The organism is Flavobacterium sp. (assembly GCF_044360715.1).
Classification (GTDB): domain Bacteria; phylum Bacteroidota; class Bacteroidia; order Flavobacteriales; family Flavobacteriaceae; genus Flavobacterium.
In genome coordinates, this window is sequence record NZ_JBIKJY010000005.1 from 1 (window position 1) to 57,671 (window position 57,671).

A 57,671-nucleotide genomic window follows, 5' to 3' on the forward strand; every position below is an offset into this window, starting at 1 on the left:
AACCTTCTTGGTAAGGAATAACATTAGGATTTGAAGGATTTGGATTGTCGTCATCCTTGTTACAACCAAGGGTAAAAATCACGACAAATAATAAAAATGTTCTAATCATATTTTATTTATTTTGATAGTTATACTTGGTTAGATATTATTTTCATTGAAAGGTTTAATCTCGGTACGTTTTTTTTTAAAATAGCACACAACGGTTTCGGGCTTGGCGAAGGTGGCTATTTTCACCACAAATATTCATACGAAGCACGAATGTTCAAATCTACGAAAAACGCTCATACGAAGCACTGAACCGCCACTTTTGCCAAACCCGTGTTATCGGCTGCCCTTTTTTCGGTCTTGTATTTCGTCAAATGTCTTTTCGTAGTCATTAAATTCTGTTCCCAAAAGTCTGTCCCAAATACGAAAATGAACGCCATAATTACCATTAAATTTACTGTGGTGCATATTATGGTGTGTGCTTGATGTCATTAATTTCCCAAAACTTTTATTCCACCAACTTGGAAAAAATTCGTACCCAAGATGTGATTTTATATTGTCTAAAAACCCCCAAATCTGTAATATTCCAAGTGCAGGAACGTACATTGGAAAAATCATACTGACTGGTACAATCCAAAATGTGAGTAATAAAGCTTCTGCCCAATGGAAGGATAGCGATGTAAATGGATTAACATCAATACTTTTATGGTGTACTTTGTGTATGTACTTGAAAATTTTAGGGTGGTGCAAAAGTCGGTGTATCCAATAAAACCAAGTGTCGTCAAATAGCAAAAAAATAAAAAATCCACCATAAGCAAAGAATTTAGGATACTCATTTATATCTGTATAGATTTTCGTGTAACCAAGTGATTTTAAAGAATAAATTATAAGTACAAATATGGTACTTACCATTAAAGTAAAGAGACTGTTTAACAATTCTGACTTGATTTGATTTGCATCAACACGTTCTTTCAATTGTATTCTCCAATTTTTAAGTCGTTTTTTTAATAGTTTCCACACTACTAAATAAACAATTACGATAATCCCGTAATTCATTAAGGACTGTCCAAATGCAGTGGGCAGTTGTTTTAAGATTTCTTGCAATGTTTCCATTTTATAAATGTTATTAAATGAAATGCAAATGTCAAAAAACAAAATTTTATTCTACTTCACAAATGTTACTTAATGGCCTGTTTTCTAATTCTACTCAGACTTTGTGGTTTTATTCCTAAATATGAAGCAATGTATTGTAGTGGAATATTTTGAATAAAGTGTGCTTGTTGGTCTATCATTTTTTGGTAGCGTTGGTCAGCATTTAATGATGCTAAGTCATTGGCTCTTAATGTTGCTAATGAAATAGACTTTTCAAACATTAATAAAAAAAAGTTTTTGAAAATTTCGCTTTTGTCTACAAGTTGTTTTGCATTTACGAAAGATATTTTCAATAATTCACAATCCGTAATACACTCTACATTTTCTGTCGCTTTGGTCTGATTTATCAATGATGAGAATGATGCAATGAAACCATTTTGCGAACACAAAAAAGTTGTTTGTTCTTCTCCGTTTTGGTCATAGTAAAATAGTCGCATAAAACCCGAATTTAAGAAATACAAGTATTCTGGAATTTTATCTTGTTCTTCTAAAATTGAATTTCTTGTCGAATTTATAGGTATAAAAAACTGACTAATATATTCGCTGTCTTCAAGATTTGGTTTCCCTGTTTTTGAAATTTCCGCTAATAATTTATCAAAATATTTGCTTGTCATCTTGTTGTTAGTGTGGTCTGTTAGGGTTGCTGTTAACGGTTTGCCGCTTTGCGAAGGCGGGGATTTTCAGCACTACAGTTCATTAGATGCACAAAGCTTGAATTTAGCACTTCACTGTCATAGAAGCACCAAACCCACGCTTTTGCAAAACGCCTGTTAACGCCTGTGATTATCGTCTAATTTCAATTTTGCCATATGACAAGTAAAGTTCATATAGATCTTCAATATAAAATTCCTGACCGCCAACATTGTTTTTTAGCAGTGCTTCATTTTCTATGTAAACTCCTTCTAAATACTTGGGGCGTTGGAATTTTAATACAAGTTTAAAAACATCTCTGCTATATAATTTCTTTGCATTATTATTTTTATTCGCACTAGGCCATTCGATAAATTCTCTGCAAGATTCTATGGCGTAAATTTTTTTTCCAAAAATTGCTTGATCTGAAATTTCAACGACTTCAAATTCTCTAATTCGACCGTACACTTCTGAATCTACACATAGCTTAATTTCAGTATCCGGTTTGATAGGCCTTACTGAAATAGTAAAAGGATCAACATAAATTCCATTTTGTCCAAAAATCTGGCTACAAAGTCCAATAGAAAATATTATCGTGAATAGGGTTTTTCTCATAATAGCTGGTAACTTGTATATATGCGAATGTTTTGTTTCGCTTTTTATATAAATCAAATATAATACTATTTTCTTACAAATCATCAAAGGGACTTTTAATTTGTTGAATGCTACTACCTCAAAAATAAATATGTTAACTAGTAAACTTTGTCTTAATAAAACAGAGTTACTTCGTAGATGGTGTATAGATACTCCGTAGTTAGTGTATAGATAGTGTATGGATAGTGTATGAAAGCAGTTTTTAGATATTTTACCAATAACTATAAAAAAAGCACCTCGTTAGAAGTGCTTTTGTGGGGAGAGCAGGATTCGAACCTGCGAAGTTTTCACAGCAGATTTACAGTCTGCCCTCGTTGGCCGCTTGAGTATCTCCCCAGGCCATTTCGATTGCAAATATATAATTGTTTTTTATTGTTGCAAACTTATTTTTGGGTAATATGTAAATTATTTTATAACATTCTGAAAACTAAAAGTATAAAAAATCCCATTTTGAAATTATGTTCAAAATGGGATTGATTTTTATCAGTTTAGGTATTATTTTACACCTAATACTTCTTTAATTTTGGCTTTCAATTCGTCACCTCTAAGATTTTTGGCAATAATATTTCCTTTTGCATCTAAAATAAAAGTGGCTGGAATGCCATCAACTTCATACAGCATTGCAATAGGATCTTCCCAACCTTTTAAATTAGAAACCTGAGTCCACGTTAATTTGTCTTTTGCAATAGCAGCTTTCCATTTTGCAGCGTCTTCATCTAATGAAACACCAATAATATTTAAACCTTTACTGTGTAATTCATTATAAATGCCAACTACATTTGGATTTTCTGCTCTACAAGGTCCGCACCACGAAGCCCAAAAATCAATAATAGTAACTTTTCCTAACGATTCTTTTAACGAAACGGTTTTGGCATCTGGCGTTTTTGCTGAAAAATCAGGTGCCTTATTTACTTTTTTTTTTCTGGAGCAGCCGCTTTTAATTGCGCGTCTAATGCTTTTTTTACATTTTTACCGCTTTTTGTTCCGTGTAATTTTTTGTCTAATTTATCAAATGCTTCTTTGGCATCTTTTCCTTGCATCATTCCTCTACTAACATAATTTTCTAAAAACAACATCGAAAGTATAGAACTCGGATTGTTTTTCATAAAATCTTTAGATTTCGCATCCATCTTAGCAGAAATAGACTGCGCTAGTTTGCCATATTCTTGATTTAATTGCGTCTGAACAGCTACATCATTCGTTTCCATAGCTTTTTTCATTGCTTCATTGTTGTTCTTCTGAAAATCCATTATCGGTTTGTTAATAACAACCGATTCATCTGTATATTTTTGAAACAAGTCATTGTCAGTAGTTCCTGAAATTCTAGATTTCTGAATGTCTTTGGTGTCAAAAGCAATTTCTATCGTACCACTTTCAATAATAAAAGGAAGTGCTTTTTTTGATTGATATTGTGGATCAATTACACCATCAATACTAATAATTCCAATTTCTGGAAGTTCGCTTTTTCCTTCAAATTGAAACTTTCCTTCTTTGACTTCTACCGTATCCATTGCAATAGGGCCCATTTCTCCAGAACCTTCTAAAAATACTTTGGTGCCGTCTTTTACTCCTTTTGCAGTTCCTTCAACTTTAAATTTATTGCAAGAAATTAATATTAATGCCGAAAATAATAGTACTACTTGTTTCATTGTTTTTTTTCTAAATGGTTATGCTGAAAATTCAGTTATTTATTAAAGGCAAATGTAATAATTTTTTTAGTATTAATAAAATCGTTTAAAATCCCAAAATAGATATCACTATCTTTGTGAAATGAATAGTTACAATAAATTTAATTTTCACAAACATACGTTTTGCTTGTTTCAGCAAGTAGAAGATTCTGCAGTTGCAGATTTAAAATTAGGTTACAAAAGTGCTTCCGGAAGTGCGTATTATTATTCAGAAATAGGTGTTTACAGAAAATCAAACCATTGGGGAAGAACTGCCAATTGCCGTTGGAGATTGATAACGAATGCGGACTATAAAAATCAAACTGAAATTGTAGGATTTGCCAAATGGACTGATTTTCATCCCAATAATGACACTGAAAAATTGTTTTTTACTGAAATAAATGAAGCAAAAAATGAGGTGCATTTTAATCATAAAAATCATCCAAACTATGCCCATCAAATAGTAAGAAATGCTTCCGACACAGCAAAACGAATAAAAGAAATTAAAAATGTGTTGCAAACTACTTCTTGGGCGAAACACTTAATTTTCGATGATTTTGAAGAAATAAAGAGGAAAATGCTGACTGAATTGAGTAATACCAATGAAAGTTTCGTAAATTTGAAGAAAATTTTGCAACATGGGAAGAAATAATGCCATAAATAAAGAAAAGCATAAAAAGCAATTGGACAATCATTTGAAGAAAATTCAAAAAACAAAACAAACGTCTGCAGCTAAAAAAGCATCTATATTAGAACAATACAAGCAATCGCTTAAAAACCAATAATGCATTCTCAACAATTAGTTAATTTAAAACCAAAAGTTCAAACAATTATTGATTTGTTAGCCAAAAAAGATTGGGATACTGCCCAGCTTTTGCTGCTTGAAGTGAGTGAGGAAGTGGAAAATTTAATAGATGAAGTGGTGTCAGATGACCATTTAATTGAATTAAGTAAATATCAGGTTTTGCTGAAACATTTAGTACTTAAAATCCAAAATGGAAGACCCTAAACTTTGCCCTTGTGGCAGCCAAATTAGCATCCAAGAATGTTGTTTGCCTTATATTCAGGAGCACTTAATTGTACCCACTGCTGAAAAGTTAATGCGTTCCAGATTTACAGCATTTTGTCTTCAGAATGCTGAATATTTATACAAAACCACACACGTATCTCAAAAAAAATACACGAATAAATCAGATATTTTAGCTTGGGCACAACAAAATACGTGGCAGAAATTAGAAATTCTAAACAGTACTGAAAATACGGTAGAATTTAAAGCCTACTTCTTAGATGAAAACAAAACCCCACAAATTCATCACGAAAAATCAACGTTTATACTTTTCCAAAACAATTGGTTTTATGTGGACGGTAAGTTTTATTAGTTTTAACTAAAAATTAGTATTCGTTTTTATGTTATAAAATATAAACCTTGTATTTTTATGGTATGAAAAAAGGATTCTATTTTAAAACGTATGAAAAGCCATTTAAGACACCGTTCGAAGTGCTTTTTGGTGTTTTTAAAGAGTTAATTGTCCATACTTCTGGTGATTTCGAAGAAGCTATAGATTGGCTACGCGAACTTGATGCCGAATACAAATTAACTACGCCAGACTATTCCATTGAAGATTTTATTGAAGATTTAAAGAAAAAAGGATTCATTCGTGAAGAAATTACGGGCGATGGCGCAGGCGAGGTTACCATTACTTCAAAAACGGAACGACTTATTCGTCAAGCCGCTTTAGATCAAATATTTGGAAATTTAAATAAATCGGGTAGCGGCAATCATAAATCGAAACATCTTGGCGGTGGCGATGAACTCACAGGCGAACTTAGAAGTTATAATTTTGGGGATAGCTTAGATAGAATTTCATTAACGGAAAGTCTAAAAAACGCACAAATCAATAATGGAATTGGCGAGTTTCAACTTACCGAAAATGATTTGGTAATTGAAGATACGCATTACAAATCGCAAATGAGTACTGTTTTAATGATAGACATTTCCCATAGTATGATTTTATACGGCGAAGACCGAATTACGCCTGCCAAAAAAGTAGCGATGGCGTTGGCGGAACTTATCACTACTCGTTATCCGAAAGACACCATTGATATTTTAGTTTTTGGTAACGATGCTTGGCCTATTTCTATAAAAGAATTACCTTTTCTAAAAGTGGGACCCTATCATACTAACACTGTTGCAGGTTTGCAATTAGCAATGGATATGTTGCGAAGAAAACGCAATACCAACAAACAAATTTTTATGATTACCGACGGAAAGCCAAGCTGTGTTCGAGAAAAAGACGGCTCGTATTATATGAATAGTAACGGTTTAGACGAGTATATTGTTGAAAAATGCTATACGCAAGCGGCTCAAGCCAGAAAATTACACATTCCTATTACAACTTTTATGATTGCCAACGATCCCTATTTGCAACAATTTGTAGATAAATTCACCGAAGCCAATCAAGGAAAAGCGTTCTACACGGGTTTAAGTGGTTTAGGAGAAATGATTTTCCAAGATTATGAAGCCAATAGAAAAAAGAAATTGAAATAAGCATTAACCAGTTGGGTGTAATTAAAATTAAAAATAATTTTGCCACGAATTGTCGAATTTTTCGGATTAAGTTTTCGATATAGTTCGAATTATCATCAAAGATGATCTAATTTTTTCGATAGGTATTTAGATATTCGAGAATTCGTGGCAAAAAGAGAATAATTAATAACAATTTTAATAATTATACTCAACGGGTTAAGTAGTATCAAATCAAAGAAGTTAAATTAAAAGCAGTAGCTAAATAGCGTTTAAAAAAATAGTATGACACATATAAAAACACTAGGTGAATTGATACAATCGGGATATCAATCTAAAAACATAAAAGAGGAGTTGCGTACCAATTTAAGAAATAAACTAATAGCCAAGCAGCCAACTTTTACTGGAGTTCATGGTTTTGAAAATTCTGTAATTCCAGAATTGGAGCGTGCTATTTTATCACGTCATAATATTAATTTATTAGGATTACGCGGACAAGCAAAAACACGTTTGGCTCGAAAAATGGTCGAACTTTTAGACGAATATATTCCGTTTGTTACGGGTTCTGAAATTAATGACGATCCGTTACATCCAATTTCTCGTTTTGCAATAGATTTGATTGCTGAAAAAGGAAATGATACGCCTATTTCTTGGTTACATAGAAGCGAACGTTTTTTTGAAAAATTAGCCACTCCAGATGTAACTGTGGCGGATTTAATTGGTGATGTAGATCCAATAAAAGCAGCCAATTTAAAACTATCCTATGCAGACGAACGTGTGATTCATTTCGGGATGATTCCTCGTGCCAACAGATGTATTTTTGTAATTAACGAATTACCTGATTTACAAGCTCGTATTCAAGTAGCGTTATTCAATATTTTGCAAGAAGGCGACATTCAAATCCGTGGGTTTAAATTAAGAATGCCGTTAGATTTACAATTTATTTTTACTGCAAATCCAGAAGATTATACCAATCGAGGCAGTATAGTAACGCCGTTGAAAGACAGAATTGGTTCGCAAATTTTAACGCATTATCCTGAAACTATTGAAATTGCTAAAATTATTACCACCCAAGAAGCTAAGTTAGATGAAAATCAATCGTCTTTAGTACATGTGCCAAATTTAGCAAAAGATTTATTGGAGCAAGTAGGTTTTGAAGCAAGAGAATCCGAATATATAGATGCGAAAAGTGGCGTTTCTGCTAGAATGAGCATTACCGCTTATGAGAATTTAATTAGCACTGCCGAACGCAGGGCCTTACTAAATGCAGAAGAAAATACAACGGTTCGTTTGTCTGATTTCTTAGGAATTATTCCAGCCATAACCGGAAAAGTAGAATTGGTTTACGAAGGCGAACAAGAAGGTGCTGGAGTAGTGGCGCAATATTTAATTGCCAATGCGATTCATACTTTTTTCCCAGGTTATTTTCCTAAAATTGAAAAACTGGAGAAACAAGATGTAACTACACCTTATACCGAAATTACCGAATGGTTTTTCAATGAATCAGGTTTTGAATTAACAGATGATTGCTCCGATGAAGTTTACAAAAACATCTTAGATGAGGTACAACCATTAGAAAAATTAATTCAAAAATACCAACCAGAAATTCCTGTTATAGACCAATATTTCCTTAAAGAATTTATCCTTTGGGCTTTAGTGGAATACAAAAAACTATCAAAGGAAAGAACCGAAGATGGCTTTCAGTTTAAAGATCCCTATTCAAGGTTTATTAGTAAATTGTCTTAAATGTCATAACATAAATACAAAATCCGTCTTGATTACTTCGGGACGGATTTTAATTTTATTGGCAAATAGACTCATTATCTCTTCAAATGCACATCGAAGTAATCCGCGATTTTCGCATACATGTGAATTCTATCTCTACCACTTACATTATGTTCGTGATTTGGGTATAAAAAATAATCCACTTGTTTTCCTGCTTTTATAGATGCTTCAATGAAATTCATACTGTGTTGTTGCACAACAACTGGATCTTGAGCTCCGTGAATAATTAATAATCTTCCTTTTAAGTTTTTTACTTTATCTAATAAGGATGTTTTTGCATAGCCTTCTGGATTATCTTGTGGGGTATCCATATAACGTTCTCCATACATAATTTCATAGTATTTCCAATCAATTACAGGTCCGCCAGCCACACCTACTTTAAAAGTATCTGGTTGCGAAGTAAGAAGGGAAGTCGTAATAAACCCACCAAAACTCCACCCGAAAACTCCAATTTTTTCCGCATCTACAAATGACTTCGATTTTAAAAAGGCAACACCTTTCATTTGGTCTGCCATTTCGTTTACGCCTAAATTTCGGTGTGTTACGTCACAGAATTTTTTTCCACGTGCATCACTACCTCTATTATCTAACGTAAATACTACATACCCTTGTTGTGCCATATACATATCAAAATAACCAGCGCCTCCTAACCATTTGTTAGTTACCAATTGTGCGTGCGAACCACCATATACATATATCATTACAGGATATTTTTTAGTCGCATCAAAATTGGCTGGATAAATTAATCTTCCGTTTAATGGTGTTGTGCCATCTGCAGCTGTTAGTGAAACCATTTCAATTCTTGGCAAATCAATTTTTCCTGTAAACGGATTATCGGCTTTAACCAAAGTAGTAGTTGCTATTCTTGTTTTTATGTTTAAAATAGAAACTTCATTTGGAGTAGTTGCATTACTATATTGGTCTAAAACCAGCATACCATCAGAAGAAACAGATGCATTATGTGTTCCAGAAATTGTGGTTAACTGAATTGTTTTTCCTGATTTAATGTCAACCTGATAAAGTTGTCTGTCTAATCCATTATTTGCCGTTCCGATGTAATTAATTTTTGTGTTGGTAGCATCAAAACCTAACAAATTGGTAACAACCACATCTTTAAAACCTAAGTTTTTAAGTAATTTTCCATCGGTAGTGTACAAATACATTTGATTGTATCCATTAAAATCCGTTTGATAAATAAATTGATTCGGATTGTTTGGTACGAAAGTCAAAGCGTGTTGTGGTTCAACCCATGTAGTAGCTTTTTCCTCAAATAACGTTTTTACAAAAGCACCTGTTATGGCATCATATTTATTGAATTTTAAATGATTTTGGTCACGATTTAAGATTCCAACAAAAATATATTTTCCTGAAGGTTCCCAAGACACCATCGTTAAATATTGGTCTTTTGGTTCACCAGTTTGAATTGTTATTTTTTTTTCTGAAGCTACATCGTATAGTATTAAAGTAACCTGCTCACTGGTCATACCAGCCATAGGGTATTTTAGGTCTTTGTTAACCGCTTCGCGTTCGTTCCAGTTGATAATCGGATAATTACCCACCATAGTTTCATCTTTTCTATAATAGGCCAATTGCGTCCCTGTAGCATTCCACCACATTCCTCTATCAATACCAAATTCTTGACGATGTACATAATCTGAACCGTTTACGATAGCTGGATTTTCATCGTTTGTAACTTCAATGGTTGTATTGTTTGACGTTATTCTGATGTTATTGTCTTTTAACCAAGCTACATTTGAGTTGGAAGCAAAACGCGCTTGGCTTCCTTCTAAAGCATAGCCAATTTTTGAAGTAATTTTTTTAGTAATTACATCATACGTTACTTGATATTGATTTGTTTTTGAAGCAATTTCTGTTTGAAATGTATTGTTGCTTTTCCATTCAATAGAAAAAGGAAAGGTGCGTAAAACAAATTCTTCTGTTGGTAGTACTTCTTTCAAAGCTGCTTCAAATTCCGATTTAGTAGCCAAAGTAGTTACAGCCCATCCAGAAGTAGCGCTTCTTTCCATCAAATTAGTAAAATCTGAACTTAAATGGGTAACGGATTTTGAATCTTTTCTCCATTGAACAGCTGTTAATGAAGTGGGAGCATATTTTCTTGCTCCTGTTACGGTTTCTTCAATAGTTAGTTTTTGTGCAAAAGTCACACATCCAACTAAAAGAAAACTTAAAATATAGTTTTTCATTGTAAGAAATTAATTTGTGAATTAGTTGGCTAAGATAAGCATTTGTTACAAAAAAAATCCGACTCATTTCTAAATCAGATTTTAAAGTATTAAATATTTTTTCCAAAATTGTCCGATAAAAATTTAAATTAATTGGCTTTAGTCTAATAAATGGATGTTTTTTTAAGCCACTGATTACACTGATTAGCACAGATTTTTATAAATATAAATGATATAATCAGTGCTAATCCTAAAATCCGTGGCTAATAATTTTTTCAATAAATTAAATTGAATGTACTGGTTTAAATCCGACAATATTGATTTTAAATATTTTTTACAAAATTTGTAATTCTTTCATACAAATATGCATACTTTGATACGTTCTTTCAATATCGTTATCTAAACCTATAGAAAAACGAATTAATCCATCTGTTAAACCCATTTCTGCTTGTTCATCTAATGGTATTTCAGAAGAAGTGGATGTTCCTGGTGCGCTAAAAAGGGTTTTATAAAATCCTAAACTCACAGCCAAATAACCTAAATTTCTTTCTTGCATTAATTCCATCAAGGCATTGGCTTTTTCTAAACTTCCTACGTCAATGGTCATCATACCTCCAAATCCATATTCTGGGTTAATCATATTTTTATATATAGTATGACTTTGATGGCTTGCCAATCCTGGATAAACGGTTTTGATGCCGTCTGCTTCAAATTTATTCGCCAAATACATCGCATTATGACTGTGCTGCTTCATTCGGATATGAAGTGTTCTTAAGTTTTTCATTACTGATGCCGAACGCAAACTGTCCATTGTAGGGCCTAAAAGCATACTGGCACCAGAATTTACGTTTTTTAAATCGTTTATAAATTCTTGACTTGCACAGGTTACGCCACCCACTGTATCTGAACTTCCGTTGATGTATTTTGTTAAAGAATGAATCACAATATCCGCACCTAATTTTGCTGGCGATACCGATAAAGGCGAAAACGTATTGTCAACTACCAATTTAAGATTGTGCTTTTTCGCAATCTTAGCTAAAGAAGCAATATCGGCTACTTCTAATAAGGGATTACTCACCGTTTCGCAATATATAACTTTAGTTGTAGGTGTAATGGCAGCTTCCACAAGGTCTAATTTAGTAATGTCAACAAAAGTAGTTTTCACACCAAATCTCGGTGCGAAATTTTTCAAAAAGGCATAAGTTCCTCCGTATATAGTTCTACTTGAAACCACGTGGTCGCCTTGTCCGCAAAGTTGTAAAATTGTTGGCGTAATGGCGCCCATTCCAGAAGCAGAAACATTTGCAGTTTCAGTGCCTTCCATTGCTGCTAACGCTTTATCTAAATATAAATTACTTGGCGAGGAATGTCGGGAATATAAATAACACCCTTCTGCGTTACCTTCAAAGGTATCAAACATCGTTTTAGCAGATAGAAACGTGTAAGTAGATGAATCAGAAATAGAAGGGTTTACGCCTCCAAATTCGCCAAAATACTGTAAATCTTGTATGTTATCGGCTGGATTAAATGTGCTCATAGTTGTTTGTTTTTATCTATCAAAATTGAAAATAATAAATTAATATTTCAATAATACCTTAAATATTTAGTTTATTTATCTAAAATATTTATTAATTATAGATTATTTATCATTAATTTAGGTTTTTTATGTATTTTTACCAAATAAATTACGACCCGCTCCTCAAAGTCTCCCGACTTCGAGGAAGTGTTTTTCGGTCTCAGGCCGATTAGTAAAGTTCGGAGAACTTTTATCGCCTCCACGAAGTTAGAAACTTCGTGGAGCAGAGTTTTTTTTATGTATTTTTAACAAATAGATTACGACACCAATGGATGCAATTGATAAAAAACTATTAGAATTGATGCAAATCGATTCTAAAAAAACAACAAAAGAACTATCAAGTAAATTAAATTTATCCGTAACGGCTGTGTATGAACGGATAAAAAAGTTAGAGCGAGAAGGGATTATTCGTAAGTATGTTACTATTTTAGATAAAACAAAAATAAATAAAGGTTTTGTGGTGTTTTGTCACGTTAAATTAATTAAACATTCAAGAGATTTAATTTCTGAATTTGAAAAAGAAGTAGTAACGCTAACTGAAGTTTTAGAATGTTTTCACGTAAGTGGCGATTACGATTATATTCTAAAAATTTGCGTAAAAGATATGGAAGAATACCGAGAATTTATGGTTACTAAGTTAACCACTTTGCAACATATTGGCAGTACGCACAGTACTTTTATGATTGGAGAAGTAAAAAATTCTACTTCATTTGTGTTGAATTAAAAATTGTAAAGTTTTTTCGCTAAATAGCTATACATATTTATATAAAAACTTTACTTTTGTACTTTGAAAACTTACTATAACATTTTATAAAATATATTTATGAGTCAATTTGATGTAACCATTATTGGTTCTGGACCTGGAGGATATGTAGCAGCTATTCGTTGCGCCCAATTGGGATTTAAAACAGCAATTATTGAAAAATACGCAACGCTTGGCGGAACGTGTCTGAATGTGGGATGTATTCCATCAAAAGCATTATTAGCATCATCACATCATTACGAAGAATTACAACATTTTGCAGACCACGGAATTGAAGTTTCTGGTGAGGTAAAAGTTAATTTAGAAAAAATGATTGCCAGAAAACAAGCGGTTGTAGACCAAACTTCTGGTGGTGTAAAATATTTAATGGATAAAAATAAAGTTACTGTTTTTGAAGGATTGGGTTCTTTTGAAACTGCGACTTCTGTTAAGGTATCTAAAGTAGATGGTACTTCAGAAATCATAGAATCTAAAAACATCATTATTGCAACAGGTTCTAAACCTTCAAACTTACCTTTTATCAAATTAGATAAAGACAGAATCATTACTTCAACGGAAGCTTTAAAATTAAAAGAAGTTCCAAAACATTTAGTAATTATTGGTGGAGGTGTTATCGGTATCGAATTAGGACAAGTATATTTACGATTAGGTGCGCAAGTTTCTGTAGTAGAATTTATGGATAGAATTATTCCAGGAATGGACGCTTCTTTATCTAAAGAATTAACAAAAGTCTTGAAAAAACAAGGTATGAAATTCTACACGTCTCACAAAGTACAATCAGTTGATAGAGCTGGAGATGTAGTTACTGTAAAAGCTGAAAATGCAAAAGGAGAAATCATTACATTAGAAGGTGATTATTCTTTAGTTTCAGTAGGTCGTCGTCCTTATACGGATGGTTTACATGCAGAAAAAGCAGGAGTAAAAGTTACAGATAGAGGTCAAATTGAAGTAAATAATCATTTACAAACTTCAGCAGCAAATATTTACGCAATTGGCGATGTAGTTCGTGGTGCGATGTTAGCACACAAAGCGGAAGAAGAAGGCGTAATGGTTGCCGAAATTTTAGCTGGACAAAAACCTCATATCGATTATAACTTAATTCCTGGCGTAGTATATACTTGGCCAGAAGTTGCAGCTGTAGGTAAAACAGAAGAGCAATTGAAAGCAGAAGGCATTGATTTTAAAGCGGGAAGTTTCCCATTCAAAGCATTAGGAAGAGCAAGAGCTGGTGGTGATACGGACGGATTTGTAAAAATCTTAGCCGATGCCAAAACAGATGAGGTGTTAGGGGTTCATATGATTGGTGCACGTTGTGCCGATTTAATTGCAGAAGCCGTTACCGCAATGGAATTTAGAGCATCTGCAGAAGATATTTCTCGTATGTCTCACGCACATCCAACTTTTGCGGAAGCCATAAAAGAAGCCGCTTTAGCAGCAACTGCAAACAGAGCATTACACGTGTAATTGAATAAATTTTATATAATAAAAACCCCAAATTTATTAAGGAATTTGGGGTTTTTTGTTTTAAAATATTTCGATTGTTAATAAATTTTCAATCTATTTTCCAAGTCAAAATTGTACCTTTACATTATGTTTGCATTGGTCGATTGTAATAATTTTTATGTGTCTTGTGAGCGTGTTTTTCAACCTCAATTCAAGAAAAAGCCTGTTGTCGTTTTATCCAATAACGATGGTTGTGTGATTTCCAGAAGTGATGAAGCAAAAGCGCTTGGCATTCCTATGGGTGTACCCGAATTTAAAATTAGAAACGAGATCAAACAACATCAAATTGTTGTTTTTTCATCCAATTATGCGCTGTATGGCGATTTAAGTAAACGTGTAATGGATGTGCTTGCAGATTTTACACCAGATATTGAAAATTATAGTATCGACGAAGCTTTTCTTAATTTTAAAAATACCAATACAACTAATTTTGAAACTTGTGGTTTGCAAATGAAACAACGGGTGCAAAAATGGATTGGCATTCCAGTTTGTATCGGTTTTGCCGAAACGAAAGCTCTGAGTAAAGTGGCCAATAGAATTGCTAAAAAGTTTCAAGATAGAACGGGCGGTGTTTATGTTATTGATTCCGAAGAAAAACGAATCAAAGCTTTAAAATGGACAAAAGTTGAAGATATTTGGGGTATAGGTTTCCGGTTGTCAAAAAAAATGAAGGCCTTTGGAATGGTTACGGCTTATGACTTTACAGCACCTCATAATGAAGATTTTATTAAAAGAACTATGGGCGTGGTAGGAAAACGCCTTCGTGCGGAACTTTTAGGGCAATCCGTATTAGAATTGGAGCAACAACCAGAAGCTAAAAAAAACATAGCGGTTGCGCGAACTTTTGAAAAATCAATTACCAATTTAAATGAATTGAAAGAACGCGTTTCTACTTTTGCAACAGTAGCTTCCGAAAAATTACGTATGCAAAAATCGTGTTGTTATGGTTTGGTTTTGTATCTCAGAAAAGACAAGTATAAAGTAGGTAATGAACGTTATAATTTTACCTTGTACGAAACGATGCCTTTTGCGACACAATCAAGTTTAACAATAAGTACAACGGCTATTAAAATGTTAGAAAAATTGTTTCAGCCTGGCGAAACTTATACAAAAGCGGGAATTATTATTTCTGATATTATTCCGCAACACCAAAAACAGTTTAATTTATTTGTAGAAGAAAATCCGAAACACGAAAAATTAATGAAAGTAATGGATGACATCCGATTGAAAACCGGCGAACGAAAAATCCGACTCGGGAATCAAGATTTACAACGCACTTGGAAAATGAAACAAAATTTTTTATCCAAAAAATACACTACAGATATAACAGAATTATTAGATATAAAATGTTAGCACAAAATAAATTATCGTTTTTTATTCCAAATACGGAAAGCAATTTAGAAATGCCTTATATTTCAAGCGGAATTAAAGCAGGGTTTCCTTCTCCAGCAGCAGATTTTGATGGCACACGTGTAAGTATTGATCAAATAGTGGTTAAAAATGCGTTGGCTACTTTTTATGCTAAAGCGAATGGAAATTCTATGACGGGTGCCGGAATTGATGATGGTGATATTTTAGTAATCGATAAAAGTATCGAACCTCAAGACGGAAAAATCGCCGTTTGTTTTATCGATGGAGAATTTACCGTGAAACGAATTAAAGTACAAGAAAATAGTTTACTCTTACTCCCAGAAAACAAACTCTTTGAACCAATTGAAATCACCCAAGAAAATGATTTTATCATTTGGGGAATAGTCACTTTTGTAGTGAAAAAATTATAAAAAAAATCCCAAATTCTTTAGAGTTTGGGATTTTTTACTTTATATCTTAGCTAATTCTTTTTCTTTTTGATAGCCAAATAAATGGTCTTTTTTAATGATTTCTGCGGTGCCATCTGGTAGCATATCTTCCCAGCCGGATTCGCCTTTAGCAATCATTTTTAATATTTTTCTGGAGAAAATATCTAATGTTTTGGCATCATAGTTTTCAATATCCGTAACTTTTCCGTTGTATTTAAAGAACTTATACAATTCTTTCATTCTTGGATGCACTTTTAAGTTTTCTGAAGTAATAATTTCACCCGTTTCTGGATCTTTCATCGGATATAAATACACTTTTAAATCTCTGTAAAATAATTTCCCAAAGGCTTCTAAAATTCCACCCGACATATGACGGTAGTATTTCTCATCAAAAATTTCTACCAAATTACTCACACCCATCGCTAAAGCAGTACGTGATTTTGTAAAAGATGAAAAATATTCTAAAACTTTATAATATTCTTGGAAGTTAGAAATCATTACGGTTTGACCTAAAGCACATAAAAGTTCTGCTCTATCTAAGAAATCTCTTTCGTCAATTTCCCCTTCTGCTTTTAGGTTAGAAAGCGTGATTTCAAAAACCACAAACGTATTTTCTTTACTTACTTTATTTTCTTGTATAAACATCTCGTAAGACTGTTTATACATATCCATATTTACTTTAGTTACAGGTCGGAAACTACCACGTAACGCTAAAATATTCTTTTTATATAAAACAGCTGCTGGCAAAATATTCTTTCCTTCCGGATTAAACATTACGGCATCTGTAAAGCCATATTTTACCAATTGCAAACTCATTAATCTGTTGTCTACATCTGCAAAACTTGGACCTGAGAAATTTATAGTATCAATTTCAATTTGGTCTTTTTCTAAATGGTCGTATAAATAACGCAATAATTTTTTAGCATCATTGTGTTTGTAAAACGCGCCATAAATTAAGTTTACACCTAAGATACCTAAGGTTTCTTGTTGCAAACGCGCATCATTTTCTTTAAAACGAATGTGAATTAAAATTTCATTATATGCTTGGTCAGGTTCTACTTGAAATTTAATTCCAACCCAACCGTGTCCTTTAAATTGTTTTGCAAAATCAATAGTGGCTACGGTATTCGCATAACTAAAAAACATTTTATTTGGGTGCTTGTCTCTTTTTAAACGATCTTCAATAAGTTTCGTTTCGTGTGTAAGCATTTTTCTTAATCTGCTTTCTGTAACATATCTGCCATCTTCTTCAATTCCGTAAATGGCATCACTAAAATCTTTATCGTAGGCAGACATCGCTTTGGCAATCGTACCAGAAGAAGCTCCAGCTCTGAAAAAATGTCTCACCGTTTCTTGTCCGGCACCAATTTCAGCAAAGGTTCCGTAAATATTTTCGTTTAAATTAATACGGAGTGCTTTATCCTTTGTAGAAGGAATTTGTTCAATTGCTTTGTCTCCTCTTAATGTGATTTCAGTAGTCATTTATTCAAATGTGTTTTTTGGCAAATTAAATTACTATGCAAAGTTAATAAATTATAGGTTTTAACAAGAGTATTTTGTTATTTTTGTAAAAAAGAAATTACTACCATTACTATATAGTAGCACTTTTCTATTAAAAGTAGCGGGTAACTTTTTTAGCGTGTCAATCACATACATATGAAATTATACTTCTTAGGAACGGGTACATCTCAAGGCATTCCAGTAATTGGAAGTACGCATTTTGTGTGTTTAAGTGATGATGCAAAAGACAAACGATTGCGCGTTTCTGTTTGGATACACGACGAAGATTTTTCTATAGTAATTGATTGCGGTCCCGATTTTCGACAACAAATGCTTACCAGTACTTGTTCGCATATTGATGCCTTGCTTTTTACGCACGAACACGCAGACCATACAGCTGGTTTGGATGATATTCGTCCGTTTTATTTCAAACAAGGCGACATTCCCGTTTACGGACATTCGCGCGTGTTGCAAAATTTAGCCAGACGATTTGATTATATTTTTGAAAAAGAAAATAAATATCCAGGTGCGCCTTCTGTGTTGCCCATTGAAGTAGTAAATAATCAGAATATTACGATTAAAAATCAGACTGTAATTCCAATCAATGCGATGCACGGAAATTTACAAGTTTTTGGGTACAGAATAAAAGATGTTGTATATTTAACAGATGTAAAAACCATTGCAGATTCAGAATTAGAAAAACTTAAAAATGTTGAGGTTTTGGTTATCAATGCTTTACGATTTGAACCACATACTACGCATTTTAACATTGAAGAAGCGATACATTTTATAAATTTGGTGCAACCTAAAAAAGCGTATTTAACACACATTAGTCATATTTTAGGATTGCACGAAGAAGTACAAAAACAATTGCCAGATAACGTATTTTTGGCTTACGATAATTTAGAAATAGAAATAAAATAAATATAAAAATGAAAAGAAGTTTATTGCTTTACGGAATCGTATTTTCAGTATTAATTAATATTTTTCAATTTGTAAATTCTTCAAATATCTTGAAAAGAAGCGAAGAAGTATCTACAATTAGTAAAAGGGAATTAAAAAAAGCACAAGATACCATTGCAAAATTACGCGACAATGATACGTTTTCCTTGGCTACGAATGAAAATGCGCAAGAGTATTATTTTGAATACGATATAAAAGCGTTACAAACGAAAGTAAAAGAAGATTTAACCGCTTTTAACGCGGATAAAAAAGGAAATAAATACGTTTCATACGATCAAATTGGCGACAATCCGTTTTTGATAAACAACATAAAAATTTTAAATCATAGATGGATTATTGCTAACTTTTCTGATGGTAAAGTTTGGGGCGAAGTATTGATTAAATACTTTCATAATGCAGATAAACCTACCGAATTTGAAACCGTAGAAACCTTAATTTATCAAGAAACGCTAAATTAAAAATGAAAAAACTTGTATATATTTTAGTACTGACATCGCTATTTTCTTGCGATTATATTTTAAAGAATCCACCAAAAGATACCACGGAATTGGATTCTATCGTGAAAAATCAGGTAATTGATGATAAAAACGAAAATGGTTGCGATTTAAAAGCCGGCTATAAATGGTCGAATATGTACAAAAAATGTGTACGTGTTTTTGAAGAAGGGTATCGTTTAACTTCTATTGAAAGAGATTCATTAGCCAGAAGAAAAAACGCCTTTTTCTTTGTGGAAGAAGATAGCTTACTTGCAGAAGTTTTCTTACCAGATTCTAAAGAATCCATTGTTTTTAAAAGAGAAAATGAAGACCAAAACTTCAAATATAAAGACTTCGAATTCCGAACCAATAAAGGTTTTTATTTGTACTACAAACAAACACTTATGTTTCAACCTGCCATTCCTGTAGACACCAAAGTTTTAGGGAAAGACGAAGAGCATTAGTTTTTTGGTTATAAGGTTTAGGGTTTAGGGTAAAAGGTGCTTTCTACAGAATATTTATTTTATTCGTTTTGTAATGCTGAACTTGTTTCAGTATCTATATTTACTCAAAGTTAGATTGCTTTTCTTGAATTTTCTACAAAATTTGCAATTTTGCCAAAAGTCTTTTATTGGTAAATTTTATTATTAGTGGCTGTTAATAAAGTTATTAAATTCAGTCTTTGCTGTTGGACTTTCAAACAGAGAGCCGTGTTCACCACCAACAATCTCGACAAACTGTCTATTTTGACAATTAGTACAACTCAATACATCTTGTTTAAAAGCTGGCCAAGAATACATTTGAATAGGTGTGTCATTTAGTCCTTGAACAAATAAAATGTCAGATTTGAATCCATTTGTGAAATTAAGTAATGACCTTTGAAAGTAGGCGCTGGGATTGCTTGATGTCGTTCCATACACATTTTTAAGTTTGGTACAGACAGCACCCGATTGAACTTGTCCATTTTCCTCTAATTGACATCTATAAACAAGGTTTAATGGTCCTGGCGCATTGGCAATTACACCATTTGTTTGATGCATCGTGTTAAGTCGTGTTACCATATAGCCTCCTTGAGAGTGCCCGCCTAAGAATACTTTTTTTACTGTTATACCTAATTCTTGGCTTGCTTTATTTTTCAACCATAATAAGGCAGCTTCGCCTTGAACAATATTGTCGCCTAATAATACATTTTCTTGAGGATATGCTACACTTACAATCATCATGTCATTTCTATCTAAAATACTCTTAAATTTGTCAAGTGTGTTATTGGCAGCAGTTATTATGCTGCTATCATACATAACAGTGCCGTGGAATACTAACAAGACGTCAACTTCATTTATTGCTGGTTTGTCAATTACAACATCAACATTAATATTATTATAAGTAATAGACTTTGTTATTCTATAAGCCACAGTAGTAGGCTGTTCTGTTGTATTGTCCTTGTTACACGAGAAAAAAAACAATGACAATAATATTAATAATCTCATATAGATAAATTTATAAATAATTGTTTTGACTGTTCTCATCTTAAATAGTTTAATCTTCTTTTTAATAAACTTATTGATTACTTGTATATATGTCTGACAAACTTTAATAATATTTTGGAATATAATTGATCATTTTAAAACTTTTTTCAGAATATATTTCCTACAAAAACGAAAGAAGTTTTATAATGTAATACTACAATTTCTTCTCATCCACATCCTTTAAAAACTGAATTACACCCGTAAAGTACGTTTCTTGGTCGTCGTATTGTGATAAATGACTGCCGTTTTTACAAAATAAAAAGCGTCCGTTTTGCACTTGTGTGGCCATCCATTTCATGTGTTCAGGATCCATAGTGTCGTATTTTGCGCCTATGGTTAAGGTGGGTACGGTCAATTCTTTCAATCGTTTGGACACATCCCAATTTTTAATATAGGCGTCACCGGTTATGCCAAATTCGCTATACCCTTGCATAGAAATATACACCTCAGAATTAATGTGTTTAAAACTTCTGGTTATGGATTCAGGCCATTCTTTTTGTGGTTTTCTTAAAATGTGTTGGGTGTAATAATGTTCAAAAAGTAATTCGGTATATCTTGGATTGGTAAAATCGTTGTTTTTTTCTAATTGCATAATTTCTTGGTACACTTCCTTTTTCAATTGCGGACCTAATACTTCTTGTGCATATTTATTATACGATGGAATACTAGAAACCATATTAGAAATAATCAATCCTTTTAAATTTTTCTGGTATTTCAACGCATAATCCATAGCTAAAATGCCACCCCAAGATTGTCCTAAAATGTAAAAATTATCTTTGTTTAAACCAAGTGCTATTCGTACTTGTTCCACTTCTTCTACAAAGCGTTCATTCGTCCAAAGCGATTTGTCTTTTGGCTGGTCGGAATAATACGAACCCAATTGGTCGTAATAAATAAATTCAATGCCTGCTTTTGGAAAATAGCCTTCGAAAGATTCGTATAATTCGTGCGTTAAACCAGGTCCGCCGTGTAAAAGCAATACTTTTATTTTCGGGTTGTTACCAAATCGTTTTGTCCAAACTTTAAAAGTACCTTTAGGTGTTTTTATAGGAATCATTTTAATACCACCGGTATATTGGTCTGCTTTTGAGTCAAAGGTGTGGTAGGTCTGTAACGAAAAATCTTCGCTCTTTTTACAAGAAAAAAAAGCGAAGATTAATGTAATGAAAATATATTTTTTCATACTAAGAGTTGTAAATTTTATCGTAAAGGGTTTGGTATTTCTCTTTGATTATTTTACGTTTCAATTTCATAGTTGGTGTTAAATGCCCTGCATCAATTGACCATAAATCGGGTGTTAATTCAAAACGTTTTACTTGTTCCCAATTACCAAATTTTTTGTTGGCTTCATCAATATCTTCTTGAATTCGTGCAATAACTTTTGGATTGTTGCATAGGTCTTCGTTAGAATTTCCTAAATCAATACTATGTCTGATTGCCCATTCTTTTACAAAATCAAATGCCGGTTGAATAAATGCAGCTGGCATTTTTTCACCATCCCCAATAACCATAATTTGCTCGATAAAACGAGATTGTTTGAATGAATTTTCTAATACTTGTGGCGCAACATACTTACCACCAGAAGTTTTAAACATTTCTTTTTTACGATCGGTGATTTTTAAGAAGCCATCGGCATCAATTTCACCAATATCTCCTGTGTGGAAATAGCCGTTTTTAATTACTTCAGCAGTTTGTGCTTCATCTTTATAATAGCCTATCATTACGTTTGGTCCTTTACAAAGAATTTCGCCATCTTCCGCAATTTTGACTTCTACGTTTTCAATTACTCTACCAACAGTTCCAATTCTGAATCCGCCATTTCGCATATCGTTTACAGAAATTACTGGAGACGTTTCCGTTAATCCGTATCCTTCCATTACTGGAATTCCAGCGGCTGTAAATACTTTGGTTAAACGTGTTTGTAAAGCCGCACTACCAGAAACTAACATTTCCAATTCGCCACCCAAACCTTCTTGCCATTTAGAGAAAATTAATTTTCTGGCAATACCCAGTTTGAAATTATAAAAGGCACCATTTTCATTATAAGGTTTGTAAGCCATACCCAAATCTAATGCCCAAAAGAATAATCGTTTTTTAATTCCTGTTAAATCGGCTCCTTTTGCGTAAATTTTATCGTACACTTTTTCTAAAAGTCTTGGTACAACTGACATTACGTGCGGATGTACTTCTTTTAAGTTATCAGATATTTTTTCAATGCTTTCCGCAAAATAAATGGATATTCCACCATATTGATACAAATACGTTAACATTCTTTCGAAAATATGACAAATCGGTAAGAAACTCAACGCACGCGTACTTCCTTTTCGTAACGGCATTCTTTTATCTGAATTTAATACATCAGAAACAATATTATCGTGCGTAAGCATTACCCCTTTTGGTCGACCTGTAGTTCCTGAAGTATAAATTATAGTTGCCAAATCGGAAGGTAAAACCCCATCTTTACGAGCTTCTACCTCATTTTGATTTGCGTCATCTTTACCGGTTTCTAATAAATCACTCCATTTTTTACAACCAGAAATTTCGTTAAACGAAAAAATATCTTTTAATAATGGAATATTAGCGTGTACCGATTTTAATTTATCGTACACTTCTTGATCGGATACGAAACAGTATTTTGCTTCGGAATGGTTTAAAATATATTCGTAATCTTCAGCAGAGATAGTTGGATACATTGGCACGTTTTGTGCTCCAGTTTGCAATATTCCAATATCTGAAATATGCCATTCTGTTCTATTGTTTGAAGAAATGATAGCAATTTTATCATTTTTTTCAACACCTAAATGTAATAAAGCTCTTGATAAAGCATTGGCTTTATTAATATATTCTTGTGTAGAAGTTTTAACCCAATCAGAACCGTACTTTGTAACCAAAGCATCTGGTAAGTTGAATTTTTCTAACTGATAATAAGGAAAATCAAAAAGTCGTGTTACATTTTTCATATAATAAGTTTTTTTTAAACTGCAATTTATAAAAAAATAGAACTTTATAAAAATATTTCATCGAAAAACTTTGAATATTGTTAATTTTGCATCAATTAAACATTAATTAAATGAAATCATTTTTCAGATTAAATGAATACAGCGTTTTGTTTTACAGAATAGCATTGGCGTATTTGTTTTATTTTATAGCACGAATTTTATTCTACACCTATAATTACGATATTTTGGATGTAAATTCAGTAACTGAGTTTTTACAGATTTCGTACCACGGTTTAGTTTTTGATACCACGGCCATTTTATATGTGAATGGACTATTTATTTTATTGTCTATTTTACCATTTTTTATAAATACTAAACCGAAGTATCAAAAAGGATTGTTTTATTTGTATTTCATTTCAAATTTATTTTTTTACGCCTTTAATTTTGTCGATTTAATTTATTACAAATACAATTTTTCACGATTAACACTTGCCGCTTGGGATTTGGTAAAAAATGAAGAGTCAAAAGGCGGTATGTTATTTCGATTTTTAATTACCTATTGGCACGTGTTTTTGTTGTTTATAGTAGTGTCTGCTTTATGGGTTTTATTGTATCAAAAAGTAAAAGTGAAACACAATTTAGTAGAAAATGCTAAGATAAAATATGTTGCAAAATCGATTATTGGTGTATTAGCTATTGCTACTTTATCTATTGGTGGGATTCGTGGCGATTTCAAGAAAAGTACTCGACCAATTAATTTAGTAGACGCCAACAGATTTGTAAAAAAATCACAACAAGCCGATTTGGTTTTAAATTCTACTTTTTCATTTTTAAGAACGTTAGGTGTACAGACTTTTAAAAAAACCGATTTTAACATACCAGAAGAAGTTGTCAATGCAAATTTTCAACCTATAAAGTTGTACGATTCTAATGCTCCTACCACGCCAAATATTGTATTGATTATCACCGAAAGTATGGGTAGAGAATATATTGGTGCATTTAATAAAAACACAAAAATTAAGGATTATGTGAGTTATACGCCTTTTATTGATTCCTTGGCTACCGAAAGTTTAATTTTTACGAATGCGTATGCAAATGGGTATAAATCCATACACGGTATGTCGTCTATATTATCAGGAATTCCTTCATTTAAAGATGCCTTTACATCTTCTCCGTATGCCAAACAAAAAATTGGCTCTATGGTTTCTTGTTTAAAAAGTAAAGGGTATGATACTTCATTTTTTCACGGCGCGCCAAATGGTTCTATGGGATTTTTAGGATTTGGAAATATTTTAGGTTTTGACCATTATTATGGTATGACAGAATACGGAAATGATGCCGATTTTGATGGTTCGTGGGGAATTTGGGACGTGCCATTTATGCAATTTATGAATAAAACAGTAAGCAAAAAGAAAGCACCATTTTTTAGTACCATTTTTACGGTAACTTCACACGAACCTTATGTGGTACCAAATGAGTTTAAAAATAAACTTCCAAAAGGAACCAACCCTATGCATCAACCTGTAGGGTATACAGATTATGCTTTTAAAAAGTTTTTTGAAGCCGCTAAAAAACAACCTTGGTTTGAAAACACGATATTTATTATTACCGCTGATCATTGTAATTTAGTGAATTATAATGAAGAATACTATCATAAAATTATGAATAGATTAGCAGTTCCGATACTTTTTTATTCACCGAAATATAAGTTAAAAGGGGTAAACGATGAGTTGGCTCAACATATTGATATTTTCCCAACAGTTATGGATATTATTGGGTATAATAAACCATTTAGAAGTTGGGGAAGAAGTTTGGTAGCTAAAAATAACAGTAATATAAAGCCATTTGTAATTAATTATAACACAGGAATGTATAACTTTGCTAAAGGAAATTATGTTTGTGCTTTTGACGGTAAAGTTGCCGTTGGTTTTTACAGTAAAGAGGATAAAGAACAATTGCACAATTTAATTGGAAAAAGAAACAAAGAAATGAATGATATTGAAATGGCTTGTAAAGCTTTTATTCAAGATTATTTTAATAGAATTATTGATAAAAAGTTGAGTTATTAAGTCGAAGGTCGAAAGTAATATTATATTAGTAAAATGAAAAAGAAAATATTAGTTTCAGTTATAGTAATTGCGGCACTTTTTTGGGCAAAGAGCTATTTTTATGATTATAAAATAAACCATAATTTAAAAGTAATTTCCGAAGGTAAAGTTTACAAAAGTGGCGTCATTCCACCAGAAGATATTGCCGATTTTGTAAAAGAACATCATATTAAAAGCATTATCGATTTACGTTTTCCAGGAACCGGTGACGAAGTTAATAATCCTGAAATTCCAGTAGAACTTATTGCAGAAAAAAAAGCTGCTGCTAAAATTGAAGGATTGAATTATTTCAATATTGGTTCAGATCAAGTGCCAAAACCTGAAAATTTAGATGCTTTTTTTAAAGTAATGGACAATAAAGCAAATTATCCAGTACTAATCCACTGTTTTCACGGTGTGGGAAGAGCCGAAATGTATTCCGCCATTTATCGTATAGAATATGAAAATTGGGACAGAGACGAAGCGAGAACAGAAACCCGTTTTTTAACCAAATTCAGTTCTTTCGATTTAGGAAAACCAAAAGGCGATTTTTTGCATAGTTATGTGAAAAGGGAAGACAGAAGATAGAGTATAGAAAATAGAGTATAGAAATAGAATCTGAAACAAGTTCAGATTGACAAGGTTTTGAATTTAATCTGTGGAAATCCCTTTCATCCGTTGAATCTGTGTACCCATCTAAACAATCCCAAACCCCAAAGCAATCGCAAATACAATAATCATAAATGCCACAATTTTCTGAATGGTGTTTATGGTTATTTTTTTTACCAATTTGTTTCCAAAATACACACCTACAAACGCAGCAAGTGTTGCAACAATAAGTAAATTCCATTGTAAACTATCTTTCATATTTGAAATGTTGGTAAAATACACCGACATTCTACTTATGTCTATCATACAAGCGATAAGTACACCAGTGGCAATAAACGCTTCTTTAGACAAACCAACTTTCGTTAAAAACGCACTTCGTAATGCGCCTTGATGACCGGAAAGTCCGCCAAAAAAGCCGCTTAATATACCGCCAAGAGGCAAATGCTTTTTTGGAAATTGTAGGTTTTTTAATTTCGGAAGTAATTCAAATAAAGCGAAGAAAATTAGTAAAATAGCCACAATAACTTTCATCAATGTAATTTGAAACACGTTTTGTTGTAAGGTGTATTCGATTAAAATATTGGCATTGGTAATTTTATCTAACAAAAAAGCCCCAAGTAAAGCAAAAATTAAAGCAGGAATTCCAAATTGTACTGCAATTTTCCAATCAATATGTTTTTTAACCAAAACGAATTTAAAAACATTGTTCAAAAAATGTACAATCGCCGTTAAAGCAATCGCTACATCAACAGGAAAAAATAATGCAAAAGCAGGTAATAACAACGTTCCCAATCCAAAACCAGAGAAGAAGGTTAGGACAGAAGCAAGTAATGCTACAATAGGAATTAGGATATATTCCATTTTTGAGTTTAAAGTTTAAAGTTTCAGGTTGTTTTAATTAACTTGAAACCTTAAACTTGAAACAAAAATTATATTCCATTAATAATTCCGAAAAAATCGTTGGCATTTAATGCAGCGCCTCCAATTAATCCGCCATCAACATCTGGTTTAGAAAAAATTTCTTTGGCATTATCTGGTTTTACACTTCCACCGTAAAGAATGGAAACATTTTCTGCAATGTCTCTTCCAAACACTTTATCTACTAAATTTCTAATAAATAAATGCATTTCTTGTGCTTGTTCTGGAGAAGCGGTTTCACCAGTTCCAATTGCCCAAACAGGTTCGTAAGCCAATACAATATTTTTCCAGTTTTCTTTTGAAATATGAAACAAACCATCACGTAATTGGTATTCCACAACGTTAAAATGATTGTCGCTTTGTCTGTCTTTTAATTCTTCGCCAAAGCAAAAAATAACAGTCATATCGTGAGCCAATGCGGTATCAACTTTGTTGGCTAATAAGGCATCATTTTCGTGAAAATAAGCTCTTCTTTCACTGTGTCCTAAAATTACAGTGTTTACGCCAATACTGGTTAACATTGAAGCGGAAACTTCACCTGTAAACGCACCACCTTCTGCTTGGTGCATATTTTGCGCGGCGATTTTAATATCTGAACCCGCTACTAATTCAATAGCCTTTGCTAAATAAGGAAAAGGAGTAGCTAAAATAACTTCCGCTGAATTGTTTGGCTTATTGTTTTTAATTTCATTGATTAATTCAATGGCTTGCGGTAAGGTTTTGTTCATTTTCCAGTTACCGGCTACGATGTTTTTTCTCATTTTTTAATTTAGTTACGACATTTTTTTTGAACACAGATTGAAGAAATTATTAAAATTATTAAAATTTCTCAAATCTGTGTTGAAAGAATAAAAAATGTTTTTTTTGGTTATGATATTTTATTTAGATGCTTCTATACTTTCAATAATTTTATCAAAGTCTTTTTCGATGGCGCGAAACAAAACTATTTTTCCTTCTTTGTTAATTACAATAAAACGCGGAATCCAATCCAATTTAATTGAAGATCCAAATTCACCTTTCATTCCATCTGGAATTAGATAATTTTCGCCCGTAACCTCGTGTTTTTCAATGCCGCTTTTCCAAGCATCAAAACTTTTATCACAAGATAAATTTACAAAAGCCACTTCTGGATATTTGGCTTTTAAATCCTTAACCTGAGGCATATTTTTAACACAATCACTACACCACGAAGCCCAAACTTCAATTACCACGGTTTTACCTTGATTTTGCTTTAAAATCTCTTCAAAAGTAATGCCTTGATTTTCAGAGTTGATTAATTTTGAAGTTAAACTTTCTTTTGAAAATTCAGTTTGTGCTTGACAAGAAGTTAACCCAAGTCCTAATGCTAATGTAGCTAAGATTTTTTTCATAATATTGATTTTAGTTGTTTCGCAAAGATTCGCAAAGTTAAAACAAAGATTCGCAAAAATATTTTGTGTAGCTCTGTGAAATTTTTGTGTGGCTCTGTGTAATTATTTTTTGTATATAACTTTCTCTAATGCTTTACTATTAAATGCTTTTTCGGCAATTCCATCAAAAAATTTAATTACGTTTCCGTTGTGTAAATATACTACGCCAGGCGTGTCTTTTCCAGAACCTAATTTCGTCCAAAAAGGAATGATGTCTATAACTTTATGTGGAAATTGTTTGCCAGCATATTTAAAGAAATCTGGAATTTTTTCCGCTTCTTCATCCATAAAAACAATCTGTACTTCAGGAAAATCTTTATGTTTTTTTTGTAAAGCATTTAAGTCTTTTGCAGCATCTCTACAATGTTCGCAACCTGGAACGAAAAAGCACAATATTTTTTGACCTTTGTCTATATCTGAATATAAGTCAGCATAACCTGAAATCGCTTGTTTTGGTCCTACTTCTTTTTTTACTTCTTCAACCGCTTCTTCAACTTTAATTTTCGATGAATCGATGGTTTTAATTTCCTCGATTTTTACTGAATCAGTTAATTTTGATATAGTATCAGTTGAAATATTGATATTATCATTACTATTTGAAATTGAAACTGAACTCGCTTTCATTGGTGCCAACATAAACAAACCTAATATACAAGCTAAAGTGATACTGGTTAACATCCAAATATTCGATTTTTTATCGTTTTCTGAAATTTTCCATAACCAAATTAATAATCCAACTGCGATGATATTTTTGATAATGGCTTCAATTGGCGTCATCGGAATTAATTCGCCAAAACAACCGCAATTTCCTGAATTTCCGCCACTTAAAAAAGTAACATAACTCAAATGAATGATAAAAACACTCAACAAACCAATTGTCGCAGGAATAGTAATACGTTTTAAGAAATGATTGTTAAGTAATAAAAAGCCAAGAGCAAACTCGATTCCAATTAAAATTCTTGAAAAATAAGGTGCAAGTGTATCTGAAAATCCTAAAGTTAAAAGTTGTTTGACTTCAAAAGTAGAAATAGCAAAATAAGGAGAAAAATCTATAAATGGAAAATCAGAAATCCATCCTTTAGATATTTTCGCAATTGCTGAAACTATAAAAAGTAAAGCAATAACTATTCTTAACGTCCAAGATATATTTTTTTTGTTCATATTAATTTTTGTTGTTTTTGTTTCAGGTTTAAAGTTTCAGGTTGTCCTTTAACAAATTTAATTAAGCTATTTGATTGTTTGTGTTAATGAGTTGTTATTTAACTTGAAACTAATTAAAACGATTTATAAGTATCAAAGCAAAAACCGAATAGTTTATCATATCTTGATAATTGGCATCAATACCTTCAGAAACTAATGTTTTTCCTTGGTTGTCTTCAATTTGTTTCACGCGTAATAACTTTTGAATAATCAAATCCGTTAGTGAACTCACACGCATATCGCGCCAAGCTTCCCCATAATCGTGATTTTTATCTTCCATTAATTCTTTCGTGATTTCAATTTTGTGATTGAATAATTTTATGGCTTCATCAGCTGATAAATCCGGTTGAGAAGCAATTCCTTTATCCATTTGAATTAAAGCCATTACGCAATAATTGATAATCCCAATAAATTCTGACGATTCATCTTCATCTACTTTTCTTACGTCGTTTTCTTGTAAACTTCTTATGCGTTGTGCTTTAATAAATATTTGATCGGTTAATGAAGGCAAACGTAAAACACGCCAAGCCGTACCATAATCGTGCGCTTTTTTTGTAAATAATTCTCTGCAAACAGCTATAACTTTGTCGTATTCTTGTGAGGTATTGCTCATTATTATTTTATATTTGTATCAAAGTTCAAATATAAGTAAAAAATACGATGTCAACAATAAACTGTAAAGGAACACTCATCAACTTATCAACACCTAAAGTAATGGGGATTGTTAATGTGACGCCAGATTCATTTTTTGATGGTGGAAAACTTACCGATGCTGATGCTGTAGTATTTCAGGTAGAAAAGATGCTTCAAGAAGGTGCTACATTTATTGATTTAGGTGGTTATTCCAGTAAACCTGGAGCCGAATTTGTTTCCGAAACAGAAGAATTGAATCGAGTGATACCTGTTGTAAAGTTATTAGTTGAAAAGTTCCCGGATATTTTACTTTCTATTGATACTTTTAGAAGCGAAGTAGCCAAACAAGCCATCGAAAATGGTGCGGCTTTAATTAATGATATTTCTGCCGGATTATTAGATGAAAAAATGTTAGAAACGGTAGCTAAATTACAAGTTCCGTATATTATGATGCATATGAAAGGCACGCCACAAACTATGCAAAGCTTAGCGAATTATGACGATTTACTAAAAGAAATGAATTATTATTTTTCGGAACGAATTGCGAAAGCGAGACGTTTTGGTTTAAACGATATCATCATCGATCCTGGCTTTGGATTTGCGAAAACCATAGAACATAATTACGAGTTATTACAGAATTTAGAACTACTACAATTTCACGATTTACCTATTTTAGCTGGAATTTCAAGAAAATCAATGATTTATAAAGCTTTGGAAACTTCGCCAGAAGAAGCGTTAAACGGAACGACTTTTTTACACGCATTCTGTTTACAAAAAGGCGCAAATATTTTAAGAGTTCACGATGTAAAAGAAGCAGTGGAATGCGTGAAGTTAATGTGGCAATTTAAGGAATAGTTTATTATTGTTGCCTTCGAGTGCCTCAGGCAACAATGATATAAAGGTAACTGAGGCAACACGATTATAAAGGTAGCTGAGGCAACACTTGTATATAGGTAGCTGAGGCTCTCGAAGCTACTGATGGTGATACGGTTCGTTATTCAAAATGGTAAACCCTCTGTAAATTTGTTCAATTACAAATAAACGTACCATTTGATGTGAAAAAGTCATTTGAGATAAAGCGACTTTTCCTTGTGCTTTTTGATACACTTCCTCTGAAAATCCATAAGGTCCTCCTATTACAAACACTAACGTTTTAATTCCAGAGTTCATTTTCTTTTGTAAAAAATCAGAAAATCCAACACTTGTATATTCCTTTCCGTTTTCGTCTAATAAAATTAATTGGTCAGTTGGTGCTAATTTTCCTAAAATGAGTTGTCCTTCTTTTGTTTTTTGTTCCGATTCCGATAAATTTTTTACGTTTTTTATATCCGGAATTACTTCCAAATCGAACTTAATATAAAATCCCAATCGCTTGGTATATTCTTCAATTAAAGCGTTTAGATTTTTATTATCGGTTTTGCCTATGGCGATAAGTTTAATGTTCATATCGAGAGTTTTTTAAACACATATTAACATAGGTACTTCATAAGTTAAGTCGTCTAAATATTTTTTTGTTAACATTTAATCTATGTTTCTATTTGTTTTAAATGCTAAAGTTAAGAATTTATTTAAACAAAAAACTCCAGATTACTCTGAAGTTTTGTAATGCTAACTTTAAATTGAATACTAATTCTCCAACATAGTATGAAACACGTTCATAACGTCATCGTCTTCTTCAATTTTTTCTAATAATTTTTCTACATCAGCTACTTGTTCTGGTGTTAATTCTTTAGTTACTTGAGGAATTCTATCAAATCCAGAAGATAAAATTTCTAAGCCTCTTGATTCTAATTCTTTCTGAATCGCTCCGAAACTTTCAAATGGGGCGTACATTAAAATCCCGTCTTCTTCATCAGCGAAAATTTCTTCTACACCAAAATCAATCATTTCTAATTCTAATTCGTCAATATCTTGTCCAGCAGCTGGAATTCTGAAATTACAAGTATGGTCAAACATAAATTCAACTGAACCTTGCGTCCCCATTGTACCATTACATTTATTAAAATAACTTCTAATATTTGCAACCGTTCTGTTGTTGTTATCAGAAGCGGTTTCAATTAAAATCGCTATTCCGTGTGGTGCATACCCTTCAAATAATATTTCTTTATAGTTTGCGGTGTCTTTATCTGTTGCTTTTTTAATGGCGCGTTCTACGTTTTCTTTAGGCATATTTACCGCCTTAGAGTTTTGTATAACGGCTCTCAAACGCGAGTTGGCTTCCGGGTTTGGACCTCCTTCTTTAACCGCCATTACAATATCTTTACCAATTCTGGTAAATGCTTTAGCCATTGCTGACCAACGCTTCATTTTTCTTCCTTTTCTGAATTCAAACGCTCTTCCCATTTCTCGTTTTGGTTTTTATATATAAGTGCAAAAATAAAATAAGCAAGTAGTAAAAAAAAATGTTTGCGCTTTTTTTTTGAGTTTATTAAAATTTAATTGATATGTACGTAATTTTTTGAAATTTGATATTTCACTTTTGGAATTTTTAAATGTTATCTTTGCGAAATGCAAAACGATTTTTTTCAACTTTTTAAAACCGATATTTCAGGAATTTCGTTACCTGAAAAATTCACCTTTCCTTTTTATTATCAACCACATAAATTGAGTGAAATTGCGGCTACTTCTTTGCAAGATTATTTAGCAACTCAAACTAATTTTGATCATAATTTTGGATTAGATGCCACTCAGAATGGTTTGGTAATAGGAAAAATGTTTGGTGTTTTGGTTTGTCAAAATGAAAAAGGGGATTTAGGCTATTTATGGGCGTTTTCAGGTAAATTAGCGAATGAAAATCATCATCAGTATTTTGTTCCTACGGTTTTTGATATGTTAACCGAAAATAGTTTTTTTAGAAAAGAGGAAGAACTGCTTAATGCGTACAATCGTGAAATTGAAAATTTAGAAAAAAATGTCAATTATTTGAATACGTTAGAACATTTTAACCAAGCTAAAATTCAAGCAGAAACGGAATTACAACAACAAAAAACACGAATAAAAGAGCAGAAAATCCTTCGAGACGAAAAGCGAAATCAACTGGAGACTATCTTAACTAATGAAGATTTAGAACTTCTTAATTTAGAATTATCCGAAGCCAGTAAGCAAGAAAGCATTTTGTTAAAAAAAATGACAAAATATTGGAAATTGACGTTGCAATCTTTAGAAGAAAAAGTAGCAGTTTTTACAAATGAAATACATCGACTAAAAGAAGATCGAAAAGCCAAATCGTCACAATTACAACAAAAACTATTTTCAGAATATTCTTTTTACAATCAATACCAAGAGAAGAAAAGTTTAGCTGAAATTTTTAATAATAATCCGCCTGCTGGTGCTGGTGAATGTGCTGCACCAAAGTTATTGCATTATGCTTTCCAACATCAGTTAAAACCTATTTGTATGGCCGAATTTTGGTGGGGACAATCACCAAATTCTGAAGTACGACAACACAAGCAATTTTACCCGTCTTGTAAAAGTAAATGCGAACCCATTTTAATGGGACATATGCTTAAAGGTTTAGAAATGGAAGAAAATCCATTTATTATGAATCACGCAGCAGGAAAAGACATTGAAATTGTATATGAAGATGAGGTTATGCTTGCAATTAATAAACCTACGGAATTTTTATCTGTTCCAGGAAAAACCATTTCAGATTCGGTTTATGCTCGAATTAAGGAGAAATATCCGGATGCGAAAGGTCCGCTAATTGTACATCGATTGGATATGTCCACTTCTGGAATTATGCTTATCGCGAAAAATGAAACTACTGCAGTACAATTGCAAAGTCAGTTTATCAATAGAACGATTAAGAAACGTTACGTGGCACTTTTAGATGGTTTGTTGGAAAAATCTCACGGATATATTGATTTGCCTTTGCGAGTAGATTTAGAGGATAGACCTCGTCAATTAGTGTGTTACGAACACGGAAAATCCGCACAAACCAAATGGAAAACTATTGAAGTTAAAAACGGTAAAACAAAGGTTCATTTTTATCCCATTACTGGAAGAACGCACCAATTACGTGTACACGCTTCTCATAGTTTAGGATTACACACACCTATTGTAGGCGACGATTTATATGGTACGAAAGCCGATAGATTGCATTTGCACGCCGAATATATTCAGTTTGAACATCCGATTTCAAAGGAAATTATGGAGATTTTGGTGGAAGCTGAGTTTTAGGTTTGTTTTTACCGCAAAGAGGCAAGGATTTTCGCAAGGTTCGCTAAGTTTTTTTTTGCTACATTATTTACCCCACAGTTTGTCATGCTGAAAGCATCTCTTTTTAATGAATTACTTGACTTTTTGGTGTTAGACTCTTTCAGAGTGTCAAACGTTAAGGTCAATTTTCTTGATTATTTTTTAAAGTAAAGAACTTTGCGAGCCTTGCGCAATCTTTGCGAACTTAGCGGTTAAATATTTCCCCATTCAACCAAACACTATCAATCAAATTCGTAGCAAAACAATACGGAATTTCGTAATAACTATGTAAAGGTTTTGTAATAATCAAATTGGCTTTTTTGCCTTTTGTAATACTTCCGTGTGATTCGCTTAAATCCATTGCGTAGGCACCGTTAATTGTCGCTGCATTTATGGCTTCTTCTGGTGTCATTTTCATTTTGATACAAGCCGTAGCAACCACAAAATGCATATTTCCTGAAGGCGTAGTTCCTGGGTTAAAATCGGAAGCTAATGCTAAAGGTAAACCGGCATTTAACATTTGTCGAGATGGCGTGTACGGAATCGAAATAAAATACGAACAACTTGGTAAAGCCACTGGCATACAATCAGAATTTTTTAATATTGCTATGTCTTCATCAGTTACAATTTCTAAATGGTCGACACTTAATGCGCCATTTTCTACACACGCTTTAATACCGTTTATAGCTGTAAATTGATTTACGTGAATTTTTGGTTTTAAGCCATATTTTTTACCTGCTTCCATAATCTGAATGGTTTCTGAAACACTAAAATAACCCGTTTCTAAAAAGGCATCGATATAATCGGCTAAATGTTCTGCTGCGATTTTGGGTAACATTTCGTTAATTATCAAATCGATATACGCTTGATGATTTTCTTTGTATTCCGTTGGAAAAGCGTGTGCACCAAGAAAAGTTGCCTTTATAGCAATTGGATAATTTTCTTTTAATTTTTTAATTACTCGAAGCATTTTTAATTCGCCTTCTACGGTTAATCCATAACCGGATTTAATCTCAACCGCTCCGGTACCTTGAGAAATGACTTCTTCCAAACGTTTTTTCGATTGGTTGTAAATTTCTTCTTCAGATGTTTCGTTTAATTTCTTTGCCGAATTTAATATTCCGCCACCACGATTGGCAATTTCTTCGTATGACAAACCGTTAATTCTATCTACAAATTCACCACTTCTATTTCCGGCATATACAATATGGGTATGACTGTCGCAAAAACTTGGCATCACAATTTTTCCAGTAGCATCAATTACTGTTGCTTTTTCTAAATTTGGACAATTTGCCATCAAACCAAAATCGGAAATAAGATCATTTTCCAAAACTAAAAAAGCATTCTCTAAAATGGGTAAATGCGCCATTTCCGAACCTGAAACTTTTTTAATTGAAGTTTCTCTAACTTGGAGTAATTGTTTTATATTTATAATTATGGTTTGCATAAGAAATAGTTATATTTGTAAAAGGTAAAAATACTTATTTAATATAAAGTGCGAAAACTATTATACAAAAAAGGTCGAAAAGTTATACCAACTCTAATTGAGTATACGGGTAAACACGAAAATATTGCGCCTGAAATGCAATTATTTGTATATAATTCTGAGGAATTGTTTGAGTTTGAAGATATAAAACTATCTCAATTAGACAAACATTTGGATGCGACTAAAAACAATTGGATTAATTTGCACGGTTTGTCGGACATTACCTTAATTAAGGAAATTGGCATAAAATTTAAAATTGATGATTTTATTTTAGGCGATATATTAAATATTCTGAAACGTTCTAAAGTTGAGGAGTACAATCACACACTATTTTTTAATATTAAATCCTTACTTCCAGATTCTAATGGTATTGATGTAGAGCAAATAAGTTTTATTTTACGAGACGGATTGCTATTTTCCTTTCAGGAAAAAAAGAGCAATTTCTTTTTGCATATTCGAGAAAGAATGCGACAAAAAGCTGGGATAGTTAGAGACCGAAAGGTAGATTACTTGTTGTATTTGTTGTTAGATGCCGTAATGGAAAATTTTTATATTACAATAGAAAGCGAGGAACATAAAATTGATACGGTTATTGATTTAATTAAGATCAAACCCAATCCAAATATTTTAGAAGATATTGAACATCATAGAGATAATTTAAACTTTTTACGTCGCTCTATTGTGCCACTTCGCGATTCTTTATATTCGATAAAAAGTATGAAAGATGATGATGTTTTTAATGTTATTACAGTTGAAAATTATTCGTTTTTCTCTCGTTTACATCAAAAATGTTTGGAACTTTTAGATCAGATTGATGCTGATTTAAGCTCGTTGGAAAGTGCCTCTTCGTTTTATTTTTCATTACAAAGTCATAAAATGAATGTAGTAATGAAAACCTTAACAGTTGTTTCTGTATTCTTTATGCCGTTAACATTTGTTGTGGGTGTGTATGGAATGAATTTCGATAATATGCCCGAATTACATTGGAAATATGGTTATTTTTATGTGGTAACTGGTATGTTTCTATTGTTTGTATCTATGATTATTTATTTCAAAAGAAAAAATTGGTTTTAAATAAATTCAACTAAAATGTTTCTTTTTTTTACAGAAACATTTTTTTGTTCAGGTTATTATCGTAATATTGCAATATATAAATATGATACAATGGGAATTACAAAATCTGAATCTTTTACAACAGAACAAAACGAAATGGCCAACTTGTTTAAAGCTATGGCAAATCCAGCCAGAGTAGCTATTATTCAATATTTATTAAAGGTCGATTCTTGTATTTGTGGCGATATTGTAAATGAATTACCATTGGCACAACCTACCATTTCTCAACATTTGAAAGAATTAAAAAATGCCAACATCATACAAGGTACTATTGAAGGAAAATCAATTTGTTATTGTTTGAATAAAGAAGTGTTTGAATCTATTGGACGCTATTTTATGGGAATGTATATTAAGTTAGATGCCAAATGTTGTTAATGTAAATTGTGAAAAATATGTTCAAAAATCTATCTAATACGATTGAAACTATAAAAGAAATCTCTGTTTCGATTGAAAGACAAGCAGTGTTACTTCCCTTAGCGGATTATATTCAAAATAAAGTCAATCTTCAAGAAGAAATTCGGTTGAATTTTATTTGTACGCACAATTCTCGAAGAAGTCATTTGTCGCAAATTTGGGGACAAACTATGGCGTTTCATTTCCAAATTCAAAACGTATTTTGCTATTCAGGCGGAACAGAAGCTACAGCTATGTTTCCAAAAGTAGCTGAAACCTTAACGAATCAAGGATTTGAAATTCAAAAAATTTCAGATACATCAAATCCAATTTATGCTGTTAAATTCGAGGAAAATCAACATCCGATTATCTGTTTTTCAAAAACGTATTTCGATGATTTTAATCCGAAAACCAATTTCTCAGCCATTATGACTTGCAACAATGCCGATGAAGGTTGCCCTATGGTTTTTGGTGCTGAGGCCAGATTTCCAATTAAATATGAAGATCCAAAAGCTTTCGATGGCACCGAATTAATGAACGAAAAATATGCAGAACGTAGCTTACAAATTGCAAGCGAAATGTATTTTGTGTTTTCTCAAATAAACTAAATCAAAATGAAAAAAAGATTAGGATTTTTAGACCGATTTTTAACCTTATGGATATTTTTTGCGATGCTACTTGGAGTAGGAATAGGTTATTTTATTCCCAATTCAGCTGATTTTATTAATTCCTTTTCATCTGGAACGACTAATGTTCCTTTGGCAATTGGACTAATTTTGATGATGTATCCACCATTAACTAAAATCGATTTTTCAAAAGTGCCTCAAATGTTCAAACAACCAAAATTGCTAACGGCTTCGTTTCTTATTACTTGGATAGTAGGTCCGTTTTTGATGTTTTTATTGGCAACTTTTTTCTTAAAAGACTATCCAGAATATATGACGGGTTTAATAATTATTGGTTTAGCACCTTGTATCGCTATGGTTATTGTTTGGAATGAATTAGCTGAAGGCAATCGTGAATTAACTGCTGGTTTAATTGGAATTAATAGTTTGCTTCAAGTGTTTTTCTTTAGTTTGTATGCGTATTTTTATCTTGAAATTATGTTGCCATTATTCGGAATTAAAGGTTTGCAATTAAATATCACTATTGTAGAAATTGCACAAACTGTTGGAATTTATTTGGGCTTTCCGTTTGGTTTAGCGCTTGTTAGTAGGTATGCCATAAAAAAATACATTGGCGAAACCTTCTTCAATCAACAATTCATCCCTTTTGTTTCTCCAATAACGTTAGTTGCTTTGTTGTTTACCATTGTGGTAATGTTCAGTTTGAAGGGAGAAATGATTGTGGATTTGCCTTTAGACGTGCTTAGAATAGCCATTCCATTAGTAATTTTCTTTGCGATTATGTTTTTCTTGATGTTTTTTGTGTCTAAAAAAATTGGTGCGAATTACCGTGATGCGGTGGCGTTATCATTTACAGCATCGGGAAATAATTTTGAATTGGCAATTGCCGTTTCTATCGGTGTTTTCGGCATTAATAGCGGACAAGCATTTGCTGGTGTTATAGGTCCATTAGTGGAAGTACCCGCTTTGATTATTTTAGTGAATGTAGCGTTTTGGTTGCGTAAACGGTTTTTTACAAAGTGATCCAGGTTTAGTTGTATTTATTTTAGTTTTGTTCGGGTTTTGTTCGGTATTCCTTCGGTAAAACCCCTATTTTACCGAAGCCTACCGAACAACTACCGAACAACTACCGAACAACTACCGAACAAAACCCGAATAAAACTTCGTGTATTTACTAAAAATATATGTAAGGTATAGAGGTTGTAGTGTTTAGTTTTTGTTTCAAAAATCTTGAAACAAAAAAAAGCGACTATAAAGTCGCTTTTAAAAATCTATGTCTTGAGAATTACTTTTTCCCTAAGTTTTTCATTTCTTTTTCTAACATATCGTAAAACTGGTCAATTTTTGGCATAATAATAATGCGTGTTCTACGGTTTTTAGCTTTGTTAGCGGGAGTATTATTAGCTACTAATGGTACATAAGAGCTTCTTCCGGCTGGTATTAATTGTTTTGGATTCACACCTAAGTCGTTATGTAATACACGTACAATAGCTGTTGAACGTTTTACAGATAAATCCCAATTGTCTAATAAAACAGCACTTTTAAAAGGTACATTATCCGTGTGGCCTTCTACCATACATTCAAAATCAGGCTTGCTGTTAATTACTTTTGCTACTTTAGCCAATACGTTTTTAGCTTTAGCATTCACTTCAAAACTTCCAGATTTAAATAATAAATTGTCTGCTATAGAAATCATTACTACACCTTTCTCAACATTAATATTAATATCTGGATCATCCATACCTACTTCACGTTTTAAACTTGTAACTAACGCTAATGTTACGCTGTCTTTTTTAGTTAAAGCATCTTGTAAACGGGTAATTTTTAAATCTTTTTCTTTCAAACTCTCTAAAGATTTTTCCAAATTTTCAGAACCCTTAGCAGATAAAATAGCCATATCTTTAGACATAATCATCAAATCCGAATTTGTTTTCTTTAAATACTCCAGCTGTGTAGCTAAACTGGTGTTGTCTGTATTTAATTTTTCTTTTTCATCCAAACAGCTGTTTAATTTTACAGTTGCTGTATTTAGTAAATCTTGAGTCGCTTTTTCTTTAGCTTCAAGCATAGCAAATTTCTTTCTTGACACACACGAAGTAAATACAAAAGGAATAACGGCTGCTAAAATTAATATTTTTTTCATTGAAATATATTTTTTACAAAGTTAAATAGAAAAAATCATACCAAAGTAGGTTGAGCCGTAAAATTTATGTTTTTTTTAGCATTATTGATTGAGACAAACGTCTAAAGTCTAAAGTCAAATGTCTAAAGTCTATATTCTATATTCTATATTCTGTATTCTATATTCTAAATTCTATTAAAAGTTTTCTTTTTCTGAACAAAGTAATTCCAAACGATAGATTTTGTGTAATAATAATTTGTTTTTTGACTGATGTTTCTTTTCTTTAGATTTCGTCCGATTAGATGATAATAATAAAAATGGGCTTTTAAAACAGCAAAAGTATGTGTTACTTTTCCTTTAAATAAAAATTGAACACCAGCTAAGCCATCCAAACACATACGGATAAAAATGATTGGAACCAGTTTTTCTTTTGGAAGGTTTTTAGTTAACATCAATAATGAATTTCTAAAATTCAAAAATGTTTTCATTGGATTGGCTTCGTTTAAAGTTGCACCACCCACGTGATACACTACAGAAGTAGGACAGTATTTTATAACATAGCCTAAGTTGTTAGCGCGCCAACATAAATCAATTTCTTCTTGATGGGCAAAAAAATCACTATCAAATCCTTGTAAACTTCTAAACACTTCTTTTCTTATAAAAAAACAAGCGCCTGTTGCCCAAAAAATTTCAGTTTCGGTGTTATATTGACCCAAATCTTCTTCCAAAGTATCAAAAATTCTACCTTTACAAAACGGAAAGCCAAATTTGTCAATAAATCCACCAGCAGCACCAGCATATTCAAAGTGTGTTTTCTTTTTAAAATCTAATAATTTTGGTTGAATTATAGCCGTGTTTGGTTCGTTATTAAAAATTGTTTCTATGGGTTGTAGCCAATTTTCAGTTACCTCAATATCCGAATTCACCAAAGCATAATAAGGTTCTTCTACACATTTTAGTGCTTCGTTATATCCTTTTGCAAATCCATAATTTCCCGTATTTTCAATAATTTTTATAGTTGGAAATTCTTTTTTCAACACGGCAATAGAAGTATCTGTAGAGGCATTATCCGCCACATAAATAGTAGCATCCCCAGAAAACTGAATTACGGAAGGCAAAAATTGCTGCAATAATTTGGCACCATTCCAATTTAATATAACTACGGCTGTTTTAGTCAATGTTAATGTCAATTACAATATCAAAAATCAATTTTAATATCAAGTTTAAATTTTTCAACACAGATTTAAGAAATCATGAAAATTAATAAAATTTGTTCAATCTGTGTTCCTGTTTTTCAATGTCAATAATAAAATGCTATGTTTTCTATACAAAGCGAAGCTTCTAATGAAAATTAAAAACTATGTGCCTATGTGTTTAAAAAAATCTGCTAAATCTGTGTTCCTATTTAATGTATAATGGTAACTCTTTCAAGAAAGTATATTTCTCATTATCAAAATCCATTTGACAAAAATAATGATTTAATCCATTCGTTACCATTAAATATGTGGCTTTCAGAGTAAAATTATATCTCGCAATTTGATCAAAGGTGTTTTGAGAAATGGCTACATCAGGTTGTTTGCACTCAACCACCAAGAAAATACTACCATCCGAATTGAAAATTACAATATCATAGCGTTTGCTCATTCCGTTTATTTTTACTTGTTTTTCAACGTTTATAAGCGATTTTGGATACTTACATTCTTGTATTAAATACTGAATCGTGTGCTGCCTAACCCATTCTTCTGGAGTTAGCAACACAAATTTTTTTCTAATTTCATCAAAAATAGCAACTTTATTTTCACTATTTTTGAAACGAAAAGAATACGATGGAAAATGTAACTTGTTCAATTTTTATTGTTTGTTGTTTATTGTTTATTGTTTATTGTTGTATGGCAAAAATAGAAAAATTTGAGGATTTAGAAATTTGGAATATTTCTCGTGATATTTGTAAAGATATTGAAATCTTGTTTGAAACGACGAGTTTAGGAAAAAGATATGCGTTAAAAGACCAAATGGATAGAAGTTCGGGCTCAATTATGGATAATATTTCAGAAGGTTTTGAAAGAAATGGCAACAGAGAATTCATTAATTTTTTAAGTTATTCCAAAGGTTCGTGTGGCGAATTAAAATCGCAATTGTATCGATCTTTGGATAAAAAAATAATTTCTGATGAACAATTTCGTATATCATCTGAAAAAATAGAACTTGTAAAAAACAAAATTGGTGCATTTATGAAATATTTAAATAATTCTGAAATTAAAGGTTTGAAGTTTAACAATAAACCATAAACCATAAACAATAAACCAAAATGACAGAAGTAATAAAAATAGTTAACGATATTAAATCTAAAAATTACAAACCCATTTATTTTTTATGTGGAGAAGAAACCTATTATATAGATAGGATTTCAGATTTAATTGAAAAATCGGTACTTACTGAAGACGAAAAATCCTTTAATCAAGTGGTTTTGTATGGTAGAGATACCACTGTAGAAGAAATTGTGTCAACAGCAAAACGCTTTCCTATGATGGCAGATTATCAGGTGGTGATTGTGAAAGAAGCGCAAAATTTATCTAAAACATTTGAAAAATTTGAGTCGTACGCCGTGAATCCACAACTTACTACTATTTTAGTCTTTGCCTACAGAGACAAACCAGATGGAAGAAAAAAAATATTTAAAACTATAAAAGACAAAGGCGTTTGGTTTGAAAGTAAAAAATTATACGACAATCAGGTTCCAGATTGGATTGTAAAGGTGCTAAAAGGTCAGAATTATGGAATTGAACCTAAAGCAGCAGCTATGTTAGCTGAATTTTTAGGTACAGATTTAGCTAAAATTAATAACGAATTGGAAAAGCTAAAAATTGTTTTTCCTGAAGGGCATATTTTTACACCAAAAAATATTGAAGAAAACATTGGTTTTAGTAAAGATTATAATGTGTTTGAACTAAAATCGGCATTAGCAACGAGAAATCAGCAGAAAGCCTATGCAATCATTCATAATTTTGCAGCAAATCCAAAAGACAATCCAATAGTTGTCGTTAGCGGTCAAATGTTTGCCTTTTTTGCTCAATTGTTGCAATATCACGGATTAAAAGACAAATCAAAATTCAATGCGGCAAAAGCGTTGGGCGTCAATCCATTTTTTATGGATGAATATGCTACAGCAAGTAAAAATTATCCGATGCGAAAAGTGAGTCAAATTATTGAAATCATTCGCGATATGGATGTAAAAAGCAAAGGTGTTGGTTCTGGTTCGATGAAAGAAGCCGATATGCTGAAGGAGTTAGTATATAAAATTTTCAACTAAATAAATTAAGTTATTTACTTTCTTTAAAATTATAAAAAAACACGATATTTGCAATCCAAAATGTATAAAAACTAATAGAAATGAATAAAAATACAGTTTTAGCTTGGGCTACAGGAATAATGATTATTATGGGTATAATAATAATCAGTTTAGCCATATACAGATATGATGATGTAGCAGGTTGGGGCTTTGGAGCGGTAGGAATTGGTTTTTTTGCTAACGCTTGGGTTTTCAATGCTTTAAAAGGAAGAATGTAATAACTTTCAGTAAAATTCCAAATAACAAATAACAAATTCCAAATAACAAATTCCAAATCACAATCAATTAACAATAAACAACAACCAACAACCAACAACCAACAATAAACCACAAACCACAAACAACAAACAAAAAACAAAAAAAATATGTCAGACGATAAGAAAGTAATTTTCTCAATGCAAAAATTGAGTAAAAGTTATCCAGGTGCAGATAAACCAGTATTAAAAAATATCTATTTAAGTTTCTTTTACGGAGCTAAAATTGGTATTTTGGGACTTAATGGTTCAGGAAAATCTTCTTTATTAAAAATTATTGCTGGAATTGATAAGAATTATCAAGGCGATGTAGTTTTTCAACCTGGTTATACAGTTGGATATTTAGAGCAAGAGCCACTTTTAGACGAAACAAAAACGGTTATAGATATTGTACGTGAAGGCGCTGCTGAAACGTTTGAGCTTTTGGCTGAATTTAATAAAATTAATGACGATTTTGGTTTGCCTGAAGTCTATGAGAATCCAGAAAAAATGGAGAAACTTATGGATCGTCAAGCAGAATTACAAGATAAAATAGATGCTTGTGGGGCTTGGGAAATTGATACTAAGTTAGAAATCGCAATGGATGCGCTTCGTACTCCAGACCCTGAAACACCTATTAATGTGTTGTCTGGTGGAGAAAAACGTCGTGTGGCTTTATGTCGTTTGTTATTGCAACAACCGGATGTATTGTTATTAGATGAGCCAACCAACCACTTAGATGCCGAATCTGTACTTTGGTTAGAACAACATTTAGCACAATATTCAGGAACCGTAATTGCCGTTACGCACGATAGATATTTCTTAGATAATGTTGCGGGTTGGATTTTAGAATTAGATAGAGGAGAAGGTATTCCATGGAAAGGAAATTATTCTTCTTGGTTAGAACAAAAATCTAACAGAATGGCGCAAGAAGAAAAAGTAGCTTCAAAAAGAAGAAAAAATTTAGAACGCGAATTAGATTGGGTGCGACAAGGAGCAAAAGGGCGTCAAACCAAGCAGAAAGCACGTTTACAGAATTACGATAAATTATTAAACGAAGATCAAAAAGCATTAGACGAGAAATTAGAAATTTATATTCCTAATGGACCTCGTTTAGGAACCAATGTAATTGAAGCTAAAAATGTGGCGAAAGCATTTGGTGATAAATTATTATATGACGATTTAAATTTTGTATTGCCACAAGCTGGAATTGTTGGAATTATTGGTCCAAATGGAGCAGGTAAATCTACCATTTTCAAAATGATTATGGGCGAACAAAAAGCCGATGCTGGAACTTTTGATATCGGTGAAACGGTAAAAATTGCATATGTGGATCAATCGCACTCAAATATTGATGTGAATAAAACGCTTTGGGAAAACTTTTGTGATGGACAAGAATTAATTATGATGGGAGGACGTCAAGTGAATTCTCGTGCGTATTTATCTCGTTTTAATTTTGGTGGAAGTGATCAAAACAAAAAAGTAGCTACATTATCTGGAGGAGAAAGAAACCGTCTGCATTTAGCTATGACATTAAAAGAAGAAGGAAATGTCTTGCTTTTAGATGAACCAACAAATGATTTAGATGTAAACACGCTTCGTGCCTTAGAAGAAGGTTTAGAAAACTTTGCAGGTTGTGCCGTAATTATTTCGCACGACAGATGGTTTTTAGACCGTGTTTGTACGCATATCTTAGCCTTTGAAGGCGAGTCACAAGTATATAGTTTTGAAGGAAGTTTTACAGAATATGAAGAAAACAAACGCAAACGATTAGGTAAAGATGTTACACCAACTCGAATTAAATACAAGAAATTAATCAGATAATTTTGATATAAAGTAAAAGGGCTGTTTCATATGAAACAGCCCTTTTTGTATGTATTACTTTTTGTTGTCAACCCACTTTCTAGCATTCACAAAGGCTTCTAACCAAGGTGAAACTTCATCTTTTTGATTTCTGTCTGGATAATTTGCCCAATTCCAAGGGAACGTAGAACGCTCAATATGAGGCATCATAACCAAATGTCTTCCAGTTGTGTCGCACAGCATCGCCGTATTATAATCCGAACCGTTTGGATTGGCTGGATACCCTTCGTAACCATATTTTGCAACTATATTATATTGATTTTCTGGCATTGGCAAATTGAATTTTCCTTCACCGTGTGAAATCCAAACCCCTAAAGTAGCACCTTCTAATGTTGAAAGCATTACCGAGTTGTTTTTCTGAATTTTTACAGAAGTAAAGCCACTTTCGTGTTTGTTTGAATCGTTATGTTTCATTTTTCCATGCACGTCATGCTCTGGATTAATTAACTCTAATTCCATCATCAATTGGCACCCGTTACAAATTCCTACAGAAAGTGTATCTTCTCTTTTGAAGAAGTTTTTTAAAGCAGAGTTTGCTTTTTCATTGTATAAAAAGGCACCAGCCCAACCTTTAGCGGAACCCAATACATCTGAATTAGAAAAACCACCCACAGCACCAATAAATTGTATGTCTTCTAAAGTTTCACGTCCCGAAATTAAATCGGTCATATGAACGTCTTTTACATCAAATCCTGCTAAGAACATTGCATTTGCCATTTCTCGTTCAGAATTACTTCCTTTTTCACGAATAATAGCTGCTTTTGGTCTTGTACCAGCAGGAATTACAGGTAATTTACCATCAAATTGCGATGGAAATGTAAATTGTAATGCTTGTTTATCAAAATTATCAAAACGTTCTTTTGCTTTGCCGTTCTTCGTTTGTTTTTGGTCAAATAAATATGATGTTTCAAACCAAGTTTTTCGGTACGTGGCAATATCCAAATTCCAAGTTCCAAATTCCAATTTTCCAGTATTTGTAACTTCACCAAGATTGAAAAATTCTACTTTATTTTCATTCAAATAAGCTTCAAATTCTTCATTATTAGCAGGTTGAACGACAACACCAATATTTTCTGAAAATAATATTTTGACTAAATCTTTTTCTTCAAAACAATCAAAATTTAATTTCATACCTGTTTCCTCAAAGTTTGAGGTTCCCCCTTTGGGGGTTAGGGGGCTGAAACATAATTCTAATAAAGTGGTAATCAAACCACCACTTCCAATATCGTGTCCGGCTTTAATTTTTCTGTCTTTAATTAACTCTTGTAAGGTATTAAATGCTTTTATGAAAAACGCAGCTTCTTTTATAGTTGGCGTTTCATTTCCAACTTTATTTTGCGTTTGATAAAATGAAGAACCACCTAATTTAAAAGTATCTTGTGATAAATTGATGTAGTAAATATTTCCGCCATTACGTTGTAAAACAGGTTCTACTACTTTAGTGATATTCGAACAATTTCCAGCTGCCGAAATAATAACCGTTCCTGGTGCAATTACTTCGTCATTTGGGTATTTTTGTTTCATGGATAAGGAATCTTTTCCTGTTGGAATGTTGATTCCCAATTCGATAGCAAAATCAGAACATCCTTTTACGGCTTCGTATAAACGGGCATCTTCGCCTTCGTTTTTACAAGCCCACATCCAGTTTGCCGATAAAGAAACCGAAGCTAAACCGTCTTTTAAAGGTGCCCAAACTAAATTTGAAAGCGATTCTGCAATGGCATTTCTACTTCCTGCAACCGGATCAATTAAAGCTGAAATAGGAGCGTGCCCAATAGAAGTGGCAATTCCTTCTTTTCCTTTATAATCTAAAGCCATTACACCTACATTATTTAAAGGCAATTGTAACGGACCTGCACATTGTTGTTTGGCTACTTTTCCACCTACACAACGGTCTACTTTATTGGTTAACCAATCTTTACAAGCCACGGCTTCTAATCGTAAAACGTGATTTAAATAGGTTGGAATTTCACTGGCTTTATATTCCGAATTACTATACTTTCTAGTAATTGTTTTGTCGTTCATTATGGTTTTTGGCGAACTTCCAAAGAAATCTTCTAAAGCATAATCCATAGGTTTTTCACCTGTCGATTTTGATTCAAAAGTAAATCTATGGTCGTTGGTTACATCACCCACTTCATACATTGGCGAGCGTTCTCTATCGGCAATGCGTTGTAACGTTTCGATGTCTTTCTGACCAATAACCAAGCCCATTCTTTCTTGCGATTCGTTTCCGATAATTTCTTTCGCAGATAGGGTAGGGTCGCCTACAGGTAATTTATCTAAATCAATTAAACCTCCTGTTTCTTCTACCAATTCCGATAAACAATTTAAATGTCCACCTGCACCGTGGTCGTGAATAGAAACTATCGGGTTGTTATCGCTTTCCACCAATCCACGAATGGCATTGGCAGCACGTTTTTGCATTTCTGGATTGGAACGCTGAATGGCATTTAATTCAATTCCTGAACCAAAAGCACCTGTGTCTGCAGAAGATACTGCGGCACCACCCATTCCAATTCTATAATTTTCTCCACCCAGAATGACAATTTTATCACCTGCTGTTGGTTTCTTTTTTATCGCTTGGTCTAATTTTCCATAGCCAATTCCACCGGCTTGCATAATTACTTTATCGTAACCTAATTTGCGCGCTGCTTCTTCGTGTTCAAATGTTAAAATAGAACCCGTAATTAACGGTTGTCCAAATTTATTTCCAAAATCGGATGCTCCGTTTGAGGCTTTAATTAAAATATCCATTGGCGTTTGGTACAACCAAGGGCGAGCTGCCATATCGTTTTCCCAAGGGCGATTTTCTGCTAAACGAGAATACGATGTCATATACACCGCTGTTCCTGCTAAAGGCAAAGAACCTTGACCTCCAGCTAAACGGTCACGAATTTCTCCTCCAGAACCGGTTGCAGCGCCATTAAAAGGCTCAACAGTTGTAGGAAAATTGTGTGTTTCTGCTTTTAATGAAAGTACGGAATCAAATTCTTTTTCTTCGTAAAAGTCGGGTTTGTCAGCACTTTTTGGTGCAAACTGTGTTACTTTTGGACCTTTAACAAAAGCCACATTGTCTTTATATGCTGAAACGATATCATTAGGATTGGTTTCAGATGTTTTTCTAATTAATTTGAATAACGAGGTTGGTTGTTCTTCGCCATCTACAACAAAAGTTCCGTTGAAAATTTTATGACGGCAGTGTTCTGAATTGGCTTGTGAAAAGGCAAATATTTCAGAATCGGTTAATTTTCTACCTAATTTAGTTGAAAGATTGTTTAAATAATCGACTTCTTCAGCGCTCAATGCCAAACCCTCTGTTTTGTTGTACGATGCAATATCGTCAATTTCTAAAATAGGTTCAGGTTGAATATGTATGGTGTAAATTTCTTGATGTAATGCTGTATATTTTTGAAACAACATTGGATCAAAATCATTAAAATCTGAACTTACTTTTTCAAATTCTTCAATTCTGATAATTCCTGAAATGCCCATATTTTGCGTAATTTCAACGGCATTTGTACTCCAAGGCGTAATCATTGCGGCACGAGGTCCAACAAAATTTTCAGAAATTGTTTTGTTGTTTATTTGTTGTGTTTCCCCAAATAACCAGTTAAGTTTTTGGATGTTTTCGGTAGAAATTTCAGATTGAGACTGAACTGCAAAAACGGTATTGCTTTGGTTTCCAAAGAAAAAAATCATAAAGTTGAGTTGCTTGAACTGAATGTTATTTCAGTTGTGTTAGTTGTTTCTGATGCAAAGTTAAACTTTCTTCTTAAAGTATAAAAAAAAAAGAGTGGTAAAAACCACTCAAAATTTTAAAATTAAGGTAAATATTCATAGGCACCTATATCGGAAGGATTTGTTCGGGTTGTTCCAAGGATATCTAACGGAAATGAATACGTAAAATTGGCGTTGTTTCTGCAAATGGAATTCTCATTAATTCGGAAATCATTTAGGCTTACATTTTTAAATCCTGGATTGTTTGCTGTTGAATTTGTTGCGAAAATACATCCTACGTATTTTGAAGTATTTGTAGAAAATTGGTATAACGGATTCGCACTAATTTGGTTGTTATAATCAATAAATTTAATCAAGCAATTATCAAATTTATAGTTGAATATGGCTCCTGTTTTTTCTAAGGCGATACCAAAATTACTGGATCCATAAAATATACAATTTTTAAAATTGGCTTGCGTTAACGACGTTTGAATCGTGCTGCTTATATTTTCATTAGTTAACACCAAACTGGTTTGATTTGGAGAATTCCAATAATTGGCAAACGTACAATGCGTAAAGTCGTAACTTCCTCCATACGTACAAGCTAAGCTGGCTTGACCACAATTATTAATCACTACATTTTTACCTGAGATATTACCAGTTCGGGCTAAAATTCCCACATTGGCACAATTGTAAATTTGTACATTCATCATATCAATAGTCGGAGTTGTGGTTCCATCATTATTTGAAACTAACATACCAACAGTTGCATTTTTAATGGTTAAATTTTTTATAACATTTTGATTGCTACCTCCCATAAATAATACGGCTAACCATTGCCCAGCTACTTCGCTATAATTGGATTCTAAACGATCGCCTTCAAAAATTACTTCGTTTTCTAAATCTTCGGTTGTAGATAAATTTCCATTAACTTGTAAATGCGCATTTGCAGCAACAATTAAACCTGAATTAGCGTGAAAGTGCACCCTTGCTCCAGGATCAATAACAAGTGTTTTTGTTTCTGGAATTTTAGCAAAACCGTATATTACATAGGGTTTTGTATTGGTCCAATGCAGCTCGTTTCCGTTTATGGCATCTGTCTCACTTAAATTGGTTCCTGTAATGTTTGCGGGTTCTGTGTTTGTCCCTAAATTAATTTGTTCGTAGGTGTAATTATTTGGACTACCCGTTCTTTCAGGATAAATAAAAACAGCATCTTGAATCAACGTAACCAATTCTACTTTTTGATAATTATTCGTTTCGCCAAACTCAATTCTATCGGTATATAAAAAATCTGTTGGATTTGCATTAGCTATATTTGAGGTAATTTCTATAAATACAAACAAGCTGTCTTTGGCTAAAAGTTCTACATTTTCAAACTCTTTTCCAGGTATTCCATCCACCATTAATCGGTAATTTGAACTTTGCCCTTTTCCTAATCGCACTTTTGGAATAGAGATGTTTTTGTTGCTATTGTTGTACACTTTTAGCGTATAGGTGCTTGAACCAATATTTGTAAAAACGGTATCTAAATACACGGTTTCTTTGGAAAAAGTTAAGGTACCAATACTCGATTCAAAATCAAGCTCATTTCTGCAGGATGTAAAGCAAAAAGTAGTAATTAAACCAAGTATAAGTATAAACTGACGCATATTTATTTTTTTTATTTATGTTTTTTTATTTGCCACGAATTGCCGAATTTTTGTAATCTTAAAATATGAATTTAATTCAAATTAATTATCGACAAAGTCGATACGAATTATTTTTGAACAAATTTTTAATTCGAAAATTCGTGGCTATAATTTTTATAATTATATAAAACGAAAAAATGTTCGTTTTGGTATATTTTTATAGAAATATAAATTTGTAACTTTGTAAAAATAACTATTTATGTTTAATAAAGAAAAATTTTTAGCACTTTGTAACGAATGGTCTAAAAACACATTAATGGAAACGCTTGAAATAGAGTATATTGATGCTGGTGAAGATTTTCTAAAAGCAAAAATGCCAGTCAATTCAAGAGTACATCAACCCATGGGATTGTTACACGGTGGTGCTACAGTGGCTTTAGCAGAAAGTGTGGGAAGTGCCGCTTCATTACTATTCATCAATCCAGAAAAACAAGAAGTTCGTGGTATCGAAATAAGTGCGAATCATTTACGTAGCAAAAGAGAAGGAACTGTTTTTTGTACGGCAAAAATTATACATAAAGGTGCCAGTATTCATTTGTGGGAAATTAGAATTGTGGACGAAAACGACAAATTAATTTCTTTATGTAAATTGTCTAATATGGTTTTATCAAGAAGAGTTAAGTAATGAACTTATTAGAAAAAGCCCTTTTTTATTTTCAAAATCAATTGCCTTTTGTAGTGTATGCGAAACCAGATGATGTTGTTTTACAAGGTGTTTTTCAAAAAAATGATGCTTTACACGTGTTTGAAAATCAAAATGGATTTGTTTTTGCTGGTTTTTATAACGAAACAAATGTTGTTTTTCCATTAACAGATTCCGAAGTTTTTCAGGAAGAAATTATTTTTAATGAAGAAGCGCAAACTTTTAATTTAGAACATACTTCTGTTGAAAACGCTCAAAAATCATTTGAGAATTTAGTTCAAAAAGCGGTTTCGGAAATTGAAAATGGAACGTTTCAAAAAGTCGTCGTGTCTCGTAAAATTGAAATTTCGCAATCAGTAGATGTTATAAAATCGTATCAAAAACTTTTAAAAACGTATCCAACTGCTTTTCGATATTTGTGGTATCATCCTCAAGTGGGATTATGGATGGGCGCCACACCAGAACAATTGACAAAAATTAATAACCATACTTTTGAAACCGTTTCTTTAGCAGGAACGCAAGTGGTTTCAGAAAACGTAATTTGGCAAGAAAAAGAAGTTAAAGAGCATCAATTGGTTACCGATTATATAAAAAATAGTACAGAAAATTTAGTTGAAAATATACAAATTTCGAAAGCATACACGCAGAAAGCAGGAAATGTAGTACATTTAAAATCAGATATTTCAGGGAAATTAAAATCGGATATTTCTGAAAACGATTTAATTAATGCTTTACATCCAACTTCTGCAGTTTGTGGAATGCCTTTACATATTGCCAGAAATTTTATTTTAGAAAACGAAAAGTACAATAGAAAATATTATTCTGGTTTTTTAGGTGAATTCAGAATGCAAGAACAAACGAATTTATTTGTAAATTTGAGGTGTTGCGAGTTTGTAAATTTCAATAACAATGTCAATAGCAATATCAAAATGCAATTTGAAGTCAATATTTACGTAGGTTGCGGCATTACAAAAGACAGCCAAGCCGACAAAGAATTTATAGAAACAGAAAATAAAGCCAAAACGATTTTGAGTGTTTTATGTTATTAGTAAAACCTTTTAACCATATAAACTAATACCTTTTAAACCAAAAATATGAAATTAGACATATTAGCTTTCGGGGCACATCCAGATGATGTAGAATTAGGTTGTTCAGGAACACTTGCCAAAGAAATTTCTTTAGGTAAAAAAGTTGGAATCATCGATTTAACTCGTGGTGAATTAGGAACTCGTGGAACGGCTCAAACAAGAGATGAAGAAGCTGCTGAAGCTGCGAAAATTTTAGGTGTTTCAGTTAGAGAAAACTTGAATTTCAGAGATGGTTTTTTTGTGAATGATGAAGCACATCAAATGGAAATCATCAAAATGATTCGTAAATACCAACCAGAAATTGTGTTGTGTAACGCTATTGCAGACAGACATATCGACCACGAAAAAGGAAGTAAATTAGTAAGTGACGCTTGTTTTTTATCCGGTTTAACTAAAATTGAAACCGAACTTAATGGCGAAAAACAAACGCATTACCGACCAAAATTGGTCTATCATTACATACAATGGCAATCTATTGAACCCGATTTTGTAGTGGATGTTTCCGAATTTATGGATGTAAAAATGAAAGCTGTAAAAGCTTATGCAACCCAGTTTTATAATCCGAATTCTAACGAACCCAATACACCAATTACTTCAAAAAACTTTTTAGATAGTATTGAATACCGTGCTATGGATTTAGGACGTTTAGTAGGTGTAGCCTTCGCTGAAGGTTTTACTGTTGAAAGATATTTGACAGTCAATAGTTTAGGGGATTTGAAGTAAAATATAAAAATAATGTTTTATTCATATATGTTTCTTTTAATTGCTTACTATTAATATGAAATTCTATAATCTGTAACCTATAGAAAATTGAATTACATTGTTTTTTAAACCAGTACCAAATAAAGTATTGTTACCATTCAATATATTGGATAAACCATAATTATATCTAACATCAGCAAAAATTTCCTCAGTAATATTATAATTTAAACCTAAATTAAAACTGTAACTAATAGTTTTATATAAATTCTTAATGTCGGTTTCATCGCTACTATTAAGTATTTCAAATTGATTTGATTTGTTTTTTTGTGTTGCTTTTATTAAATACCCAATTTGTGGTCCAGCAATTATTGAAAACTTATCTATAAAGTTATATTTAACAGTAATTGGAAGATTTAGATAATATAAACTTATTTTCAATCTTTTCTGGCTAATAGGTTCATAAAAGTTTTGTCGTAAGGAATATTCAAATTCTGCACCTTGCATAGAAAGTAATAATTCTGGTTGGATGGTTAGTTTATCATTTAATGTAATTTCTGCGAAACCACCCACTTGAGGACCAATAAGTGATTTATTTGTAATACTACCATCAAAACTCGAAATGTTTACTCCAGCTTTTATTCCATAATTGATATTTTGTGAAATACAATTTGTTAGTGTAAAAATTATAAAAAACGTGTATATTAAATTATTCTTCATTTTATTTTTCTGTGTAAGTTAATCAATAAAAAAATAAATTATATTTTTAAAAAGAATAAATTCTCAACCTACATTTTTTTGAGATAAGATTGAGAATTTCACATTTATTTCAAATTATAGTAATAGTATTAACAATAGCCAAGCTCCTGAACCAACACCAAAACCAGTCCATATTTTTTTCTTTTTAGTTTTATGTGCTTGTTTTGTGTACGCTCTATTGTAATCATTATTTTTCATTAATTCACTATCCTTATAATTTAAATTTTCATCTGATGGTTCAGTTGAAGAACATGCTATTGCAGGAATCAATCCTAATACTGGACTTGTTAAAATTGTAGCAGCAGCTGTCCATCCCGCGCCTGATGATTTTCCTTTATAATTAGTAATAGCATCTTCTTTTCCTTTAATTGACATGTCATTAGAAGAGGCATTTGCAGTTACTGAGTTTTGTACTTCATTAAAGATGTCTTTTGAACCATTTTCATAGCGTATCATTAATACATCTGACTTCAATAATGTAAATAATGGTCCATTTAGATTATCAAATTTTCTGTATTTAATTTCATTTATAGTAACCTCGATAACTTTAGCCTTAATATCTTCACTTGTTTTTTTTGTAATCATATCTTGTGAAAAGCTATTAGTTAATGTGCAAATTGTAATTACTGTGTTAAAAATTATTTTTCTCATATTTGTTTTTTTTTGTTTCCTACTCTTTTGGTTTTTCAGTTTCACCTCGTTTTTAATGGTTTCTGAACTCCATTATTATAATTGATTGAATTTTATTTTTCATCCAGAAATGTTGGTTCTCTTGTATGTAGCATTTTATCAATTTTATATTTGATATTTTTTATTATTATTTTTCAAATATAATAAAAAATCGGTTATATACAACGTATTGAAAACAATCACATACATTTAATTAGATGAAAGTAATTTTCCAATATGGAAAAAAGAGTTCGAAAAACACCAATAAACTCAGAAATTATAAGTCTTGGTAAGCGTATTGAAGAGATAATAAAGCTGAAAGGTTTGAAGACAAGAGAAGTTGCACATGATGCTGATCTTGATGTGGAAAACTTACGAAAGTACATTAAGGGAAAATAAGAGATGAAAGTTTCAACTATGCTTAAGATTGCTAAATCTTTAGGGGTGTCAGTATCTGATTTGTTTGATTTTAGTACAATTATTTAGGGAGATTGGCACCAGATGAATTATTTTGGTGGGGGTTTTGGTAGGGAGAAACCAATTCTTTTGCGCTCACATCTAATAATAAAATTAGTTAGAAATTTTGGAAAATAATTTTTTTTAGTTCTATTATTTAATCGTTTTTATTATACATATTCTATTTTTCCTGAAATTATTTAATACTTCTTTTTTTGTTTATAAATTGTAAATGATTAATTTATATAACTTAGGTTTCTTATAGCAAAGAATTAATTACAGAAAGATATTTGACAGTCAATAGTTTAGGGGATTTGAAATAAAATAATTATTTTTTTCTTTGCAAGTATGAAGTTTAGTGTTATATTTGCACCCGTATTTATACATGGTGGTTGTAGCTCAGCTGGTTAGAGCATCGGTTTGTGGTACCGAGGGTCGCCGGTTCGAACCCGGTCTTCCACCCAAAGCCTTACAGAAATGTAAGGCTTTTTTTATGCCTTACTTTTAATAAGTATTGCAACAGAAAATGGAAAGCTATATCTTAGCCTAAATTCAAACTCGAATGCCAAATTGGAATACCTACATAAAAGAATATCAAAATTATTTACGATTGGAACGTGGATTGTCTCCGAATACGATTCAAAATTATAGTTTTGATATTGAAAAATTAGTAGGTTTTTTGACAGAAAACAACTTAGAAGTTTCTCCAATACAAATTAATGAAGAACAGGTACAACAATTTATTTATACCATTTCTACTCAAGTGAATGCACGAAGTCAATCCAGAATAATTTCTGGTTTAAAGAGTTTTTTCAATTATTTAATTTTTGAGGATTATCGAAAAGATACTCCACTTGAATTAATTGAAGTCCCAAAAACAGGAAGAAAATTACCCGATACACTTTCTACAGAAGAAATAGATTTATTAATTCAAGCCATAAATTTAACTTCAGCAGAAGGAGAACGCAACAAAGTAATGTTAGAGACTTTATATAGTTGTGGATTAAGGGTTTCGGAATTAATTACCTTAAAAATATCGGATTTGTTTTTTGAAGAAGGATTTCTGAAAATTACAGGAAAAGGAAACAAACAACGTTTTGTACCCATAGGATTGCCCACGCAAAAACTAATTTTAAATTATAAAAACTTCATTCGTACCCATTTGTCAATTCAAAAAGGACACGAAGATACGTTGTTTCTCAACCGAAGAGGAAAACAACTAACACGTGCAATGGTTTTTACGATTATTAAAGATTTAGCCGTAAAAATAGATTTAAAAAAGACCATTTCGCCCCATACTTTCCGACATTCTTTTGCGACACATTTATTAGAAAATGGCGCCGATTTACGTTCTATCCAACTGATGTTAGGTCACGAATCGATTACAACAACTGAAGTATATATGCATTTAGATAGAAAATTTTTAGCAGAAGTGATGCATTCTTTTCATCCAAGAGGGAAATAGATTTAAAGATTCAATTACTCAACTTCTTGTTGTAAAAAAGTAAAAAATTTTCATATTAATTAGTTTTGATGTAAATTGGGGCAAAATATTGCTATTAAAATCATTAACTACTACATCAAATGAAGACATATTCTATTGAAGAAATAAATCAGGTATTAAAAGGGGAAATTGTTGGACATACAAACACGCTAATTACAGCTCCTGAACAATTAGAAGAAGCAAAAGAGACTGAGATTTCTTTTATAGGAAACAAGAAATACGAAAAATTTTGGGCTACATCATCTGCTTGTGTAGCGGTTGTAAATCAAGATATAGCTATTGAACCAGGAGAAAATCGTGCCTTTATAAAAGTGTCAAACGCCGATTTGGCGATGTCACAAGTATTGGAAATGTTCGCTCCACCAGCCCCTGTTTTTACTGTAAATATTCATCCAACAGCAGTTGTTGATGCTTCTGCAACTATCGGAAATCATACAAAAATAGGAGCTGGGGTATATATAGGTCCTAATGTTAAAATAGGCGAAAACGTACTTATTTATCCCAACGTAACCATTTTAGATGAAAGCACGATTGGAAATCATACCACCATTTGGTCGGGCACTGTTGTTAGAGAGCGTT

General features: G+C 32.3%; 57 protein-coding genes and 2 tRNA genes (1 of these 59 running past the window's edge). 32 read left to right on the plus strand and 27 right to left on the minus strand.

Going from position 1 to position 57,671, the window contains the following annotated elements:
- Window positions 1-321: 321 nt before the first annotated feature.
- The 6 genes from ACIQ16_RS02470 to ACIQ16_RS02495 all read right to left on the minus strand — a co-directional run bounded on the left by ACIQ16_RS02470 (window position 322) and on the right by ACIQ16_RS02495 (window position 4,070).
- A complete protein-coding gene (locus tag ACIQ16_RS02470) occupies window positions 322-1,098 on the minus strand; it encodes a sterol desaturase family protein (RefSeq protein WP_396148396.1) in 777 nt (258 codons plus the stop codon).
- Window positions 1,099-1,163: 65 nt separating this feature from the next.
- Window positions 1,164-1,751: a Crp/Fnr family transcriptional regulator gene (locus ACIQ16_RS02475; protein WP_396148397.1), complete on the minus strand. Its 588-nt coding sequence runs from the start codon at window positions 1,749-1,751 to the stop codon at window positions 1,164-1,166.
- A 169-nt stretch (window positions 1,752-1,920) separates the two neighbouring features.
- Window positions 1,921-2,382, minus strand: a complete 462-nt coding sequence (locus ACIQ16_RS02480) for a hypothetical protein (protein WP_396148398.1) — start codon at window positions 2,380-2,382, stop codon at window positions 1,921-1,923.
- A 294-nt stretch (window positions 2,383-2,676) separates the two neighbouring features.
- Window positions 2,677-2,757, minus strand: a tRNA-Tyr gene (locus ACIQ16_RS02485).
- A gap of 159 nt (window positions 2,758-2,916) precedes the next feature.
- Window positions 2,917-3,375: a TlpA family protein disulfide reductase gene (locus ACIQ16_RS02490; protein ID WP_396148539.1), complete on the minus strand. Its 459-nt coding sequence runs from the start codon at window positions 3,373-3,375 to the stop codon at window positions 2,917-2,919.
- Window positions 3,330-4,070 carry a DUF4369 domain-containing protein gene (locus ACIQ16_RS02495; RefSeq protein ID WP_396148399.1) on the minus strand — a complete coding sequence of 247 codons (741 nt, stop codon included), beginning with the start codon at window positions 4,068-4,070 and terminating at the stop codon, window positions 3,330-3,332. The genes ACIQ16_RS02490 and ACIQ16_RS02495 overlap by 46 nt, the downstream gene beginning before the upstream one ends.
- A 121-nt stretch (window positions 4,071-4,191) precedes the next feature.
- Here ACIQ16_RS02495 and ACIQ16_RS02500 point away from each other — a divergent pair, with 121 nt between their 5' ends.
- The 6 genes from ACIQ16_RS02500 to ACIQ16_RS02525 all read left to right on the plus strand — a co-directional run bounded on the left by ACIQ16_RS02500 (window position 4,192) and on the right by ACIQ16_RS02525 (window position 8,358).
- Window positions 4,192-4,740 (plus strand): hypothetical protein, encoded by a 549-nt coding sequence (locus ACIQ16_RS02500; protein ID WP_396148400.1) that lies wholly within the window; start codon window positions 4,192-4,194, stop codon window positions 4,738-4,740.
- On the plus strand, window positions 4,727-4,873 hold the full coding sequence (locus ACIQ16_RS02505; protein ID WP_396148401.1) for a hypothetical protein: 147 nt from the start codon (window positions 4,727-4,729) through the stop codon (window positions 4,871-4,873). Before ACIQ16_RS02500 ends, ACIQ16_RS02505 begins: the two co-directional genes overlap by 14 nt.
- Complete coding sequence (locus tag ACIQ16_RS02510) at window positions 4,873-5,097, plus strand: hypothetical protein (protein WP_396148402.1); 225 nt, start codon at window positions 4,873-4,875, stop codon at window positions 5,095-5,097. The genes ACIQ16_RS02505 and ACIQ16_RS02510 overlap by 1 nt, the downstream gene beginning before the upstream one ends.
- Window positions 5,084-5,467 carry a YchJ family protein gene (locus tag ACIQ16_RS02515; RefSeq protein WP_396148403.1) on the plus strand — a complete coding sequence of 128 codons (384 nt, stop codon included), beginning with the start codon at window positions 5,084-5,086 and terminating at the stop codon, window positions 5,465-5,467. Before ACIQ16_RS02510 ends, ACIQ16_RS02515 begins: the two co-directional genes overlap by 14 nt.
- Window positions 5,468-5,529: 62 nt before the next feature.
- Window positions 5,530-6,636 carry a VWA domain-containing protein gene (locus ACIQ16_RS02520; protein WP_396148404.1) on the plus strand — a complete coding sequence of 369 codons (1,107 nt, stop codon included), beginning with the start codon at window positions 5,530-5,532 and terminating at the stop codon, window positions 6,634-6,636.
- 261 nt (window positions 6,637-6,897) lie between these two features.
- The gene (locus ACIQ16_RS02525; protein ID WP_396148405.1) at window positions 6,898-8,358 is read left to right on the plus strand and encodes an AAA family ATPase; all 1,461 of its coding nucleotides are present in this window, start codon (window positions 6,898-6,900) and stop codon (window positions 8,356-8,358) included.
- Between the two features lie 74 nt (window positions 8,359-8,432).
- On the opposite strand, the gene ACIQ16_RS02530 is transcribed toward ACIQ16_RS02525, so the two are convergent.
- Both ACIQ16_RS02530 and ACIQ16_RS02535 read right to left on the minus strand, forming a co-directional pair.
- Entirely contained in the window at window positions 8,433-10,601 is a 2,169-nt protein-coding gene (locus ACIQ16_RS02530; RefSeq protein ID WP_396148406.1) for a DPP IV N-terminal domain-containing protein, read from the minus strand.
- 313 nt (window positions 10,602-10,914) lie between these two features.
- Window positions 10,915-12,117, minus strand: coding sequence for an aminotransferase class I/II-fold pyridoxal phosphate-dependent enzyme (locus ACIQ16_RS02535; protein WP_396148407.1), 1,203 nt, complete (start codon window positions 12,115-12,117; stop codon window positions 10,915-10,917).
- Between the two features lie 307 nt (window positions 12,118-12,424).
- On the opposite strand from ACIQ16_RS02535, the gene ACIQ16_RS02540 reads away from it, so the two are divergent.
- From ACIQ16_RS02540 to ACIQ16_RS02555, 4 genes are all read left to right on the plus strand, one after another.
- Window positions 12,425-12,880 carry an Lrp/AsnC family transcriptional regulator gene (locus ACIQ16_RS02540; RefSeq protein ID WP_291241352.1) on the plus strand — a complete coding sequence of 152 codons (456 nt, stop codon included), beginning with the start codon at window positions 12,425-12,427 and terminating at the stop codon, window positions 12,878-12,880.
- Window positions 12,881-12,979: 99 nt separating this feature from the next.
- Window positions 12,980-14,383, plus strand: coding sequence for a dihydrolipoyl dehydrogenase (gene lpdA, locus ACIQ16_RS02545; protein WP_396148408.1), 1,404 nt, complete (start codon window positions 12,980-12,982; stop codon window positions 14,381-14,383).
- A gap of 126 nt (window positions 14,384-14,509) precedes the next feature.
- A complete protein-coding gene (locus tag ACIQ16_RS02550; RefSeq protein WP_396148409.1) occupies window positions 14,510-15,775 on the plus strand; it encodes a Y-family DNA polymerase in 1,266 nt (421 codons plus the stop codon).
- The gene (locus ACIQ16_RS02555; RefSeq protein ID WP_396148410.1) at window positions 15,769-16,203 is read left to right on the plus strand and encodes a LexA family protein; all 435 of its coding nucleotides are present in this window, start codon (window positions 15,769-15,771) and stop codon (window positions 16,201-16,203) included. The genes ACIQ16_RS02550 and ACIQ16_RS02555 overlap by 7 nt, the downstream gene beginning before the upstream one ends.
- A 39-nt stretch (window positions 16,204-16,242) precedes the next feature.
- Here the strand turns inward: ACIQ16_RS02555 and ACIQ16_RS02560 are convergent, their stop codons facing one another.
- Entirely contained in the window at window positions 16,243-17,703 is a 1,461-nt protein-coding gene (locus ACIQ16_RS02560; protein ID WP_396148411.1) for a TonB-dependent receptor, read from the minus strand.
- 174 nt (window positions 17,704-17,877) lie between these two features.
- Between ACIQ16_RS02560 and ACIQ16_RS02565 the strand changes: the two genes are divergently transcribed.
- The 3 genes from ACIQ16_RS02565 to ACIQ16_RS02575 are packed head-to-tail and all read left to right on the plus strand — an operon-like array spanning window position 17,878 to window position 19,624.
- Window positions 17,878-18,645: an MBL fold metallo-hydrolase gene (locus ACIQ16_RS02565; protein ID WP_396148412.1), complete on the plus strand. Its 768-nt coding sequence runs from the start codon at window positions 17,878-17,880 to the stop codon at window positions 18,643-18,645.
- Between the two features lie 8 nt (window positions 18,646-18,653).
- Complete coding sequence (locus tag ACIQ16_RS02570) at window positions 18,654-19,142, plus strand: hypothetical protein (protein ID WP_396148413.1); 489 nt, start codon at window positions 18,654-18,656, stop codon at window positions 19,140-19,142.
- A gap of 2 nt (window positions 19,143-19,144) precedes the next feature.
- On the plus strand, window positions 19,145-19,624 hold the full coding sequence (locus tag ACIQ16_RS02575; RefSeq protein ID WP_396148414.1) for a hypothetical protein: 480 nt from the start codon (window positions 19,145-19,147) through the stop codon (window positions 19,622-19,624).
- Window positions 19,625-19,807: 183 nt separating this feature from the next.
- On the opposite strand, the gene ACIQ16_RS02580 is transcribed toward ACIQ16_RS02575, so the two are convergent.
- The 3 genes from ACIQ16_RS02580 to ACIQ16_RS02590 form a co-directional block, all read right to left on the minus strand.
- Window positions 19,808-20,686, minus strand: coding sequence for a hypothetical protein (locus tag ACIQ16_RS02580; RefSeq protein ID WP_396148415.1), 879 nt, complete (start codon window positions 20,684-20,686; stop codon window positions 19,808-19,810).
- Window positions 20,687-20,840: 154 nt separating this feature from the next.
- Entirely contained in the window at window positions 20,841-21,869 is a 1,029-nt protein-coding gene (locus tag ACIQ16_RS02585; RefSeq protein WP_396148416.1) for a proline iminopeptidase-family hydrolase, read from the minus strand.
- Window position 21,870: 1 nt separating this feature from the next.
- Window positions 21,871-23,646: an AMP-dependent synthetase/ligase gene (locus ACIQ16_RS02590; protein ID WP_396148417.1), complete on the minus strand. Its 1,776-nt coding sequence runs from the start codon at window positions 23,644-23,646 to the stop codon at window positions 21,871-21,873.
- A 110-nt stretch (window positions 23,647-23,756) separates the two neighbouring features.
- Between ACIQ16_RS02590 and ACIQ16_RS02595 the strand changes: the two genes are divergently transcribed.
- The gene (locus tag ACIQ16_RS02595; protein WP_396148418.1) at window positions 23,757-25,694 is read left to right on the plus strand and encodes an LTA synthase family protein; all 1,938 of its coding nucleotides are present in this window, start codon (window positions 23,757-23,759) and stop codon (window positions 25,692-25,694) included.
- Between the two features lie 33 nt (window positions 25,695-25,727).
- Window positions 25,728-26,300, plus strand: a complete 573-nt coding sequence (locus ACIQ16_RS02600) for a dual specificity protein phosphatase family protein (protein WP_396148419.1) — start codon at window positions 25,728-25,730, stop codon at window positions 26,298-26,300.
- A 108-nt stretch (window positions 26,301-26,408) separates the two neighbouring features.
- Here the strand turns inward: ACIQ16_RS02600 and ACIQ16_RS02605 are convergent, their stop codons facing one another.
- The 5 genes from ACIQ16_RS02605 to ACIQ16_RS02625 form a co-directional block, all read right to left on the minus strand.
- The gene (locus ACIQ16_RS02605; RefSeq protein WP_396148420.1) at window positions 26,409-27,182 is read right to left on the minus strand and encodes a sulfite exporter TauE/SafE family protein; all 774 of its coding nucleotides are present in this window, start codon (window positions 27,180-27,182) and stop codon (window positions 26,409-26,411) included.
- 68 nt (window positions 27,183-27,250) lie between these two features.
- Complete coding sequence (tpiA, locus tag ACIQ16_RS02610) at window positions 27,251-28,000, minus strand: triose-phosphate isomerase (RefSeq protein ID WP_396148421.1); 750 nt, start codon at window positions 27,998-28,000, stop codon at window positions 27,251-27,253.
- 117 nt (window positions 28,001-28,117) lie between these two features.
- The gene (locus ACIQ16_RS02615; protein WP_396148422.1) at window positions 28,118-28,609 is read right to left on the minus strand and encodes a TlpA family protein disulfide reductase; all 492 of its coding nucleotides are present in this window, start codon (window positions 28,607-28,609) and stop codon (window positions 28,118-28,120) included.
- Between the two features lie 102 nt (window positions 28,610-28,711).
- A complete protein-coding gene (locus tag ACIQ16_RS02620; RefSeq protein WP_396148423.1) occupies window positions 28,712-29,809 on the minus strand; it encodes a MauE/DoxX family redox-associated membrane protein in 1,098 nt (365 codons plus the stop codon).
- A gap of 109 nt (window positions 29,810-29,918) precedes the next feature.
- The gene (locus ACIQ16_RS02625) at window positions 29,919-30,461 is read right to left on the minus strand and encodes a DUF1599 domain-containing protein (RefSeq protein ID WP_396148424.1); all 543 of its coding nucleotides are present in this window, start codon (window positions 30,459-30,461) and stop codon (window positions 29,919-29,921) included.
- 47 nt (window positions 30,462-30,508) lie between these two features.
- Between ACIQ16_RS02625 and folP the strand changes: the two genes are divergently transcribed.
- Window positions 30,509-31,336: a dihydropteroate synthase gene (folP, locus tag ACIQ16_RS02630; protein ID WP_396148425.1), complete on the plus strand. Its 828-nt coding sequence runs from the start codon at window positions 30,509-30,511 to the stop codon at window positions 31,334-31,336.
- Window positions 31,337-31,453: 117 nt separating this feature from the next.
- Here the strand turns inward: folP and rlmH are convergent, their stop codons facing one another.
- Together rlmH and ACIQ16_RS02640 are read right to left on the minus strand one after the other, a co-directional pair.
- On the minus strand, window positions 31,454-31,927 hold the full coding sequence (rlmH, locus tag ACIQ16_RS02635; protein ID WP_353076556.1) for a 23S rRNA (pseudouridine(1915)-N(3))-methyltransferase RlmH: 474 nt from the start codon (window positions 31,925-31,927) through the stop codon (window positions 31,454-31,456).
- Window positions 31,928-32,107: 180 nt separating this feature from the next.
- Window positions 32,108-32,824: a YebC/PmpR family DNA-binding transcriptional regulator gene (locus ACIQ16_RS02640; RefSeq protein WP_396148426.1), complete on the minus strand. Its 717-nt coding sequence runs from the start codon at window positions 32,822-32,824 to the stop codon at window positions 32,108-32,110.
- Between the two features lie 165 nt (window positions 32,825-32,989).
- Here ACIQ16_RS02640 and ACIQ16_RS02645 point away from each other — a divergent pair, with 165 nt between their 5' ends.
- Entirely contained in the window at window positions 32,990-34,660 is a 1,671-nt protein-coding gene (locus ACIQ16_RS02645) for a pseudouridine synthase (RefSeq protein ID WP_396148427.1), read from the plus strand.
- 223 nt (window positions 34,661-34,883) lie between these two features.
- On the opposite strand, the gene hutI is transcribed toward ACIQ16_RS02645, so the two are convergent.
- Window positions 34,884-36,125 carry an imidazolonepropionase gene (gene hutI, locus ACIQ16_RS02650; protein ID WP_396148428.1) on the minus strand — a complete coding sequence of 414 codons (1,242 nt, stop codon included), beginning with the start codon at window positions 36,123-36,125 and terminating at the stop codon, window positions 34,884-34,886.
- Window positions 36,126-36,173: 48 nt separating this feature from the next.
- Here hutI and corA point away from each other — a divergent pair, with 48 nt between their 5' ends.
- The 4 genes from corA (at window position 36,174) to arsB (ending at window position 39,319) form a co-directional block, all read left to right on the plus strand.
- Window positions 36,174-37,238: a magnesium/cobalt transporter CorA gene (gene corA / locus ACIQ16_RS02655; protein ID WP_396148429.1), complete on the plus strand. Its 1,065-nt coding sequence runs from the start codon at window positions 36,174-36,176 to the stop codon at window positions 37,236-37,238.
- A gap of 90 nt (window positions 37,239-37,328) precedes the next feature.
- Complete coding sequence (locus ACIQ16_RS02660) at window positions 37,329-37,652, plus strand: ArsR/SmtB family transcription factor (protein WP_396148430.1); 324 nt, start codon at window positions 37,329-37,331, stop codon at window positions 37,650-37,652.
- A 17-nt stretch (window positions 37,653-37,669) separates the two neighbouring features.
- The gene (locus ACIQ16_RS02665) at window positions 37,670-38,278 is read left to right on the plus strand and encodes a protein-tyrosine-phosphatase (RefSeq protein ID WP_396148431.1); all 609 of its coding nucleotides are present in this window, start codon (window positions 37,670-37,672) and stop codon (window positions 38,276-38,278) included.
- A gap of 6 nt (window positions 38,279-38,284) precedes the next feature.
- Entirely contained in the window at window positions 38,285-39,319 is a 1,035-nt protein-coding gene (gene arsB, locus ACIQ16_RS02670; RefSeq protein WP_396148432.1) for an ACR3 family arsenite efflux transporter, read from the plus strand.
- 262 nt (window positions 39,320-39,581) lie between these two features.
- Here the strand turns inward: arsB and ACIQ16_RS02675 are convergent, their stop codons facing one another.
- From ACIQ16_RS02675 to ACIQ16_RS02685, 3 genes are all read right to left on the minus strand, one after another.
- The gene (locus ACIQ16_RS02675) at window positions 39,582-40,439 is read right to left on the minus strand and encodes a flagellar motor protein MotB (RefSeq protein WP_396148433.1); all 858 of its coding nucleotides are present in this window, start codon (window positions 40,437-40,439) and stop codon (window positions 39,582-39,584) included.
- A gap of 164 nt (window positions 40,440-40,603) precedes the next feature.
- Complete coding sequence (locus tag ACIQ16_RS02680) at window positions 40,604-41,596, minus strand: glycosyltransferase family 2 protein (RefSeq protein ID WP_396148434.1); 993 nt, start codon at window positions 41,594-41,596, stop codon at window positions 40,604-40,606.
- Between the two features lie 223 nt (window positions 41,597-41,819).
- On the minus strand, window positions 41,820-42,266 hold the full coding sequence (locus ACIQ16_RS02685) for a type I restriction enzyme HsdR N-terminal domain-containing protein (protein ID WP_396148435.1): 447 nt from the start codon (window positions 42,264-42,266) through the stop codon (window positions 41,820-41,822).
- Window positions 42,267-42,307: 41 nt separating this feature from the next.
- Here ACIQ16_RS02685 and ACIQ16_RS02690 point away from each other — a divergent pair, with 41 nt between their 5' ends.
- From ACIQ16_RS02690 to ettA, 4 genes are all read left to right on the plus strand, one after another.
- Window positions 42,308-42,706: a four helix bundle protein gene (locus ACIQ16_RS02690; RefSeq protein WP_396148436.1), complete on the plus strand. Its 399-nt coding sequence runs from the start codon at window positions 42,308-42,310 to the stop codon at window positions 42,704-42,706.
- A 20-nt stretch (window positions 42,707-42,726) separates the two neighbouring features.
- A complete protein-coding gene (gene holA, locus ACIQ16_RS02695; protein WP_396148437.1) occupies window positions 42,727-43,728 on the plus strand; it encodes a DNA polymerase III subunit delta in 1,002 nt (333 codons plus the stop codon).
- Window positions 43,729-43,802: 74 nt separating this feature from the next.
- Window positions 43,803-43,985, plus strand: a complete 183-nt coding sequence (locus ACIQ16_RS02700) for a CAL67264 family membrane protein (RefSeq protein WP_396148541.1) — start codon at window positions 43,803-43,805, stop codon at window positions 43,983-43,985.
- 147 nt (window positions 43,986-44,132) lie between these two features.
- Complete coding sequence (gene ettA / locus ACIQ16_RS02705) at window positions 44,133-45,824, plus strand: energy-dependent translational throttle protein EttA (RefSeq protein WP_396148438.1); 1,692 nt, start codon at window positions 44,133-44,135, stop codon at window positions 45,822-45,824.
- A 54-nt stretch (window positions 45,825-45,878) separates the two neighbouring features.
- Here ettA and purL read toward each other — a convergent pair whose 3' ends face one another.
- Together purL and ACIQ16_RS02715 are read right to left on the minus strand one after the other, a co-directional pair.
- Window positions 45,879-49,565 (minus strand): phosphoribosylformylglycinamidine synthase, encoded by a 3,687-nt coding sequence (purL, locus tag ACIQ16_RS02710; RefSeq protein WP_396148439.1) that lies wholly within the window; start codon window positions 49,563-49,565, stop codon window positions 45,879-45,881.
- Window positions 49,566-49,687: 122 nt separating this feature from the next.
- Window positions 49,688-51,235, minus strand: coding sequence for a hypothetical protein (locus tag ACIQ16_RS02715; RefSeq protein ID WP_396148440.1), 1,548 nt, complete (start codon window positions 51,233-51,235; stop codon window positions 49,688-49,690).
- A 238-nt stretch (window positions 51,236-51,473) separates the two neighbouring features.
- Here ACIQ16_RS02715 and ACIQ16_RS02720 point away from each other — a divergent pair, with 238 nt between their 5' ends.
- From ACIQ16_RS02720 to bshB1, 3 genes are read left to right on the plus strand one after another with little or no spacing between them, the layout of a single operon-like run.
- Entirely contained in the window at window positions 51,474-51,899 is a 426-nt protein-coding gene (locus ACIQ16_RS02720) for a PaaI family thioesterase (RefSeq protein WP_396148441.1), read from the plus strand.
- On the plus strand, window positions 51,899-52,966 hold the full coding sequence (locus ACIQ16_RS02725; protein WP_396148442.1) for an isochorismate synthase: 1,068 nt from the start codon (window positions 51,899-51,901) through the stop codon (window positions 52,964-52,966). Before ACIQ16_RS02720 ends, ACIQ16_RS02725 begins: the two co-directional genes overlap by 1 nt.
- A 45-nt stretch (window positions 52,967-53,011) precedes the next feature.
- A complete protein-coding gene (gene bshB1, locus ACIQ16_RS02730) occupies window positions 53,012-53,728 on the plus strand; it encodes a bacillithiol biosynthesis deacetylase BshB1 (protein WP_396148443.1) in 717 nt (238 codons plus the stop codon).
- A gap of 63 nt (window positions 53,729-53,791) precedes the next feature.
- Here bshB1 and ACIQ16_RS02735 read toward each other — a convergent pair whose 3' ends face one another.
- Complete coding sequence (locus ACIQ16_RS02735) at window positions 53,792-54,424, minus strand: porin family protein (RefSeq protein WP_396148445.1); 633 nt, start codon at window positions 54,422-54,424, stop codon at window positions 53,792-53,794.
- A gap of 114 nt (window positions 54,425-54,538) precedes the next feature.
- A complete protein-coding gene (locus tag ACIQ16_RS02740) occupies window positions 54,539-55,114 on the minus strand; it encodes a hypothetical protein (protein WP_396148447.1) in 576 nt (191 codons plus the stop codon).
- A gap of 255 nt (window positions 55,115-55,369) precedes the next feature.
- Between ACIQ16_RS02740 and ACIQ16_RS02745 the strand changes: the two genes are divergently transcribed.
- From ACIQ16_RS02745 to lpxD, 4 genes are all read left to right on the plus strand, one after another.
- Window positions 55,370-55,531 carry a hypothetical protein gene (locus ACIQ16_RS02745; RefSeq protein WP_396148449.1) on the plus strand — a complete coding sequence of 54 codons (162 nt, stop codon included), beginning with the start codon at window positions 55,370-55,372 and terminating at the stop codon, window positions 55,529-55,531.
- Window positions 55,532-55,975: 444 nt separating this feature from the next.
- Window positions 55,976-56,051 (plus strand) — tRNA-His (locus ACIQ16_RS02750).
- A gap of 99 nt (window positions 56,052-56,150) precedes the next feature.
- Window positions 56,151-57,053, plus strand: coding sequence for a site-specific tyrosine recombinase (locus ACIQ16_RS02755; protein ID WP_396148451.1), 903 nt, complete (start codon window positions 56,151-56,153; stop codon window positions 57,051-57,053).
- 119 nt (window positions 57,054-57,172) lie between these two features.
- A protein-coding gene (gene lpxD, locus ACIQ16_RS02760; RefSeq protein WP_396148453.1) for a UDP-3-O-(3-hydroxymyristoyl)glucosamine N-acyltransferase crosses the window boundary here: on the plus strand, window positions 57,173-57,671 show its beginning. The gene runs 500 nt beyond the window's last position; the window shows 499 of its 999 coding nt (coding positions 1-499); the start codon lies at window positions 57,173-57,175; its stop codon lies beyond the right edge, outside the window.

Excerpts from the sequence above, each read along its gene's own strand:
- ACIQ16_RS02470 (WP_396148396.1), bottom strand. The coding sequence starts at position 1,098 with ATGGAAACATTGCAAGAAATCTTAAAACAACTGCCCACTGCATTTGGA.
- ACIQ16_RS02475 (WP_396148397.1), bottom strand. The coding sequence starts at position 1,751 with ATGACAAGCAAATATTTTGATAAATTATTAGCGGAAATTTCAAAAACA.
- ACIQ16_RS02480 (WP_396148398.1), bottom strand. The coding sequence starts at position 2,382 with ATGAGAAAAACCCTATTCACGATAATATTTTCTATTGGACTTTGTAGC.
- ACIQ16_RS02495 (WP_396148399.1), bottom strand. The coding sequence starts at position 4,070 with ATGAAACAAGTAGTACTATTATTTTCGGCATTAATATTAATTTCTTGC.
- ACIQ16_RS02500 (WP_396148400.1), top strand. The coding sequence starts at position 4,192 with ATGAATAGTTACAATAAATTTAATTTTCACAAACATACGTTTTGCTTG.
- ACIQ16_RS02505 (WP_396148401.1), top strand. The coding sequence starts at position 4,727 with ATGGGAAGAAATAATGCCATAAATAAAGAAAAGCATAAAAAGCAATTG.
- ACIQ16_RS02510 (WP_396148402.1), top strand. The coding sequence starts at position 4,873 with ATGCATTCTCAACAATTAGTTAATTTAAAACCAAAAGTTCAAACAATT.
- ACIQ16_RS02515 (WP_396148403.1), top strand. The coding sequence starts at position 5,084 with ATGGAAGACCCTAAACTTTGCCCTTGTGGCAGCCAAATTAGCATCCAA.
- ACIQ16_RS02520 (WP_396148404.1), top strand. The coding sequence starts at position 5,530 with ATGAAAAAAGGATTCTATTTTAAAACGTATGAAAAGCCATTTAAGACA.
- ACIQ16_RS02525 (WP_396148405.1), top strand. The coding sequence starts at position 6,898 with ATGACACATATAAAAACACTAGGTGAATTGATACAATCGGGATATCAA.
- ACIQ16_RS02530 (WP_396148406.1), bottom strand. The coding sequence starts at position 10,601 with ATGAAAAACTATATTTTAAGTTTTCTTTTAGTTGGATGTGTGACTTTT.
- ACIQ16_RS02535 (WP_396148407.1), bottom strand. The coding sequence starts at position 12,117 with ATGAGCACATTTAATCCAGCCGATAACATACAAGATTTACAGTATTTT.
- ACIQ16_RS02540 (WP_291241352.1), top strand. The coding sequence starts at position 12,425 with ATGGATGCAATTGATAAAAAACTATTAGAATTGATGCAAATCGATTCT.
- lpdA (WP_396148408.1), top strand. The coding sequence starts at position 12,980 with ATGAGTCAATTTGATGTAACCATTATTGGTTCTGGACCTGGAGGATAT.
- ACIQ16_RS02550 (WP_396148409.1), top strand. The coding sequence starts at position 14,510 with ATGTTTGCATTGGTCGATTGTAATAATTTTTATGTGTCTTGTGAGCGT.
- ACIQ16_RS02555 (WP_396148410.1), top strand. The coding sequence starts at position 15,769 with ATGTTAGCACAAAATAAATTATCGTTTTTTATTCCAAATACGGAAAGC.
- ACIQ16_RS02560 (WP_396148411.1), bottom strand. The coding sequence starts at position 17,703 with ATGACTACTGAAATCACATTAAGAGGAGACAAAGCAATTGAACAAATT.
- ACIQ16_RS02565 (WP_396148412.1), top strand. The coding sequence starts at position 17,878 with ATGAAATTATACTTCTTAGGAACGGGTACATCTCAAGGCATTCCAGTA.
- ACIQ16_RS02570 (WP_396148413.1), top strand. The coding sequence starts at position 18,654 with ATGAAAAGAAGTTTATTGCTTTACGGAATCGTATTTTCAGTATTAATT.
- ACIQ16_RS02575 (WP_396148414.1), top strand. The coding sequence starts at position 19,145 with ATGAAAAAACTTGTATATATTTTAGTACTGACATCGCTATTTTCTTGC.
- ACIQ16_RS02580 (WP_396148415.1), bottom strand. The coding sequence starts at position 20,686 with ATGAGAACAGTCAAAACAATTATTTATAAATTTATCTATATGAGATTA.
- ACIQ16_RS02585 (WP_396148416.1), bottom strand. The coding sequence starts at position 21,869 with ATGAAAAAATATATTTTCATTACATTAATCTTCGCTTTTTTTTCTTGT.
- ACIQ16_RS02590 (WP_396148417.1), bottom strand. The coding sequence starts at position 23,646 with ATGAAAAATGTAACACGACTTTTTGATTTTCCTTATTATCAGTTAGAA.
- ACIQ16_RS02595 (WP_396148418.1), top strand. The coding sequence starts at position 23,757 with ATGAAATCATTTTTCAGATTAAATGAATACAGCGTTTTGTTTTACAGA.
- ACIQ16_RS02600 (WP_396148419.1), top strand. The coding sequence starts at position 25,728 with ATGAAAAAGAAAATATTAGTTTCAGTTATAGTAATTGCGGCACTTTTT.
- ACIQ16_RS02605 (WP_396148420.1), bottom strand. The coding sequence starts at position 27,182 with ATGGAATATATCCTAATTCCTATTGTAGCATTACTTGCTTCTGTCCTA.
- tpiA (WP_396148421.1), bottom strand. The coding sequence starts at position 28,000 with ATGAGAAAAAACATCGTAGCCGGTAACTGGAAAATGAACAAAACCTTA.
- ACIQ16_RS02615 (WP_396148422.1), bottom strand. The coding sequence starts at position 28,609 with ATGAAAAAAATCTTAGCTACATTAGCATTAGGACTTGGGTTAACTTCT.
- ACIQ16_RS02620 (WP_396148423.1), bottom strand. The coding sequence starts at position 29,809 with ATGAACAAAAAAAATATATCTTGGACGTTAAGAATAGTTATTGCTTTA.
- ACIQ16_RS02625 (WP_396148424.1), bottom strand. The coding sequence starts at position 30,461 with ATGAGCAATACCTCACAAGAATACGACAAAGTTATAGCTGTTTGCAGA.
- folP (WP_396148425.1), top strand. The coding sequence starts at position 30,509 with ATGTCAACAATAAACTGTAAAGGAACACTCATCAACTTATCAACACCT.
- rlmH (WP_353076556.1), bottom strand. The coding sequence starts at position 31,927 with ATGAACATTAAACTTATCGCCATAGGCAAAACCGATAATAAAAATCTA.
- ACIQ16_RS02640 (WP_396148426.1), bottom strand. The coding sequence starts at position 32,824 with ATGGGAAGAGCGTTTGAATTCAGAAAAGGAAGAAAAATGAAGCGTTGG.
- ACIQ16_RS02645 (WP_396148427.1), top strand. The coding sequence starts at position 32,990 with ATGCAAAACGATTTTTTTCAACTTTTTAAAACCGATATTTCAGGAATT.
- hutI (WP_396148428.1), bottom strand. The coding sequence starts at position 36,125 with ATGCAAACCATAATTATAAATATAAAACAATTACTCCAAGTTAGAGAA.
- ACIQ16_RS02660 (WP_396148430.1), top strand. The coding sequence starts at position 37,329 with ATGGGAATTACAAAATCTGAATCTTTTACAACAGAACAAAACGAAATG.
- ACIQ16_RS02665 (WP_396148431.1), top strand. The coding sequence starts at position 37,670 with ATGTTCAAAAATCTATCTAATACGATTGAAACTATAAAAGAAATCTCT.
- arsB (WP_396148432.1), top strand. The coding sequence starts at position 38,285 with ATGAAAAAAAGATTAGGATTTTTAGACCGATTTTTAACCTTATGGATA.
- ACIQ16_RS02675 (WP_396148433.1), bottom strand. The coding sequence starts at position 40,439 with ATGAAAAAAATATTAATTTTAGCAGCCGTTATTCCTTTTGTATTTACT.
- ACIQ16_RS02690 (WP_396148436.1), top strand. The coding sequence starts at position 42,308 with ATGGCAAAAATAGAAAAATTTGAGGATTTAGAAATTTGGAATATTTCT.
- holA (WP_396148437.1), top strand. The coding sequence starts at position 42,727 with ATGACAGAAGTAATAAAAATAGTTAACGATATTAAATCTAAAAATTAC.
- ettA (WP_396148438.1), top strand. The coding sequence starts at position 44,133 with ATGTCAGACGATAAGAAAGTAATTTTCTCAATGCAAAAATTGAGTAAA.
- purL (WP_396148439.1), bottom strand. The coding sequence starts at position 49,565 with ATGATTTTTTTCTTTGGAAACCAAAGCAATACCGTTTTTGCAGTTCAG.
- ACIQ16_RS02715 (WP_396148440.1), bottom strand. The coding sequence starts at position 51,235 with ATGCGTCAGTTTATACTTATACTTGGTTTAATTACTACTTTTTGCTTT.
- ACIQ16_RS02720 (WP_396148441.1), top strand. The coding sequence starts at position 51,474 with ATGTTTAATAAAGAAAAATTTTTAGCACTTTGTAACGAATGGTCTAAA.
- ACIQ16_RS02725 (WP_396148442.1), top strand. The coding sequence starts at position 51,899 with ATGAACTTATTAGAAAAAGCCCTTTTTTATTTTCAAAATCAATTGCCT.
- bshB1 (WP_396148443.1), top strand. The coding sequence starts at position 53,012 with ATGAAATTAGACATATTAGCTTTCGGGGCACATCCAGATGATGTAGAA.
- ACIQ16_RS02735 (WP_396148445.1), bottom strand. The coding sequence starts at position 54,424 with ATGAAGAATAATTTAATATACACGTTTTTTATAATTTTTACACTAACA.
- ACIQ16_RS02740 (WP_396148447.1), bottom strand. The coding sequence starts at position 55,114 with ATGAGAAAAATAATTTTTAACACAGTAATTACAATTTGCACATTAACT.
- ACIQ16_RS02745 (WP_396148449.1), top strand. The coding sequence starts at position 55,370 with ATGGAAAAAAGAGTTCGAAAAACACCAATAAACTCAGAAATTATAAGT.
- ACIQ16_RS02755 (WP_396148451.1), top strand. The coding sequence starts at position 56,151 with ATGCCAAATTGGAATACCTACATAAAAGAATATCAAAATTATTTACGA.